Consider the following 57,671-nt stretch of genomic DNA (forward strand, 5'->3'; position numbering starts at 1 on the left):
CTCTCGAACAACAGTCGAAGAGCAGTCGAACAACACACAACTTGCCTTATACTGTCTTATACTATCTTTAATGATTTGAGGGATACGACGTGATGGATGCAAGGTTAAGAGCATGGAAAAAGAACGCCCTATCGAGGCACGCGGCAGAACGACGGTGAGAAGGAAGTGTTTTTGTCGGCCGTTGCCGGATGGGGCATCTATTCTTTCTGGAAGATGCATAAAAGGTCATGCCGACAAAGGCAGAGCGGGAGATATCACCATACCCTTAGTAGTAATTTTGGGTGTATTTTTTACACTAAGTCTTGTTCGGTATGAAAAAAAAACTGTACCTTTAGTGACATATTATACATAATAAGACAAAACATATGAGCCTAAAAGATTTTAAAGGTGTTTTGACAGGAGATCAAGTTCAAGAGCTTTTCGAGATTGCTAAAACACATAAATTCGCCCTACCTGCGGTCAATGTGATCGGAACGAATTCTATTAACGCGGTGCTGGAAACAGCGAAAGCTGTCAATTCGCCCGTTATCATTCAGTTGTCAAATGGTGGCGCACAGTTTTACGCAGGGAAAACGTTAAATAACGACGGATTAAAAGCCTGTATTTTGGGGGGCATTTCAGCCGCACAACATGTGCATTTGTTGGCTGAACACTATGGTGTGGCTGTCATTTTGCATACAGACCATGCTGCAAAAAAATTATTGCCTTGGATTGACGGGCTGTTGGATGCTGGGGAGAAATTCTTTGCACAGCACGGTAAACCTTTATTCTCTTCTCATATGTTGGATTTGTCGGAAGAGCCTATCGAAGAAAACATCGAGATATCAAAGAAATATTTACAACGCATGAAGCCGCTAGGAATGACGGTAGAGATCGAACTTGGTGTAACAGGAGGCGAAGAAGACGGTGTAGATAATTCCGATGTAGATAGTTCAAAATTATACACGCAACCGGAGGAAGTAGCATACGCATATGAAGAGCTTTCGAAGGTTTCCGATAAATTTACGGTAGCCGCGGCGTTTGGAAATGTACATGGGGTATATAAACCAGGGAATGTGAAGTTACAACCTGTTATTTTGCATAACTCACAAGAATATATCCGTGAGAAATTTGCATTGACCGCAGAAAAGCCAGTTAATTTCGTGTTTCATGGCGGATCAGGATCGACTCCGGAAGAGATTGCCGAGGCGATATCATACGGCGCGATCAAAATGAACATCGATACCGATATGCAATGGGCGTTCTGGGATGGAATACGTGCCTACGAGGCTAAAAATCATGATTACTTACAGGGACAGATCGGAAATCCGGAAGGGACAGATTCGCCTAATAAAAAATATTACGATCCGCGCGTGTGGTTGCGCAAAGGGGAAGAAGCCTTTGTAGAACGTTTGAAACAAGCGTTTAGCGAATTGAATGCGATCGATGTGAATAGTAAATTATAACGGGTCCTATCCACGACATAAAAAAACGGAACATGATTGTTCCGTTTTTTTTATGTCGTTTCTTTAACAAATATTGATGAAATTAAATTTGTTTATGTCCGTCTTTTTGCTACTTTTATAACAGAAGGCTATAGATGATGATGAAGGAAAGATTTTTAAATTTTTTGAAGTTTGAAAAACGTTATTCTCCCCATACGATCCACGCTTATGCGTTGGAAATCGATAATTTCCTGAGCTTCATCGAACTCGAAAATAGGACGTTTGAAGACGTGGATCACCGTTTCGTCCGGTATTATCTCGCGACTATGAAGGACAGCGGTAAACAAGCTTCCAGTATCAATCGATCTATATCTTCATTACGTTCTTTTTACAAATTTTTATGCAGGGAAGGTCTGTTGACTACAAGCCCTATGCTGCTTGTCCATGCGCTGAAAACACCTAAGAAACTGCCCGTTGTCGTTGAACAGGAGAAGATGGTCGCTTTATTGGATAAAGGTTGTTCCGATCCGAATAATTTTGAGGAGGTGCGCGATTTGATCATCTTGGAGCTATTGTTTGGAACGGGCATTCGTTTGGCTGAATTATTAGCTATTCAAGAGAAAGACATCGATATCTACAATAGAAAGATCCTGATCTTTGGTAAACGCGGGAAAGAACGATTTGTACCTATTCATCAAACATTGGTGGAAAACATGAAACGATATTTGCAATTAAAATATGCGAAGGAGTTACCAAACAAATCGAACCACTTAATCGTTACTAAAGAAGGAAAACGAGCCTATCCGAAATTGGTGTACGAAATTGTGCAGAATTATTTGGGACAAATCACATCCCAAAAGAAGCGTAGTCCGCATGTACTAAGGCACACCTTTGCGACTGCGCTGTTGAACAATGGAGCAGATCTGAATGCGATCAAGGAACTTCTTGGACACGCAGGCTTAGCGGCGACACAAGTCTACACACACAACTCTGTGGAGAGGTTGAAATCAATTTATAAACAAGCCCATCCAAAGGCTTAAAAAAAGGAGGAAAAATGAACATTACGGTGCAATCTATCAAGTTTGATGCAGATCAAAAATTGGTTGACTTTATCAAAAGAAAAACAGCAAAACTGGAACAATTCTTAGATAACATTATCGAAGGGGTATGTTATTTACGGTTAGAGAATGTAGACGATGAAGCCAATAAGATAGTGGAGCTCAAAATGAACATCCCGGGCAACCAGCTGTTTGCGAAGGCACAGGCGAAAAGTTTTGAAGAGGCGACGGACGTCGCAGTAGAATCAATTAGACGGCAGATCAATAAACATAAAACAAAAAACCGTGCCAACGGAAGCAACCATAAAGAATTGTTGAGCACGGAAGAAGAATTTTAAACGGTACTACATACGAAATAGAAAAGCTGATTGGAAAATCAGCTTTTTTATTTGGATTGAATCTGAATAACCTATATATTTGCTCCATAAAAATTGGTGAGCAACGATGATTTGTCCTTTAGCAAACGTAGAAGAAGTATATAAAGGCGCTAATGGCGCGGTATATCAATGTAGCCGTAAGAATTGTTATTGGTTGGAGTTTCAACAGACCACAACGTCTTTCAAAATATCGGACTTCTTTCAGTTTAAAAGACGAATTGATGCGATTGACATCGCTTCCATGTTGGATGATAGTTCTCGCTCAGCTGATTTTGAGATCGTTATGCCGTTCCGCACGGAGCGGTGCTTTCTTCTTTCTGTTCAGGACGTGCTCCAATTGCGTGATATATTAGCAGGAGCTAAGTTTATGATCGAGCTCAACAGTGAAATTAAAAAGATGCTGCGGAGAGATGCTGTATTGGCTTAATTCTTCCCTTTAATTGTTCTGATTCTAAACAAGTTAAGTCGATGATCCCGTAATTTAGACTTAATTTGTATTGTATTTTTTTTATTCATATCCGCCAATTCGGCCGTATCTTTGTATCAAACAATGTCGGGATTACATTGTTAATATAGTAGAAAATATAAATACGAGTGATATGAAAGATCTGTTGAAATTAAAATCTTCTTTATCAGAAGAAATCGAAAATATATTAAATGCACAAGTTAAAGTGGAGGCGCATTCTTCCGCTCTCTATCTCGCTATGTCATCTTGGTGTGACGATCAGGGGTTGGATAATTCCTCTAAATTTTTCGCTAAGCAAGCAGATGAAGAGCGGGAGCATATGTTGAAATTATTTAACTACATCAACAACCGGGGTGGTAGAGCAGTTTCTCCGGAAATTACCAATATTCCGGTTGATTTTGAATCATTTCGCGGCGTGTTCGAACAAACGCTAGAGCAAGAGATGTTCGTGACAGAGCAGTTTAACACGATTGCGGATAGATGTATGAAAGCCAAGGACTACGTAACGTTTAATTTTGTGCAATGGTTCTTGGAAGAGCAAGTGGAGGAAGAATATGTGGCACGGAGAATCCTGGAATTATTCGATGTGATCGGTGAAGAGGGGACTGGCCGTTGGGAAATTGACAAACATTTGGTGAAGGTGACGTTCGACGGTGAGTAATAATTTTTGAAACGTTTTCAAAAACGGGTTGTTTCTAAAGAAATAACCCGTTTTTGTTTATACAAAATATCACCTGTTTAACGTTCTTATATAAACTTTTATTGAAATTCAATTTTTTCGTATATTGATCACAAACGAGCGAAACATCAGTTTTTGTGAAGTATTTTAAGCACCTCATATATTTGGTCACGTTGGTCAGTTTTGTTGTCCTATGTCCGTTACGGACATATGCACAAACGCCGCAAACTGTAGTGAAACAAATACAGGGCTATGTTTTGGATACAGCAGATACGCGTCTGAGTGATGTAACAGTCCGCTTGACGAGTACCTTAGACACGCTAACCACAACCAGTTCTGGTGCTGGATTCTATACATTTAAAGGCGTGCGTGGATCGAATATCCGAATATCCTACAGTATGCTCGGTTTTCAGATCGTCAATAAGAGTATCCCATCCTATGAACGATCCTCTTTTGTGGTCATGCCAAATGTGACACTTACGCGGCAAGCTTCACTGATTGACGGTGTATATATTGTGAAGACTATCCCCGTTGTGTACGGAGAAGATACGATACAGTATAACATGGACGCATTTACCTTTCGGAAAAACTCCTTGCTGGAAGAAGCGCTGAAACAACTACCCGGTATACACGTATCTCGCGACGGTACCGTGTATGCACATGGCAAAGCGATATCGTCGGTACAGGTGGACGGTAAAAAATTCTTTGGCGGAGATGTGCTCACGGCCACGAGAAATTTACCGGCTGACTTTATCAACAAAATACAGATCATAAACTATTATGGCGACTATCCGACAGGCAAAGAATTGAGCACGGAAGAGCCTGAGAAGATTATCAATATCGTTTTGCGGGAGGATAGTAAACGGATCTCGTTTGGACAATTGACCGCGGGAGCCGGTACGAGAGAACGTTTTATCGGGAGTGTGGGCATAAACCGTTTCAATGATGGTCAGGAATTTTCCGTTGTAGGCTCCATCAACAATACAAATACGAGCTTGTTCTCTTTTGGATCACCAAGTGGTGTGGGCGAACGCGAAAAATCTTTGTTTGATGCAACAGACTTTGTAGACCCAACCGACGGAGAGAATACGATTAAATCGATCGGTTTTAATTTTTCGGACAACCTCGCGGAGAATACACAATTTAGCGCCAGTTATAGCTTCACGAGGAAGGATAATGTCACCTGGGGTAATTCCATTTTGCGCTCTACTTATGTGAAGGATCAAATATCCAATAGCGAAGAGTACCAGACGACAAACGACGATCATTTTCATCGGCTCACCGCTGAATTCAAGCATCAGTTTAAAAATAAGGATGTGTTGGAAGTGAAGCCGGTTTTTTCGTACGATCGGGTATATTTTGGCAATAATAAAATACGACAGATTAACAACAAACAGATCACGAATTTTGGAACTTACAAAGATACCTCCTATCAGCGCAATCCGAATTTGGACGTCAACATATTGTATTCGAAGGCCTTTCGAAAACCCGGAAGGAAGTTGTTGGCGACGGCTTCCCTAAATTTTAATGAACAACGAAAACTGGAAGATGTACTGGATAGCTATACATCCATTGATTCGGCCATGAGTACGCCAACGTTGACGAGGTTTGACCAACAATATTTTATTCAACAACGCAATGGGACGGACGGCGTGAAAGCAGCTGTATCGTTTGTCGAACCATTTTCCAATTATAGCTTGTTGGAGTTACGTTACGAGTATGAACTGACGGACATGACGGTTAAGCGTTTAGTCGAAGATAAATTGAAAAGCGCGGAATTTGATGGCTTCTATTATGTCGATTCATTAGGCGTAGACTACAATTATCGGTTTAACAGCAGCCGTGCAGGCTTGAATTATCAATATATTCCGAATAAGCAATTCCGCACCAATATTGGATTTGCTGTGCAACCCATAACGTTAACGGGCTATTTGCCCCGGGAAGATATGACTTACCGGTATGCAAACGTAAATCTCGTGCCTACAGCGGGATTCAAATGGCGCTTGAATGATGCACTAGATTGGAGTATTGACTATATCGGTAAGAATAACCAGCCCAACTTTTTACATATTATTCCTGTCCGCGATAACAGCAATTCACAAAATATCATCGTCGGAAATCCGGAACTCAAAGCAGAGTTTTCCAACCGTATCAATACGACCTTACGAAAGTTTATCACGTCGCGCAGTCAGTACTTTGAAACAAACTTTGCGTACAATTATGTTGCGAATAAAATCGTTTCCGATAAAAAAGCAATCGCGGGATCTACGATACAAGAGACCAGCTTCCGTAATGCAGAAGGGTATTATGACCTGAAATGGTATTATTTGTTTAATACACCTTTACTAAACGAGAGTTTGCAATTGGATTTTAGCGGAAATGCCGACTATTACAATAACCTGTCCTACATCAATGACCAACGAAACAAGACGAAGCAGTTTGTTTATGCGCAGTCTCTTCAATTGCGGTACACATGGAGTGATTATTTCGAATCCATGTTTAATGGTAGTTATATGCTAAACAACGCTAGTTATACGTGGCCATATCGCACGGAGATAACGGCGCACAGCTTGTTGTTAAGCGGCGCTACGAAAGGATATGTGAGTGATTACATCACATTGGGCGCAGAAATGTCGCAGCGTTTCAATTCAGGATATGAAAGCAGTTTCATGAACAGCAACCCCACCATTATTAATGCGTATTTAGAAGTGTCATTTTTGCCGAATAAGTTAGCATTGTTGCGCTTACAGGGATTCGATTTGTTGGATCAAAATAAGAATATGGGTACCTATAGTGAGTATATAGGTAATGATTTGTATGAGGCTAGAAATAACCGGCTTGGCCGCTACTTTATGGTCACGCTTAATATGCGATTGCAGAAATATCCAAAAAAGAAATAAGATGCAAGCAATAGTAATTACGCAACCGGGTAGTCCCGAAGTGCTGCAGCTCGAGGAGCGGCAGACACCTGTTCCGAAAGCAAAGGAGGTGCTGATTGACGTTCGGGCTGCGGGGGTGAACCGACCAGATATTTTCCAGCGCAAAGGTAATTATCCTGCACCGGACGGTATTGTGGCGGATATACCCGGCCTGGAGGTTGCCGGCATTGTTGTTTCAATTGGCGACCAGGTCCGACGTTGGAAAGTAGGGGATAAGGTGTGCTGTCTGGTCGCGGGGGGCGGTTATGCCACACGTGTCACTGCAGATGAAGATATGTGTCTATCCGTTCCCGCAGGTTTGTCATTTTCAGAAGCTGCCGCCTTACCCGAGACGGTATATACCGTTTGGGACAATGTGTTTCGCAGGGGTAAATTAAAAGGAGGAGAAGGGTTATTGGTGCATGGAGGGTCTGGAGGGATCGGAAGTACAGCCATTCAATTGGCCAAGGCTTTTGGTGCGGCTGTTTACACGACGGTGGGATCGGCAGAAAAAGCTGAGTTCTGTCGGCATCTGGGGGCCGATGTAGTCATTAACTATCGGACGAACGATTTCTACGAGGCTTTGAAAATGGAGAAAATTCACGTTGTGCTGGATAGTATCGGTGGCGATTATTTCGAACGGAATATCGAACTGTTGGCTCCCGATGGCCGTTTGGTCTATATCAATGCCATGAAAGGCCAACACGTGTCGCTTTCTATTGTCAAAATGATGCAGAAGCGGATTTCTATTACGGGCAGTACGTTACGTGCTCGGGATCTTGTGTTCAAGCAAGGGTTAACCAGCGATGTTCTGCGGCACGTGTGGCCGATCGTAGGTACGGCATTTCGGCCCCAGATATATAAAGAAATTCCGCTAGAGGAAGCAGCACAAGCGCATCACATGATGGAAAGTGGAGACGTTTTTGGTAAAATTGTGCTAGTTAACTGATGTGCTAAATACTTTTAGCTATCGTTTTATCATATCTTTTGTGTACTTTAGAAAAAATATATGATAAGCCTATACTGCATATGAATTTTAAATTTCTTACAACACTACTAATCAGCGGGAGCTTGGCGTTTGGGCATGCCCAAACGATCGATAAGGTCGAAAAACCGATTGATTTGGTAAGTACCCTCGTGGGAACTCAGTCTACCTATTTTCTGTCCACTGGTAATACCTATCCTGCTATTGCCATGCCTTGGGGTATGAATTTTTGGAGCCCGCAAACCGGAAAAATGGGGGACGGTTGGATGTATATGTACACTGCCGAAAAGTTGCGGGGTTTCAAGCAAACTCATCAGCCTTCGCCATGGATGAATGATTACGGACAGTTTTCTATCATGCCAATGGTAGGTATACGAACATTCGATCAAGATAAGCGCGCCAGTTATTTTTCGCATAAAGCAGAGATTGCCAAACCGCACTATTACAGTGTATACTTAGCGGACTACGATGTCAAAACGGAAATCACACCAACGGAGCGCGCGGCTTACTTTCGTTTCACCTTTCCTAAAACAAACGAGGCATACGTATTATTGGACGCATTCGATAAGGGATCGTATGTGGAAGTTCTCCCGAGAGAACAAAAGATTATCGGTTACTCGACCAAGAATAGTGGTGGTGTGCCCGAAAATTTTAAGAACTACTTCGTACTGGAATTCGATAGACCATTTGCCAATGTCTCTACCTTTGCGGATTCTGTCCTGACAGATGGCCGTTATATGGTGAAGGCGGAGCATGTGGGAGCGTTGGTTGGCTTCCAGATCGCTAATGCAGGGGATCAGGTATTGCTAAAAGTGGCTTCATCATTTATCTCGCCCGAACAGGCAGTGCTGAACTTGAAAGAATTAGATGGAACGGATTTCGACCAGCGTGTGGCAAAAGGCGAAGATGTTTGGAATACAGAGCTCAAGAAAATAGAAATAGAAGGTGGGTCGATCGACGATATGCGTACATTTTATTCCTGCTTATATCGCTCGTTATTATTCCCACGGATGTTTTACGAGATTGACGCAAATGGCCAAGTGGTTCACTATTCGCCCTATAATGGTCAGGTATTACCGGGTTATATGTTTACGGATACTGGATTTTGGGATACGTTCCGGAGTTTATTTCCGTTTCTGAACCTGATGTACCCAGAAATAAGTGAGCAAATGCAGGACGGATTAGCCAACGCTTATCGCGAGAGCGGATGGTTGCCTGAATGGGCTAGTCCCGGACTCCGAAACGTGATGGTTGGCAACAATTCGGCTTCCGTAGTAGCCGATGCGTGGATTAAGGGTATCCGGTCGAAGGATATCGAAACATTGTACGAAGCGGTTAAACATGGAGCAAATAATGCGGGGCCGTTAACAGCGGTTGGACGCGCGGGGGCTACTTATTACAACGAGCTCGGGTATGTCCCGTACGATGTGAAGATCAACGAAAATGCGGCCAGGACATTGGAATATGCCTACGATGATTTTTCCATTTATCAGTTGGCAAAATCGTTGGATAAGCCGCAAGAAGATTTGGCATTTTATAAAGAACGTTCGTTTAACTATAGAAACTTATTTGATCCGTCCACCGGCTTAATGCGTGGAAAAAATAAGAATGGACAGTTTCAATCGCCATTTAATCCATTTAAATGGGGTGATGCATTCACAGAAGGGAATAGCTGGCATTATACATGGTCGGTGTTTCAAGATATAGAAGGTTTGGCAAAATTGATGGGTGGCCATCAAGCGATGGAAATTAAGTTGGATTCGGTCTTTAATTTACCTCCGGTTTTTGATGACTCTTATTATGGTTTTCCAATTCACGAGATCCGCGAGATGCAGGTTGCCAATATGGGACAGTATGCCCATGGAAACCAACCCATACAACACATGATCTATTTATACAATCATGTGGGGGCTCCATGGAAAGCGCAGTATTGGGTACGGGAAACCATGAAGCGTATGTATTCCCCGCTTCCCGACGGATATTGCGGAGACGAAGATAATGGACAAACATCTGCGTGGTACGTGTTTTCCGCACTTGGCTTTTATCCGGTGACACCAGCGACCGACGAATATGTGCTGGGCACGCCATTGTTCAAGAAAGCTGTTTTACATTTATCTAACGGTAAACAGATCCGTATACAAGCGCCAGATAATTCTACAGAAAACCGGTTTATCCATGCCCTAAAGTGGAATGGCAAAACCTACCCGAAAAATTATATCAAACACAGCGAATTGGTGAAGGGAGCAACGTTATCCTTTGATATGCGGAGCGAGCCCAATAAGAGTCGAGGAACGAACAAAACAGACTTACCGTTTTCGTTGAGCAAAGACGATCAGTAACAAATAGGGAGCCAATGAGCTCCCTATTTTGTTCGGTAATCCGAAGGTTGTCTACAGATATGTTTGATTAAGTTTCAATGTGTCGATCAATGACCGACTGGGAACTGAGACTCCTGGCGGCGATTATCGGTGGCATCAATACCGACGCTGGGACAAAGAATACCGGCTCCGAATATAGATGTATTGTTCAATTGTTGAATCGTTGACGTTTTTTCTACCTGCTGGGATCAGGCGTCCAATCGGACGATTTCATGTACGTCTGTGGCCAATGAAGCCTGAATGCCTTTGAGCGTATACGGTCGGTCGGAGATAATTTCGATGATTCCGCGCGCTAAATTTGCGGTCTCTGGAAGATCAGTTGATTCGTTAAAGCTTTGTTGAACGGTCGGCTGACAGCTATCTTTTTTCCCAAACCATGGTGCTGAATTTTCGCTCAACCTGTTGTCCGGCTTTGCTACGTACCTGCTCCGCGGCATGCAGTGTCTGCATATGTCGAAGGTTCGTCGGATTTGTCAGATGGAGCAAATCTGCTTCTTCATACAATCGAAATCCGTAACCGGTGAATGGAAGTTGTTCCATAAATTGTTTCGTAGCAAAGGTGATGATCAATCGGCCTTTGGGAAGCAGCCTTGTGGCCAATTGGTTGATAAAGTCCGCCGGGTCTGGCCAGAAGTAGATGCAGTTGACCGTGACGATACGATCAACTTCTTTGAGGTCGTCGGGCAAGGTAATTCCATTGTATACGAAAAATTTAGCGCGACCATTAGATACAGCCTCCCGATTGCGATTAATTGCTTCAGTTTGCATCAGTACCGAGGTTTCCAATCCGGTATAACGGATCTCCGGATGACGTTGTAAAAGACCGGCTAGATGACTTGCGTTGCCATGGCCGATCTCTACGACGTGTTGACCAGCGGCCATATCTAATGCGTCTAGGGCTTGTGCGGTCATGTTGGCGTTAGTGGTTTCCATCATGCGGGCTATTTCTAAGCCTTTTGAGCCGGTAGGTAGCGCCAATTGTTGTGCTATTGTTTTTAATTCCTCTTCCGTTGCCATGGGTATATCTGTTGTTGGCTGTACGAATATCAACAAATGGTCACGGGCATTGTTATAAAATTTTGGCAAAGTTTTGCAAAATTTCCGGTATACCATACTGCCGATAATCGTAACAATCAGGTGATTCAGGAAAACATTGTTTCCATTGTTGGATGATTTATGTATATTGCTGTACACTAATCGACAAACCAGTATTTGATGATTTTATCTAATTTTTCGAAGGAGATCCGCGTCGGTGCTATTGGGATTAAGGGAATGGGGTGGAGCAATCTCCAAGCGATCTTAAAGGTTCCGGGTGTTCGATGTACGGCGATCTGTGATATTGATGACAGCGTGTTGGATCAACGTGCGGGGGAGTTGCGTGAACAAGGGTTTCGCCCCCGTTTGTACAAAAATTATAAAGAGCTGTTAGGAGATAAAGCGGTTGATGTAGTGATTATCGCAACGCCGGATCATTGGCACTGTCTGCAGGCTGTTGACGCGATGGAAGCTGGGAAAGATGTTTATGTGGAAAAACCATTGGCGAACTCCATGGTGGAGTGTGATGTGCTTGTGGCCGCTCAGCAAAAATATAGGCGTATAGTGCAGGTGGGTCAGTGGCAGCGCAGCCAGCGGCACTTCCAAGAGGCAACGGCATTTGTACAGAGTGGTAAGCTCGGCAAAATCAGGACAGTAAAGGCATGGGCATATCTAGGCTGGAAGAAACGGGTGCCTTCAAAGCCAAACGCTGAGGTTCCCCCTGGCGTAGATTATCTGTCTTGGCAAGGGCCGGCCGAACGTAAACCATTTAATCCGAACCGGTTTCATTATGATTTTCGCTGGTTTTGGGATTACGCAGGGGGCTTGATGACGGACTGGGGCGTACATCTTTTAGATTATGCTTTAATCGGTATGCAGGTATCTTCGCCAAAGTCTGTTATGGCTATGGGGGGAAAGTTTGCGTATCCCGACGACGCTGGCGACACGCCCGACACGTTGACAGCGGTTTACGAATTTGACGGTTTTAATATCATTTGGGAACACGCTACGAGTATCAGCAATGGCCCATATGGACGTGAGCACGGCATCGCTTTTATTGGAAATAATGGGACGTTGGTTTTAGACCGTGGTGGATGGGAAGTCTTTCCGGAGAAAGGCCGCATGGAGGCGGTTCCGCTGCAGAAAAAAGCAGATGTGGGATTAGACCTGCACATGGTGAATTTTGTGGATGCTGTCCAGAAGCAGGATCCTACGATATTACGGGCACCGGTCGACGCAGCAGCACATATCGCGAAGCTTTCGCATATGGCTAACATTGCTTATCGGACGGGTGAGCGCCTCACCTGGGATGAAGTACTCGGTCGTTTTTCGGAAAATCAGGCTAATACCTATCTCCCTGCATCTTACCACAATGGCTATATATTGCCAAAAATATAAATTGTAGTATCTCTGTTACTTATAATATACTATGAAAAGAAAAGATTTTATCCGTAGTGCCGCTGCGCTGGCTGCAACCGGTTTCTTGTTTCCGACAAAAGGTTTTTCAGCATGGGCTGGTCCCATTAAGGTCGGACTAATCGGGGTGAATGGAATGGGGTGGTCAAACCTGAACGCATTACTGAAAATACCCAATGTGGTATGTACTGCATTATGTGATGTAGACGAACGCATATTGGACAAACGTATCGCAGAATTAGGTGCAAAAAATATCCAGGTTAGACGCTTTGTCGATCATAAAGAACTGCTGGTAGGCGATACGGTGGACGCCGTTATCATTGCAACACCGGATCATTGGCATTGCTTGCAAATGACAGACGCTGTCAAGGCCGGTAAACATGTATATGTGGAAAAGCCTATCGGAAATTCTATTCGGGAGTGTGAGATCATGGTCGCAGCGGCAAAGAAATATAATCGGATTGTACAGGTTGGACAATGGCAGCGCAGTCAGCAGCATTTTCGGGATGCTATCGCATTCGTGCATTCCGGTAAACTTGGAAAAATCAGGCTTGTAAAGGCGTGGGCCTATCAAGGATGGATGAAGAGTATTCCCGTGAAAGTGGACGAGCCTGTACCCGTCGGTGTTCATTACGATCGATGGTTAGGCCCGGCGAAAAAGAGACCGTTCAATCCAAACCGCTTTCATTTCGAGTTTCGATGGTTTTGGGACTATGCAGGTGGATTGATGACGGATTGGGGGGTACATATGTTAGACTATGCGTTGCTCGGAATGCAGGTGTCTGATCCAAAATCCGTGATGGCCGCAGGAGGCAAATTTGCATATCCCGACGACGCGGCGGAGACACCAGATACCTTGACCACGGTATTTGAATTTGATGACTTTAATATTCAATGGGAACATGCAAACGGGATCGATATAGGGCCCTACAACCGCAATCATGGTGTTTCTTTTATCGGTAATAACGGAACGTTGGTATTGAATAGACAAGGATGGGAGGTGATCCCGGAAAAGGATCGTATGGAAGCCGTCCCGATGCAAAAATCGCAAGATAACGGCTTAGAAAAACATATGTTAAACTTTGTGGAAGCTATCCAACATCAGGATCAGGCACTTCTGCATGCACCGATAGAAGCGGGTGCGCACATTGCCATTTTTTCCCAAATGGGGAATGTAGCCTATCGTACGGGAAAGAAACTCTACTGGGACAAAACGAAACGGGAGTTTACCGATGGACAAGCCAATCGATTTTTAGCTGCCACTTACCATAATGGTTATCAGTTACCGGTTGTCTAGAAGCGGCAACTGTTTTGCGGTATTAATATTGTGTGGATTGCCTGAAGTACAAATTAAGCGAATAATACGCTACGCTTCGAACGCCCGGTTGCAGGTGTTGCAATAGTACCGATTTTCAAACACCATCGGAAGGGACATTGTGGACAACGAAAATAGGGAGAGGAGCAAAGCGCGTGTGCCTTTTTGCCGGCTACCTAGCCTGTCGATTTTCTCCGATCGACAATGCGGACATACGACGTCTTCGAAAGAGGCGTATGCGGGTATATGATGGTCTAATTCAAGCAGAACTTCCTGTGCTCGGGCCAAATCGTCGGCTCCGACGTCTAACCGATAACTATGTGGCGACAACGGAAGTAAAGGGTTCAACGCCTGACCCGGTTCGTGGAAAACACAACTCGATATGCCTTCGCATTCCAATCTCGTTTTGAGTAGATGCGCATCTACGGGATTATCGAAGGTTTTTAAGGTAATCATGTTCGTTTTCTGTTTTTCAATGCTTAAAGATAAATAGTTTTGTGCTACGGAACAATAGTCGTTGAACGCACTTTGCAGGCGATACTATTTGGATATGTAACAAGAAAGTCGTATATTTGGACATATACCTTAGGATACCGCCTTTTATCTTTTCTTTAAAAGATCTAAAATCCGTCTCTTAAAGACATATTTTACCTTTTTATTTTTAACTTTTAAAATCACTGAATGGGAAAAAGCCAGATTACATTTAACAAAAAAGAACGCGTAAAGAAGAAACAACTGAAAAAACAGCAGAAGCAAGAGAAAAGAGAGCTTCACAAAGTCGACAACAACAAAGGAAAAACATTGGAAGAAATGTTTGTTTACGTCGACGAATTTGGAAATTTATCCAACACCCCGCCGGAACGTAAGTATCAATTCAAGGAAGAAGACTTATTACCACCCTCAGCAGGAGAGGATGAATACGAATATGGTAAAGTTTCGTATTACAATACGGAGGGACACTATGGTTTTATTCGTAATAATATCACGAAGCAGACTGTGTATTTTAATGATAAACTTGCAGGAAAGACGCTACAGATCGATCAGCAAGTAAAATATAAATCCATTCGTACCAAACAGGGTGACCAAATCTCTGAGGTATTTATTAATGTGTAATTGTTTAATATTTCATAACAAAGGCGGACGCAATTTATTGGTCCGCTTTTTTGTTTGGGTGCGATTCATTGCGGGTGATGGTTCAGCTGGAATTTGCAAAGCCTGCCGAACTTCCCTATATTTAGCATCAAACGATAAAATCTACAACGGATGAAGCAAGTAAGATGGGGGATGATTGGCGTAGGCGACGTGACGGAGATGAAGAGCGGTCCGGCATTCTATAAAACGATGAATTCCAGTTTGTTGGCGGTTACGTCGAGAACATGGGAACGAGCCAAGGATTATGCGGAGCGGCACGGTGTACCTAGGGTTTATAAAACGGTCGATGAGCTATTGACAGACAAAGAGATCGATATTGTTTATGTGGCGACCCCACCAAGTACACATAGGTCCTATGCGATACGCGCTATGGAAGCCGGAAAGCACGTGTACGTTGAAAAGCCCATGGCTCTTACTGCTGCAGAAGCGGAAGAGATGAATCGTATCGCAACAGCATCGAATAGACGATTATATGTCGCTTTTTATCGACGGGCATTGCCATACTTTGTGCAGGTAAAGAAATTGTTGGATGAACAGGTGCTGGGAACCATCTTAACCGTGTCGGTACGATTGACGCGTCCACCATTGCCTTCAGATTTGGATCCGGCGCTCCACACATGGCGCATTGATAAACGTGTTGGCGGTGACGGATATTTTGTAGATATGGCGCCGCATACGTTGGACATATTGGATTACGTGTTGGGGCCGATTCAGGGCGCATGCGGGTTCTCGACAAACCGAGCGGGTCATTACGAAGTGGCGGATTGTGTTACTGCTTGCTGGCAACATACATCCGGCGTGCTCGGCAATGGGATGTGGTCCTTCTCCAACGGGGAACAACAAGCACACGATGCGGTCAGGATAATAGGAACCGCGGGAGAATTAATTTTTAGCACATTTGACTTTAGCCCTATCCGATTGATCACGAAAGAAAACACGGAGGAATATAAAATGAAGCGGCCAATGCACATACAGCAAGCACTCATTGAAACCATCGTAGACGAATTGACCGAAAAGGGCGTTTGCCCGTCAACTGGAGAAAGTGCTGCGCGGACAGCTATGGTATTGGATCGGATTCTTCAAAAAGGATGAAAAAGTGCTCCGCGTTTTCATCCATAGGCGAAAACGCAGCGCATTTCGGTTAGGGTAATCTATAGGCTTGTCTGGCCAATAGTTTCCAGGAACCGTGGGTTTTTACCCATGTCAAAGCGATGCCGAGCTTTATTTCGGAAGGGCCTTTGCCCGGATCATTGGTCTTTGCGAGTAACGTGTGCCGTACAATTGCGGTATGATCGACGACACTTATCGTTTCATCGACACGCTGTATGTTTTCAAATACCGATTTTCCGGTGACCAGCGTTTCTACAAATTCTTTTTTCGTTTCAATTTTTCCACTCGAATGCCCGTATGTTAAATTGTCGGTAACGAGCGCGTTCAAAACAGACTGTTCAGGTTTGAGCATGGCTTGAATGAGTTTGTCGGTTGCGCTTTTAACGGCGGCAGACTCTTTTTCTTGTGCGGATACGGTAGAGAGTGCGGTCGTGACGATTAATGTCATGATCATCATTGCTGTTTTTTTATAGGACATACGGTTTTATAATTTTTATATGTTTGGTGAATTTACCAACTATGGCGCACTCTTCCAAGTTATCTGACTATTTAATCAATTAGCCACGGAGGAATCAGTGTGTATGTGCATTCGTTTTTCATCAACATAATGACGCGTATAGGTTCCAGACGTGGCACGATCGCTTTCCTCGAAATGGAAATGTATATCGTATACATCTCGTGCTTCTGTCAACGTGTAGCACCCGCTAAGTATGTGTTAGCGGTGGCTGAGTCCATGTGTGGGACCAGATAGGCGTCGTCGTCTATTTTCACCTATATGGTATCTGTTGATGTCTTCAAAATCGAGGCGGATGCGATCATTTTCTGTGCGATCCAACAATTCACCAACGTGGGAGGACCCAAGTGCTGTCGACAGGTTTCTGTTGGATCAGACCGTTGCGCTCGTAATCAAAACGACATATGAATGAGCTATATCGACGGCATGGGGTGTCGAACCTGTATACCATGTCTTCCGGTCACTGTTTGAGGTACAGCTGTTCCAAATAAAAACCAGCGTCGTGAAGAAAACGAATAGCCTAATAGGCGTGCTATCTGCGATCGATCCTTATTTGTTGTCTCACATAAACGACGCGAGGCCTTACTTGTTCAATACAGGGGACGTTTAGCACATGCAAATAGCAAAGTGAAAATACGGTAATGGAGAGGGTAAATACCTGATTTATTCCGTCGCGCCGGCAGGGATTGTGGACGGCAAGACCTTCGATGGTTAGATATGGCGCGGTTTGGTGGTGTAGAAATAGGATGTATTGCGAGCGCACACGAGCCCTAAAGGTACTATATATGAATATTTTGATTGAATAGACCGTTGGCCTTTCTGTTTTTAGCGCGATTATTCGACAGTCGGACGAAAAAAGGTTCGTGTTTGGCTGTCGAGATATACCGCGCAGCGGTATGCGTAACGAACGGCAAATCGTTTTCATTTTTTTAGTACATTTGAACGGCTTTTAGCAATTCTGCGTTGCATTTGGTGATGCAGTCGCTGGAGCGTACACCTAAATAATCTTATCATAACACGAAAGCTAACGGAGCTGTCGCAGCGCGTTGGATCGTTGTTTTTATATAGGAACTGGACGATCGACTATGATTCTAATTGTAGATGACAAACCCGAGAATGTCTATTCGCTCAAAAAATTACTAGAGCGGAAGGATTTTTCTGTAGATACGGCCTTATCGGGCGAAGAAGCTTTAAAAAAAGTACTGCGCAAGGACTATGCGCTGATCATCTTGGATGTGCAGATGCCGGGGATTGACGGTTTTGAGGTGGCAGAGACACTCTCTGGTTTTAGCAAAACGCGGGATATTCCCGTCATCTTTTTATCTGCAGTTAATACCGATAAGAAGTTTATAGCCAAAGGATACGCCTCTGGGGGGATCGACTATGTAACCAAGCCCGTGGATCCAGATATATTATTGTTAAAAGTCAAAACGTTTTACCGGCTTTATGAGCAGACGTTGGCTTTGAATGAGATACAGCAGGCACTCCGTTCGGAGATTGAAGTTCGGAAAAATGCGCAGGCAGAACTAAAGGCTCGTGTGGATCAGTTGCATTTGATACTTGAATCGCTGCCGCAAATCGCGTTTACGGCCAATCAAGATGGACAAATTGATTTTGTGAATAATAAATGGTTTCGCTACAGTTATACAACAGATGCTTTTCCAGCAACACATGAAGATGATCCATCCATTTGGGAGGAGTGGTCTGAAGCGATGTTAACACATAGTCCGCTGGAAATGGAAGTGCGTCTCAAAGAGATTGATGTGGATGTTTTCCGTTTTTTTCTATTGCGTATTACGCCCATTATGGAGGGCGATTACGTGCATAAATGGGTGGGGACATTTACCGATATCGATGACAGAAAGCATGTGGAGAAGAAAAAAGACGAATTTTTGAGCATAGCCAGCCATGAATTGAAAACTCCACTGACCAGCATCAAAGCATACGCCCAGCTGCTGGATCGTGCAATCAAGATTGAGCCGCAGGACCCTGCTTTCACATATATCAGCCGGGTGCAGACACAGGTTGGAAAGCTAAATAGTTTGGTAACCGACTTGTTGGACATTTCGAAAATCGACAATGGCAAATTGAAAATGAACAAAAAACCGTTTCATTTTGAAACGTTGTTGACAAACGTTGTGGATACCATTTGTCATACGCATGAAGGTACACCTCTCCGGATCGAACGGACGGGAGATTGTATTGACCGTTGTATCGTAGGCGATGAAATACGTATAGAGCAAGTGTTAATCAACTATTTAACCAACGCGATCAAGTACGCACCGGATAGCGACCGCGTACTTATTAAAACCTCGTTGTACGACCGGTATGTACAGATAGAGGTGACGGATTTTGGAATAGGTATCCCAGAACATAAGCAAAAAGATATCTTTCACAAGTTTTACCGGGTGGAGGAATCGTCCCTCCGTTTTCAGGGATTGGGAATAGGGCTGTATATCTGTTCGGAAATTGTCCGACAACATGGAGGACAATATGGATTGCGCAGTCAACTGGGAGAGGGCTCCACTTTTTATTTCACCTTACCGCTAGATTAAAACAACCTATGCCGAGAAAATTTTTAAGAAACCTACAGATAGGCTTTGGTATTTCCTTAGTGATTTTATTGGCGAGTTCTACCGCTTCCTATGTGAGTATCAAGCAACAGATTAACAACCGGGAAAAAGTAGACCATACGCGACGCGCCATTGCTTCGGCCAACCGTGTCTTAATCGATCTCCAGAACGCCGAGACTGGTCAACGTGGATTTCATCTGACTGGTAGGGCTGACTTTTTGGAACCTTATGAAGAGAGTTTAGAATCTCTTCCAAAATCCCTGACGCAAGCTAGGGAGCTGACTGTCGATAATCCCGAGCAGACGGTAAGGATAGATAGCTTGGCTTCGTATGTCAAATCGCGTACGGATGTACTGGCGCGTTTGGTGGACGCAAAAAAGACGGGACGGCCCGTGTCTATAAATCAGCTCGAAGAAGGGAAACGGTATATGGATGCGTGCAGGAACGTGATTGCTCAATTTATTGACCGCGAGGAAGTGTTATTGCGCAATAGAACAGCGGAGTTGGATCGAGCATCGCGTTATACCTCGATTTTTATTGTCGGGGCCGCTATTGCATCGCTATTAATTACTTCTATTTTTTATGGCCGCATCCGGGGGGATTTTCAAGAGCGTGAACGGCTTCAGGAATCGTTGCGCAAGAAGGACGAAGAAATTTCGCGCCGTTTAAAAACTATTCAAAAGATAGCGGATCAGATCGCGCATGGAGATTATTCTATGCGGGTTAACGATGCAGAACAAGATGATTTGGGAAGTCTCGCAGGATCGCTCGACGCGATGACTGCCGCCCTACAGTCTTCTTTTGATGCATTAAACAGCAACGAATGGAGACAATCGGGCTTAGCTTCTCTAAACGAAACGCTGATGGGCAATAAAAGTGAGGATGTGTTAGCCGGCGACGCGCTAACGCTACTTATTGAATATACCGGTTGCGTCAATGGTGCTTTTTATTTGTTAGAAAGTGGTCTCCTTCAACTTCGTTACGCGTATGGGTTAGAGTCACATATGAAGAAAACCATAGGCATTGGTGAAGGAATGGTTGGGCAAGTCTTTGTCTCTGCGCAAATAAAGGTGATGGAGAATTTAAAGCCCGAGGATTATGTGTTGAGTTTTTCAAATGGACAAATTGGAGTTCGCTATGTAATACTGCTTCCCATCCTATTGGAAGGAAGCTGTATCGGTGTGATAGAGCTGGGGTCGAACAATCCTGCGGATGCTGCACGCTTCGATTTTTACAAAGAGGCGTCTCGAAATATTGCCTTGGCGATTTACTCGTCGCAGAATCGGAAGCATGTACAGACACTTTTGGAAGAGACGCAAGCTCAGGCGGAGGAATTGCAGACACAACATGCGGAACTGGAAAATTTAAATACTGAACTGGAAGCACAGACGCAGAAGCTACAGGCTTCTGAAGAAGAGCTTAAAGTGCAGCAAGAAGAGCTTTTGCAATCGAATCAAGAATTGGAGGAACGTTCGAAGCTATTGGAGGAAAAGAATCAACTGATTGCTGAACGGAACCTAGAAATACAGGAAAAAGCGGAGGAATTGGCACTCAGCACAAAATATAAGTCGGAGTTTTTAGCGAATATGTCGCACGAGCTGCGGACACCCCTTAATTCTATCTTGTTGCTTTCGCGCCTGATGGCGGAGAATACAGATGAAAATTTGAACGAAGAGCAGGTTGAATCAGCAAAAGTTATACAAAGTTCGGGAACGAGCTTGCTTAGCCTGATTGATGAGATTCTGGACTTATCGAAAATTGAGGCGGGAAAGATGGAATTGGATTACCAAGAGGTCTCCTTATCGGATGTAGTACGGGAGCTACAACATATGTTTGATCCACTTGTGAGGGAGAAAGAACTGACATTGGAGATGCAGATTCAACCTGAAGTTGGGGATGTTATGGAAATTGATCGGTTACGTCTAGAACAGGTGTTGCGCAACTTGTTGTCTAACGCGATCAAATTTACGGCTAGGGGCCATGTATCCCTGTCGATTGAAAAGGATCCCGAGCAGGAGGGATTTGTGGTCTTTGCGGTGAAAGATACTGGAATAGGTATCGCGACGGATAAGCAGCGTATTATTTTTGAAGCCTTTCAACAGGCAGACGGATCGACGCGCAGGAAATTTGGCGGCACGGGGCTAGGCTTATCGATCAGCCGTGAAATCGCCCGTTTGTTGGGGGGGGAGATCCGGTTGGAAAGCGAGGAAAACCAGGGAAGTACATTCCGTTTGGTCGTGCCTCAGAAGAAAGGCGCAGTAGTGGTAAAGCCGACGACAGAAGAACTCATGCAAATTATTGCTAACGATGTGGAAGAAATCAATACGATCGTGACTGAGGAACGAAATCCGTACACGGTGATCGATATTCCGGAAGACGTTGAGGACGATCGAGCGGATATACGGGATGGCGATAAGGTGATTCTGATTGTGGAGGACGATACAAACTTTGCGAAAGTATTGCTGAAGTACACGCGGCAGCAAGGTTATAAAGGAATCGTGATCGTTCGGGGAGACCTCGCAGGACCCGCAGCGCTAAAATATCAGCCGTTGGCGATTCTTTTGGACATACAGTTACCGGTGAAAGACGGCTGGCAAGTTATGGACGAAGTAAAAAGCAACCCCGGCACGCGACATATTCCGGTTCACATTATGTCGTCGTTGGAAGTGAAAAAAGAAAGTTTGCTGCGTGGAGCCATAGACTTTATAAATAAACCGGTAGCCTTGGAGCAGATCGGTAACATGTTTAAAAAGATTGAAGATGCTTTGAACCGTTATCCAAAGAAAGTTTTAATTATCGAAGAAAATCCGAAACATGCGAAAGCACTGTCTTATTTTCTAAGTAGTTTCGACATCACTTCAGAAATAAAAACCAGCATTGATGATAGTGTGAAAGCGCTGTCGTCTGATGATGTAAATTGCGTTATTCTAGACATGGGAGTTCCCGATCAGACGGGCTACGAAACACTGGAGACCATCAAAAAAAATGAAGGATTAGAAAATCTCCCGATTATTATTTTCACTGGAAAAAATCTATCAAAAGCGGAAGAACTGCGGATTAAACAATACGCGGATTCTATCGTGATCAAGACGGCTCACTCTTACCAGCGTATTTTGGACGAAGTTGGTCTTTTCCTACATCTCGTCGAAGAAAAGAAGAACGATGTGAAGGAGAAAAAGAACAAGCTAGGTTCCTTGAACGAAGTCTTACATGGTAAAACAGTGTTGATTGCCGACGACGACGTGCGGAATATCTTCTCGCTGACGAAAGCCCTGGAGAAATACCAGATGCGTGTCGTGTCGGCGATTGACGGGAAAGAGGCCTTGGAGCAACTGAAAAGCAATCCAGATGTTTCCATTGTCCTTATGGATATGATGATGCCAGAGATGGATGGTTATGAAACGATAAAAATGATTCGGGAGATTCCAACATATAGGAAACTACCCATTATGGCCGTGACCGCAAAAGCGATGACTGGCGACCGGGAGAAATGTATTCAGGCAGGAGCATCCGACTATATTTCGAAACCGGTAGACACCGATCAGCTGCTTTCGTTGCTGCGAGTTTGGTTGTATGAACATTAACCAACAGGGAAGAGTAGATAATACAATGGATAAGGGTAAACTGGTATTGATAGTTGACGACGATAGTCGTAATATTTTTGCACTACGTCTGGCATTAAAGTCGCGGGGATATCGCACATTATCGTGCCAGAGTGCTATAGAGGGAATCAAGATATTAGCCCAGGAGCCGGAAATCGGTGTCGTGCTGATGGATATGATGATGCCAGAGATGGATGGCTATGAAGCGATTCGGATCATCCGGGGACATACCGAATACGATCATATCCCGATTATTGCGGTTACGGCACAAGCTATGGCCGGCGATCGAGAAAAGTGTTTGGAGGCAGGCGCTTTTTCTTATATATCGAAACCGGTTGATATTGATAAATTAGTGGTTGCTTTAGAAAAAATAGCGTAAAGGATGCTTGAGCCTTCTATTATAAAAGATGATGAATTAGACCTACTGATGGCCGATGTTTCGGCATTGTACGGTTATGATTTTACGGAGTACAGCAAGGCATCGTTGAAGCGGCGTGTGAACCGAATATGTCTTTTGGATAAGTTCGCGAGCTTTGCAGAACTACGTTATAGATTGCGGAATAACCCGGGTTATTTGCAGCGGTTTATCGAGGAGATCACGGTGAATGTGACGGAGATGTTTAGGGATCCGACATTCTACAGAGCACTACGTGACAAGGTATTTCCGCAACTGGGAACCTACCCCTTTATACGGATTTGGCTGGCGGGCTGCTCTTCGGGAGAAGAAGCATATTCTATTGCTATTTTGCTGAAAGAAACGAACCTATATCATAAGTCCCTTATTTACGCGACTGACTTAAATCCCGGTGTATTAGAAACGGCCCGAAAAGGAATTTATCCGATGAGTCAAATGAAACAGTATTCGGAAAACTACATGCTATCTGGTGGCACGCTAGACTTTTCATCGTACTATACAGCGAATTACGATGTTGTTAAATTTCACACGGATCTTCAAGACAAAATGATATTTTCTACGCATAACCTGGTGTCGGACAGTTCATTTAATGCATTTCAGTTGATCGTTTGCAGAAATGTATTAATATACTTTGAAAAAGAACTTCAGAATAAGGTGTTTCGTCTTTTTGACGACAGTTTGGATACCTTAGGATTCTTGGCATTGGGAGCAAAGGAAACAATTCGCTTCTCGAACCTCGAAAAACATTTCAAACAGCTCGATTCGGATAAGATCTGGCGAAAAATGCAGTAACATGAGAACACGACGTTTGGACCGTTCATCCGTGGAAATTTTATTAATTGGAGGATCAGCAGGAAGCCTAAAGGTGCTGTTGCAAATTCTACCTCACCTGAACGATGGATTGGCGTTTCCGATCATTTTAATCTTGCATCGGAAAGCGGATGCTGAATCGGTGTTGGACGAGCTACTCGCGAACCACACAACGCTGAACGTTTTTGAAATTGAAGATAAGACAGTTTTAGAAACGGGGAATATTTATTTGGTACCGTCGGATTACCACGTGCTGTTTGAAAATAAACGAGTTGTATCGCTAGATTGTTCGGAAAAACTAAACTACTCGCGCCCATCGATTGATGTCGTTTTCCAGTCTGCGGCGCAGGTTTTTGAGGATGGTGCGGCGGCGTTGTTGCTTTCTGGTGCCAATGCGGATGGAGTGGAAGGACTGGTTTGCGTGCACGAACGTCAAGGTCTGGTTCTTGTTCAGGATCCATCGACGGCAGAAGTTGATTATATGCCGAGACAAGCATTGCAAAATGTTTGGGCCGATTATATTTTAAAACCAAAAGAGATGGCTATATTTATAAATCAGCTTGGTAAGGAAGCCCACGATAACTGAAGAGCGCTAAAAACGATTATTAATACGTATGAAAAACAAAACTATATTAATTTTTGACGACGATAGTAATATTTTGGAAGTCTGTTCTATCATTTTGACAGATGCCGGCTACGATGTAAAAATATCGGAAACCTCGCACGACATTATCGAGAAGGTAGACGACTTGCGTCCGGACGTGATTTTAATGGACAATTGGATTCCAGACATTGGGGGTATCGAGGCTACGAGACTCCTAAAAATACATCCCGATTTTGGTCATATCCCTGTCATCTACATTTCGGCAAATAACGATATCCATATGTTGGCCGAAAAGGCGGGAGCAGACGCTTACCTGGCCAAACCGTTTGATATCGTCGATCTTGAGCAGATTGTTGAGCGTATGATCGCGTCAGCCGCTGAAGGGCGACGTGACTAGATCGCACTGACGATGATCAACGGCGGAGGAACGAAGAACCGAGCTAAAAATAATCCAGTATCTTATGAATTCGAACAATACGATCCCAGACAAAACAGCAGGTTATATTCATACCGAAGAACAGTACGGTGCGCACAATTATCATCCACTTCCCGTGGTGCTGTCCAAAGGTCTCGGCCCTTTGGTTTGGGATGTGGAAGGAAAGCGTTATTATGATTTTCTTTCGGGATACTCTGCGGTCAACCAAGGACATTGCCATCCAAAAATTATTCGGGCATTAACTGAACAAGCGCAATTGCTTACGTTGACTTCTCGGGCATTCCATAGCGATAAGATGGCCGAGTATACAGCGTATGTTACTAAGTTTTTTGGTTATGAGAAAGTTTTGCCCATGAATACAGGTGTGGAGGCTGTCGAAACGGCAATTAAATTGGCCAGAAAGTGGGGGTACGAGAAAAAGGGAATCCCAGACGGGATGGCTACGATCATCACGGTTGAAGGCAATTTTCATGGGCGTACGGTCAATGTCATTTCCTTTAGCACCGACGACGGAGCCAAACAAGGTTTTGGTCCTTTCGTGGGCGGGTATGTGACCGTGCCTTATAACGATATAACGGCGCTTGAAAAGGCCTTGGAAAACAAACATGTAGCGGCGTTTCTGGTAGAGCCTATTCAGGGAGAAGCCGGAGTGTATGTTCCGGATGAAGGTTACTTGTCCCGAGCAGCGGAATTGTGCCGTACACATCGTGTATTATTTATGGCGGACGAAATTCAAACGGGCTTATGTCGTACGGGGAAATTGTTAGCTTGTGATCACGAAGGCGTTCGTCCTGATGTCTTGATTCTTGGTAAAGCATTAAGTGGCGGTACCTTGCCGATTTCGGCCGTATTGGCCGACGATGATGTGATGCTGTGCATTCGACCGGGAGAACACGGCTCCACGTATGGCGGTAATCCATTGGCTTGCGCGGTGGCTATTGCCTCGTTGGAAGTGCTTATAGCGGAAAATTTAGCGCAGCGGGCTGAAGAACTTGGGGCTTATTTCAGGACGTTGATTCAAGATATTGCTCATCCGGCGTTATTAACTATCCGGGGGAAAGGGTTATTGAATGCGATCGTCATCCGGCATAAAGATCCGAACGCAGCCACGTTGCTGTGTATGGAGCTTATGAAGCGTGGCTTACTCGCAAAACCCACACACGGCGATAAGATTAGGTTTGCGCCGCCACTGGTCATTTCTAAAGAACAGCTTGTCGAGGCCGCTGAAATTATCCGCGCGTCGTTCGCGGTTCTAGATTAGCCGGTTCGAATATGGATGTTTTAACATTTACCGAATAGTAATTTCTATGTCTTTTTATGCGTTAAATTCAATTTTATGTTGTAGGAATCAATCAAGATAGATATTTTTAGCTTTGTTTTAGACAAAAACATATAATTTATGAAAAAAATCGGTTTATCATTGGTGGCTGCAGCAGCCATCTTATTTGCGTCTTGTGGCGGCAATTCTTCGAAAACAGCTGTTTCTGAAGAACAGCAAGTGGCAGAAAAGCAGGGCGATGCGTACACAGTTGATCTTGCATCATCTAAAGTGGATTGGAAAGCGTTTCATAAAGGGGGGTTTGCTCCTCGTTGGGGTACGTTATCGTTACAATCCGGTGAGCTTTCCGTGGCTGATGGCAATGTGACAGCAGGTGACTTTGTGATTGACATGAAATCATTAAAGGTGGATTCAGCGTCGGTGACCGAAGCTGACAAGAAAGCATCTGATTTGGAAAATCACTTGAAAAATCCTGATTTTTTCGACGTGGAGAAATTTGCGCAAGCTAACTTTAAGATTACCAGTGTTTCGGACTTAGACGCAACAGCAGCGAAAGATGCCATCGAAGGAGCGAATAAAACGGTCAGCGGAAATCTGACATTGCGCGACAGCACGTTGAATATTTCGTTTCCAGCGAAGGTAACAGTTACTGACCAACAGGTTTCAGTAGCGGCTAAGTTTACAGTAAATCGGGCGGACTGGGGCATTAAATTCGGTACTTCGGAAGCGGATCCTGCGGAATGGATGATCAGCAAAGATATCGAAATTGGAATCCAAGTGGAAGCGAAGAAATAGTGTTCTAAATTGAAGAAAGTAGCGCACCTACGACGTATGTTGTAGGTGTTTTTTTTTGCTAAAGAGTACTGCATCGCTCGTATCCGCCGGTTTTTTGGACGATGCGATTTTGATCCGTTTTTTTATTTGAAAAGTAATATCTTTAGACGGATCTTGTTGCAAGAAAACGGGATCGTGCGCAAATTATAAACCGTATTGCACATACATAATGATGATAAAAAGACTGTCGAGAAGCTTATACATACAGGTGGTTGCTGGTATTTTGGTGGGAATCGCGCTGGGTGTCTTTTACCCCGATTTTGCGATGAAAATGAAACCTCTCGGCGATGGTTTTATTAAGTTGATCAAAATGGTTATTGCGCCCTTGATTTTTAGTTCGATCGTACTTGGCATAGCGGGTATGCAAGACGTAAAAAAGGTAGGTAAAGTTGGGCTGTCGGCGTTGGTTTATTTTGAGATTATGACAACGATCGCGCTTGTTGTAGGTCTCGTCTTCGTCAATTGGATCGGTCCTGGGAACCACATGAACGCAGATCCCGAAACGCTTGATCCGACTCTGGTCGCCGAATATGTAAAGGAAGCTGCTGAACATAAGGATATCATGAGCTGGATAATCAGTATTATCCCCGACAACGTAATCGGTGCGGTGGCTTCTGATAACCTATTACAGGTTTTAGTCTTCGCTGTATTATTTGGTATCGGTCTTTCAAAAATCGGTGTGGAACAGGCAAAGCCTGTTATTAACGTATTGCAATCGTTCTTGAAAGGGCTTTTTGCTATCATTAAAATAATTATGTATCTAGCTCCTATAGGCGCAATGGGCGCAATGGGCTTTACCATTGGCCGGTACGGCGTAGAAGCCTTATCATCGTTAGGGTTGCTTATGGTTAGTTTTTACCTCACTTGCCTCTTCTTTATTATTATTGTCATAGGCGCTGTATTACGGTTTTATGCTAAAGTAAATGTGCTGCACCTTATACGGTATATTAAAGAGGAACTATGGATCGTCTTAGGTACGTCTTCTTCTGAGTCTGCACTTCCGAATGTTATGCAGAAATTGGAAAGAGCTGGATGTTCTAAATCCGTAGTAGGTTTAGTCATTCCAACAGGTTATTCATTTAATTTGGATGGAACTTGTATTTATCTCACCATGGCGGCGGTGTTTATAGCACAGGCGTTAAACATGGATCTTAGCCTGCAACAGGAGATTTCACTCTTGTTGATTTTACTTTTAACATCTAAAGGTGCCGCCGGAGTAACTGGAAGTGGTTTTGTGACGCTTGCTGCTACGCTTCCGGTGTTCGGACATGTTCCAGTAGAAGCGGTTGGCCTTATTTTGGGTATTGATCGGTTTATGAGTGAAGCCCGCGCCATTACAAATATTATCGGAAATACTGCCGCGACAATCGTTATCGCCAAGTATGAAAAAGAGCTGGACGAGGCGACGCTGCACGAACAACTGCAGTCCGTTTTGCCAAATAAATGATTGGCAAGTGCTTTTCTTGTGCACATGTGTGCCTCCAAACATGATGAGAGCAAGCTATTGTTCAGGTTGTGCACAAAAATAGACCATACGCAGTTGGTCTATTTTATATATAGTTGTTTAGTTAATAGACTGAAAAAAAAGACTTCCAAACGGGGAGAATGGAAGCCTTTCGCTAACCAATTATAAACCTATGTTCTTTTATGATATGTCAAATATCGGAAAGACTTTTTACTAATGCAAGTTAAATCTATAGAATTAGTAGATTTTATTTTGAATCATGTGTGCCGGTGAAGTAAAGGTATAAAAATCAATGGGTTGGTTTTAAAACGTTTGATTGTCTGCCGTTGGTCCGTAGCTACTTGGTAACGGGATATCATTTAGTCGATTAGTATACTCCTAATTGCGCCCGATGGTGCGATATTTGGGATAGCGCATGGCGTATCGCCCCATATTTCGACCATTGAGCTAGCACGTGTTCCCCATGTTTCAAGGCCCAATTCTGGGACAGTTCTGCTTCTTCGGCATCGTGGAGCGCACTTTCGCTCGCCTCGTAATTCTCAACCAAACGCTTAAGCAATTGGTCGCGTGTTGTCAATAAATTTCCATCTCCCGCGGTGGACAGATCCAAAAAGCTGGTTTTCAACATAACATTTGCCCACGAAAAGATTTCGACGATATGGGTCGCGAGATGATCCATTTTCATACTTTTAGGATGGGGCATGTATGCATGCCCTTCATTTGGAAATAATTCAATAAACTTCTTTGTTGTTTCAAACTCTTGGCGTAGTTCGTCTTGTAACAGTGTTAAAATATGCATGTTATGTAGGATTATGTTTTTTATTAAGGTAGCGTGTCGATTTCGTTCTACTTCTTCAACGATAAAATTGGAAAAATGTTTTTTTACTACCTGATTGTTTGTAAATTTCGACGCCCAATAGGGAGGTAATTCGCCCAATGGTATTTTAATTAGTGATTATGAGTAGATTTTTGTCCTTGCCGTTTTACATAAAACTAACATGTACGTTGATCAGTATCATCGCCTTGGGGTACATTGCACATATTGGGCAGACCATTATCGTCCCCTTTATTTTAGGTAGTTTATTTGCACTTTTACTGGTGCCAATCTGTAACTGGCTGGAACGAAAGTTGAGACTGCATCGTACACTGGCGGCCATCCTTGCTCTTCTCTTTTTTTTCGGCTTGATCGGAGGAATATTGACCATGTTAGGTTCTCAGTTGTCTATGCTGAAGGACGATTGGCCTAGTTTCGAGAAACAGATTATCGATGGGTTCCATATACTGCAAACTTGGGTACATCAGACATTCGGAGTTGCTCAAAATGAACAGATAGCGTATTTAACAAATACCGTGTCGAAGTCGATCAGTCAAGGGACGGCCATTGTGGGCGTTGCGTTGATTTCCTTATCCTCGTTGTTGATCTTATTTGTATTTACGTTTCTGTATGCATTCTTTATGCTGATTTATAGGGGACATGTCGTTCGTTTTTTGTTATTGCTAAATCGAACGGAACACCACGAAATCGTATTGGATATTGTGCAACAAATTCAGTATGTCGTAAAGAAATATTTGATAGGTCTAATCGTACAAATGATGATCGTGGCTGGATTGACCTTTATTGTATTATCGATAATTGGTGTGAAATATAGTTTAATGCTCTCGTTAATCACGGGTGTATTTAACGGACTGCCCTATGTTGGGATTTTTATTTCCATAGTTATCATTGCACTGATTACTTTTGCGACATCGTCAATAACGCACGTCTTATTTGTCGTTTTGGGATTAGTTATTGTACATGTCATAGACAGTAATTTTGTTGTTCCAAAAATTGTAGGTTCCAAAGTAAAGGTCAATTCCTTGTTTGCTATGGTGGCAATCATTGCTGGTGAGATGCTTTGGGGAATATCGGGAATGTTTTTGGCTATTCCCATTCTAGCGATCTGTAAAATTTTATTTGATCGAGTACGCGACTTAAAAGCGTGGGGATTTCTATTGGGAGAAGAAGAAAAAACGAATGACCATTTTAAAGCGTTGCTGAATGAGCTCAACGTATTTAAACGTATGGAACGAACGGAGCGGTAAACCATATAGATAAGAAACCCGCGAGATGTGAAGAGGAGAGTCGTTCAAAAAAAGCGTTCCATCAGTGGAACGCTTTTATATCGTTAAATACCTAATATTCTTTTATTTAATTCCGTGTCAGCACCGGCACTCGCAAAGTCGTCGAACGTCTTGCTGGTTACTTCAATGATGTGTTTACGCACGAAATCCGCGCCTTCGGTGGCACCTTGCACTGGATCTTTTATACAGCATTCCCATTCGATAACGGCCCATCCGTCAAATCCGTATCGAGACAATTGTGTAAAGATCCCCCCGAAATCAACCTGGCCGTCGCCGAGAGATCTAAATCGTCCAGGACGATCGATCCAGTCCTGATAGCCACCGTAGATGCCAGACTTGCCGTTTTTCAGAAACTCAGCATCCTTCACATGAAATGCTTTTATACGGTCGTGGTAAAAGTCGATAAAAGCGAGGTAATCCAATTGTTGCAGGACGAAGTGACTAGGGTCATACAGGATGTTAGCTCGGGAGTGGTTATTCACGGCTTGCAAAAAACGTTCGAACGTCACGCCGTCATGTAGATCTTCTCCGGGATGTAACTCATAAGCCACGTTGATACCCAGTCTATCATACTCATCCAATATCGGCATCCATCTATTGGCTAACTCCGCAAAACCCGCTTCCACGAGACCCGCGGGACGCTGCGGCCAAGGATAAACCGTATGCCAAAGCAGGGCACCCGAAAAAGCGGCAACGGTTTCTAGCCCTAAATTGGCCGAAGCCTGAGCGGCCAACTTCACTTGTTGAACAGCCCAAGCGGTACGGGCTTTTGGATCGTTGTGTACGGAAGTAGGTGCAAAACCGTCAAACATAATATCATATGCGGGATGAGAAGCGACTAGTTGGCTCTGCAGGTGAACAGATAACTCGGATATCTCCAATCCGATCTCTTGCAACGTACCTTTTATCTCATCTGCATAGGTCTTGCTTTCGGCTGCCTTTTTTAAGTCAATACAACGATTGTCCCATGTTGGGATCTGTACCGCTTTGTATCCAAGCCCTGCCAACCAGGTTCCAATGTTTTTTAGATTATTGAAGGGTTCCTTGTCGTCCATAAATTGCGCCAAAAAGATGGCAGGACCTTTAATCGTTTTCATTTCCATATTGTATAATCATCATTTAATCTTGTGACGCTGATCGTTAAGCGTGTATGCGTTTAGGTGTGATCAATGTCTCCTAAAAATACAATTTACATCGTAGACCTACAAATATATTGATCATTCGGATTATTGGGGCTGTTATGCAACAGAGGTATTCGAAAAAAGGGTTTCCAAACGGGGAGAATGGAAACCCTTAACTAACCAATTATAAACCTAAATTATGAAAGTACAAATATAGTGTTATTCATACACTAAGTCAAGCGTTTTTCCAAAAAAAAAATTAGAGAGTGATTTAAAATTTTGCACAAAGTTCTATGAAACAGAATGATATATGGCTATTGTTCGGCAGGAGCGTGGGATTAGAAGAATACAACTAAATAAATATGCACTCACATGCATGATTTAGCGGCAAGAGCAAAAACGATAAGCCAGACAATTCCTTTCAGTAGAAAAAACATAAACGCGCCGATGCCAGCGCGTTTAAGCCATAATTTTGTATTTTTCCGTTGACTTTCTTTCATTGCAATGAGATTATCTTTCTGCCGGCACAGCTGTAAAGACGTTACCAAAGTTAGCGAATGTTTCATTCGCTATTGCAATAGCCTTTTGATGGGTCTCAGGGTCCTGCCCGAATTGGTTCAGTACCGAAGTGAATGCACTCCACATTCTGCCGGTGTCTTCTGCATAGCCCGAGAAAAATGAAGTGCCTTCCGTCACACCATATTTGTGAAGCATTTGGACGATATAAGGTCCGCCCATGATCGATCCTTCCAGCACATATAATGCTGCTAAAGCTTCCAAGGTATTCGTGACTTCAGGCGCACAAGCTTGAGGTAAATTGTCGAGATTTCCACCAAGCGCCTCAATGTCTTGTCTGATATGGCTGGAATTACGTCTGTCCGCATAGTCTGGTAGTACCTGCGGCGTAATAAACGGAGCTATCGTTTTTTCGACTGTTGAAAAATAGGCATAGAAATTTCTGAGGACGTCTGCATAATCGGCATTGGAACGTACCGCTTTCAGTTGATGGACAACGATTTTTTCGAGTTGTTGATGTGATGCGGTAGTCTTTTCTTTGATATTCTGATGTAACATCATGATTCGTTATTTAAAATGATTCTATACAAAGATTCTGATTTCTTGTATCGTTTGTATGCTGATTTTTGCTTATTCATCTATGAAAATCGCTATTTAAAATGAAACTTAGCGTCTCGTTCATTGTATTTAACATTTTTTAATGTGTCCCTATCACGTCTTTAGGGTGTTCAGCATCGCGATTTGGCCGGCTAGACGCAACTGGGGTTTGAGGCGTACGATTTATTTGTTTGTCAATCAATAGCGAGGTGATATCGCGTCTGCGTGGGATGCTTTCCGCATTTTTTTAGCCAATTTTCTTTCACCGCTAACCGAATGAAACTATAAAAAGTAGCCCAGGAAATTTTGTGCTGTTGGCGTAGTGTGAGCCAGAAGTTTTCCATATCAGCAATTTCTCGTTGCTGCGACAGTGCGCGCATGATCCATACCCGTTGTTTGCTAGCAGAATGACCGCGCGCTTGCAGTTGTTCTATCCATTTCGTTAGGATATCGTTTTCTCCTGTTCTCATCTTTGTATGCATTTATAGGTTAGCATGTTGTTTGCGTCGGATGGTTAGCGTAATGAAAATTTAGTTTTTACTGTGACGTTTGCTTGAAGGGTGCACACGGTGAGGGTGTCTGCTTTTGGTAGGAAGACAGCAGTCTTCAGGAGTTTCGGATCGATGGCCTTTAATGCCGCTGAAAGCAATGGTTCTTGCACGGAGCCAATGGGAATGCCTGATTCATCTTCTTCTGTTGGAATGTCTACAGTCAGGCCCTGGAAATAGTCAGACCACCCGTCGGCATTGCGCAATAGAAAGCTGCTCAGGTAAATGCAATATTGATCGATATAGATCGGAAAAAATCCAATTGGCTTTCCGTAGGTCTGCTGCCCAATTAACGTCGTCGGTAGATAAGGTTTCAGGCAACTAATCAGCAACTCGCTGGCCGATGCTGTTCGGGCCGAAACGAGAAAGGATACATGTTTTATGCTGTTTAAGGTGCCTTTCTTCGAGAAGTAATGTGTATTAGCGTCTTCACGATAATCGACATCGGCCATAGTCGCCAAGCGTCCATTAAATAAAACGGGGTTGCCCTGTGCATCTCTATAAAGCTGCTTAGTTAAAAGGCTTGCTTTTCCCGCTCGCACCACTTCGTTGAACTGCTCGGAAAACATTTTTTTTCCGGTTAGGTTAGCCGGAGCGATCAGATCTGCCAGGTAAGCGGCGGATTCTACAAATCCGCCAGCATTGTGGCGTAAGTCGATAATGAGGTGGGTAATGCCTCGAACGGTAAAATCGGCAAAAACACGATCGAGCTCATGCTGTACGTCGACAAGAGTAGGAAACGACGAGAGGTAAAGGTAGGCGACGGTGCCCTGAGGCAATGGCCAGTATTGTCGGTGTGTGATGTAGGTGTCCGTTGTGGCCGAAGTGGCAGAATACGAAGAATTATATGATGTCGCGTCCTCTAGATACGAATATTTGGCATGACCTTCATACGGTGTCCATTCGTAAGGCGCTCCAGCGATATTTCGACCATATTGGGTTAAATCGTAGAGTGCACGCTGGTAGGCTGTTCGTTCTGGCGATATGTTTTTGTACTTGCCTCGTGGATTAAATACCTCATACGACGGAAGATTTGAGCGCCAAAGATAGATTTGATTGGCGTATAGGAATATAGAATCTAGTGTCAATTCTTTTCGTGAGCCTGTCTGTGGTGTTGTGATCGCATATGGATTAGGCTCAATGCTGGGTGTGGTGCAGGCATATGCACAAAATGTTATGGCGAATACGAATAGGGGCATCCGGACGGACAACAGGGATTTTAGGGAGTAGATGGTTTTCACGAATGCAGCGTATTTGTTGGAAACAATTCTTAATAACAAATTTAACTGATCGTACTAAGAATGACTCTATGAAAAATGCTGATTCGCCTATGAAGAATGGCTTTTCTTAAGAAGGTGGCCGATCTGGTCAATCGGCTGATTGAGCTCCTCATTGGCCCGCCTCTCGTTACTTGCTACGGAAAATAAATCCGGTTGACGTGATTCTCGATAAGCTGCTGCAAATTCTTTGCGTACATACAAATTTTGTCGTCCTGATTTTTGTTGCAGTTTTTCAACCAAACTATTTCGGGGTTTCTTATTGAGAAGGTTGGTGATTTCCGTTGAACTTCTGTCTTTAAGCCGAATATCCATGTGGGCATGCAAATCGTTCGCCGTAACGGGCTTGTCTAAATACCCCTCTTGTATCAATCGATCCAATTCGTTGGCCAACAAATTGCTGTTGTCGCGAACGGTTATGCCAATAACTTTCCTTTTCTCAATTTTTTTCTTCGTCGTCCGTGATAAATGCCGTTCCTCTGGAAGGGGGTAATTCGGATCTGCAAAATTATAATAATGAACGGAGAACACGTTGGCAATTTTTATCATCTTACCTAGACTGAGACCTACCGCGCCTTGAATAATATCACGTATGTTGTCGGAACTGGAATTGATCAGTTTTCCTAAATCCTCTTCCGTCAAACCAAATGCCGTTAGGTATTTGGCCACTTGTTTTCCATATTCTTTTCTATACGTTTCTTCTCCAGTCATACATTTCATGCAAGCTTGCAGCCAACAGCATACGCTAAAGCGTGTTGGGTGGAGCGATTAGCATTCTTTTCTCACAAAGATAAAAGAGTCCACTTAAATACCTGTAGGTTTTGTCAATTTTCGAACGAATATGTGAGTAAGTTGTTTGTAGATAAGGTGTTAAAGATATGGTCATGAAAAACTGTAAAACTCGTTTGCTTTAGGATTCATTTGGTTAATTTCACGCAGAAGTTCCTTTTTTGAATTTGGCTCATGTGAGGCCGACGCAACAAAAAAAGGCACCGTGGCGCTGGGCTCTCCGGTTGAAAAGCTCCCTCCGAATACCAGCTATGCACCCGCTTTGGCGGACCAAGAAAGCGCATAGTGGGAAGGGTATCGACGATCGTAAATCGATCAAAGACAATGCGTACACCATTGGAGCGGCCGTGGGGCGCGGTCTTTTTTGGCGGACGGGCGGCTGCTGGTCAGGCAAAAAAGGGGGACATCGTGTATCGCCCCGGTTTCCGGCGAACGTAGCGGGCTGACTCGAGGCATACCTGCTGTTGATTCGAATGGTCAGGGCGACTTGTTTGGTTTGAATTTGAATCCGAATTTTGACAAATAGGCTGTTGTACTGGATGTTTTTTGAGCAATGATCTATTAAAAGATTGACTGCATATGATTGATGTAAACTGTTTGATAATGTGTACTATATATAGTTTAAGTTATTGATTAGCGCATGGCGTGGAAAATATTGTGTAGGGCTTATCGCCGTGTCGATCAGGCAGGATAATGTAACTCTTGTTAGAAATTTAGTCATATATGATAAAATGCTTAAAACGTCCGGCAAGTAAGAAAAACGACAAATAGGTTTACTAGTTGGTAGTCAGATTTTTACTACCATCCTGTTGAACAAAATAGCGAAACGTGAAATAGGGAGCAGGCCATTTCAAATTCGTAACGGTCTCTGGATTGCCTTTGTAAGCGTTAATCAGTTGCAATTTAGCGTGTCGACCGTCTGGCAAGCGAATGATATATGTACGGTTTGGGATGGCTTGCATAATATGCGTGTTTAAACTATACCGAAACCAGCCGGGTGACGACTCTGAGGAGGCCCACCCAATCTTGGTAACCTCGCTTTGATCAAACTGCTCATCGGACGGAGCCTCGGTAACGAGATCATAGGGTTGGTTTATGTGGACAACGGCTGTTCTGGTCGCCTCTCCTTCAAACCCCGGATTGTAGGCATAATTTGCATTGTTTACGTAGATTTCAGAATTATAAGGACCCGTAAAAGCTAAGTCCCACTCGTCCGTTTTCAGCCATTCTGTCGAATCAGTTTTTGTTTTTATCCAGATCTGCCGCTGATCGCGGAAGCGAAACAAAAACATGTAAAAATCACGTTTTTCTTTTCCGTTAACTCCTGTGGCCATAGAAGCATCTGTGTCGCCAGGTAAATCATAAATTACCGTGCTTTTTCCGTCTTCGTATATCGGCCTTGCGTCTTCATCTTTACCACAGGATGTAGCTATCAGCAATATGATGCAAAGCGCGAAATAGTGTTTTCTAAAAACAGAGATCGGCCGACATACTTGGAGAACTATTTTAATTGTTTTCATAAACTATGATTCGTGTCTACTATGAATAAGTATTGTTGCATTATAGATAATTATGGTTTGACCCATCGATAACTGATCCCTCCCAATATTACTCTTCCCGGTTGCCCCAACATATTGCGGTTTGTAAAGTTCAGGAGATTGTCTGCTACCACTCGTAAAGTAAGTTTATTTTTCATCAGCGTCTTTTCCAACGTGAGATTTAGCAATGTATGTGCGGGGACAAATTTGTCGTTATCGTCTATAAACTGGTTCATGTTGGTTTCTTGAACGGGATATTTTCCGCGAATATTTGCGCGTAAATTAACATTCATTTGCCATGGACGATAAGTATACAGTGCTTTTACGTTCAACATATGTTTAGAACGGTCCTGAATGCCCCAATAGTCCGATGGTTTACTTTTGCGGTATTGCCCCGTTGTCGGGTTTACATAATAATCGTAGGGCGGGCGTCCGGAGCGTATACTATCCAGAACGCTCAGATCTTTTACTATTAAATATTGATAACCGATAGATAACTCCACGTTGGTCTGTACGTGATAATCGGCGGAGATTTCAAAGCCCTTATTAACTACTTTTGGCGAATTTCGATAGGTGTAGATTTGTGAAATAGATGTTCCGCTTCCGATACTTTCCGTATTAATTTGATTGTGTATCCGGTGATAAAAGAATGACAGTTGTGTTTGCCATTTTTTTTCAGGATTCCAAGTGATACCTAGGTTGTTCGACCAACTTTTTTCTGCCTGAAGGTTGTTTGCGAGCCGATCGACCATGTAGCTGTTCTTATAGCTAAGTTCTCCTTGCGAATCCAATGTTTCTAGCACCTCTTGCAGGCGGTCGTTTCCAACGACAAGGTAATTCGCTGCAGGGTTAAAAAAGATTTGATATCTCATTTTGTAATCGGGGGCTTTGAATCCAGCGCCGGCCCCCGCCTTTAGAAGGAGGTTAGATCCAAGTTGATAAGTCAGGCCCACGCTAGGGCTTAGCCGTCCATTATACGTGTTGGTATGGTCATAACGTACGCCCAACATGGTCAGAATGCGATCGGTAGTCTTCCATTCGGTCTGCGCGTAAACGAATGCGGTATTTAACGAGTGTGTGTTTCCTAGATCCCGGTTGTCCATTATTTCCATGCTACCGCCTAGCCCAGCCGTTAATTTTAAAGAGGGGAGTGGTGTATATAACAATTGTTGTTCCAACCGATGGATATGTTGCCCAAATTCTTCTGATCCAGCTAAAGCAGCTTGTTGTAGCCATTGGGCTTGCAATGTTGTCTGGAATCGTGTGTAGTAATATCGGCTCATGGTCCGCAGGCCAGGGCGAAGCTGATGGTCGTAGCTCGCGCCGAGGTTGAAATCGTTATCGCGTTGCCCGTCTTCTAATGTCAAATCGTTGGACCAAGCGTTGATCATAGTAGAGTTTCGACCTCCGTATCGAGCCGTAAGACCAAGGGTTCCGTTCTTGCTGGTTTTGTAGCGCAAGCGCCCTTGTAAACTGATATTCTCATAGGGAGCAAGGGTCGTGCTGCCGGAGGTTAAGTATTGCTTATCCGTATTGAATCCATCCGTTTGGTAATAGTTTCCTGAAAGCACGACTGAACCACGTTGATTAGCCAAAGGTGTTTCACCTTCTATCGTCGCATCGACCACATGGAGCGAGCCATATAGTAGAGATGCCTGAACCTGGGGAGTAATAACTCCTTGCCGTGTAATGATATTGATGGCACCACCTAATGCGTCGCTTCCATATAAACACGAACTCGCGCCTTTGATGATCTCAATTCGCTCGATATTCGTTACGGATATGCGCGATAGGTCAAAATTTCCGTTATTACGACCGAGCATGGGCTGGCCGTCAATCAACACCATAACGTAATTGCTGCTAAACCCTTGAATCTGTACACCGACCGCCCGTGATCCTCCACTAATATCGTTGACGATGGCTACTCCGGTCTGTTCTTTCATCACTTCGTCCAGACGCCTACTGCCCATCAATTCAATTTCGCGCCTCGTTATTACGTGAACAGGCATGGCTGCATTTTCCGCTTGGATGAGATTGTCAACTTCCGTAACTTTTCTATTTACATTTACCTGCTCAATTGTTTTATTCTCTTTTGTTAGCACAACACATAATGTGGAATCATATCGTTCCAACGGAATACTCAAGTTTTTTGATCCAAAGCCAACATGCTGTACCGTGATCTGATAAGTGCCCTCATAGAGACTTTTAAATTCGAAATATCCGTCTTTATCGGTGCGGTACCATTTATTATCGGGCAATAGCTGGACAGATACGTCTGCTAAGGGTTGCTGCATGGAATCCCATACGTTTCCTTTTATCATTAAGCGCGTTTGACTTATTGAAAATGGCGGCAGAACAAATAACAGCATATTAACTATAATAATCTTCTTATATAAGGCAAGTATAGTCACTTTATTTTTATTCAATCTAAATAACAGTACAAAAGAAGGGATTCAGTTCGAATTTTTCTCTATGAAAACTGTCAAATCTTCTATTTAATTCGATTTGTAAACGATTGTTCAAGGTTTGTTTTTTACTTTAAATATCTGAAAAAAAGGTTTTTGTGAGTTAACTCCCATCAAGTAGGCATATTATTCCCTAGGTAAACTATTTGTATTTAGACTGATTATTGATTTGTTTTGTAAATGAAGAAGCGGATGATGCATAATGTGGTGTTTGATCCAGCTATTTATCATCCGGGTAAAAGCACACAAAATGAAGAAATTATATATAAGCTGGTTACTGTTTATGATTCTGTGTAACCAAACTGTATGTGCACGCATTCAACGTATCGTTACGTTAAATAGCGCCATTACGGAGACCGTTTTTGGTTTAGGAATGGGCCGGGCAGTCGTGGCTACGGATGTGACCAGCATAGCGCCAAAGGCTGCTGCCGATCTACCTAAAGTGAGTCGGAACCGGGCCTTGTCGGCAGAGGGGATCCTGGCTTTTCGACCGACGCTTGTTATCGCGCCGATTGGTGATGTGCCAAATGCGGTCGTACAACAATTGAAAGCTTCGGGGATAAAGTTTATCGCTATTCATCAGGAGTTTTCTGAAAACGGCGCTTACCGATTTATTCAACAAATTGCTAATGTTCTGGAAGCCGAAGATGAAGGAAAGCGTGTGGTGAATCGCACACGAGTAACGATGCATAAGGTTAAGGAGCTGGTACGCACAAAGATGACAAATAGGCCGAAGCCCAAGATCTTATTTATTTACGCACGAGGGGCTGGAACCATGAGCGTATCCGGGAAAGGAAGTAGTATCGATGCGTTGATGGATTTGGCCGGAAATGAAAATGCGGTAAAGGAATTCAATGATTTTAAGCCCTATACGACCGAGGCACTGGTTCATGCTAATCCTGATGTCATATTAATGTTTGATTTTGGCGTGAGTAGTTTAGGCGGAAAAGATGCTATTTTGCGGTTGCCGGGAATGCGGCTGACAACTGCCGGGAGACACGGTCGTATTCTGAGTATGAATCCTTCTTTGCTCGTTAACTTTAGTACACGGTTGCCGGAAGCTGTCTTGGCTTTGCATCAAGGGGTTGTAAACATTATGGATCAATAGATTGTACGTAACGTGTTAGCAAAGCAACGTATTATCATTGCTATTTTAGGTGTCACACTGGCTGTTGTGGCCATTCTTTCACTGGGACTGGGAGCCTTTCATGTGCCAGTTGTCGATGTTGTTCAACTGTTACTTCATAAAATAGGCATTAAAACCCGTGCGTTAGATGATGGCATGCAACACGATGTGTTGTTCGTTGTTCGTTTTCCACGCGTGTTGTTAGGTATTTTCGTTGGCGCTGCATTGGGTACTTCAGGCGCCGCTATACAAGGGATCTTCCGAAATCCGTTGGCAGAGCCAGGGTTGATTGGTATCTCAGCAGGCGCATCGCTGTTCGCGGTATTAGTAATTGCATTTGAGCATGTTTTGTTTGTTGGCCTGTCCCAAATTTTAGGATATTATATACTGATTTTTGGCGCTTTTATCGGTGCGGCTCTCACAGCATTTGTCGTTTATCAACTTTCGTTGAAAGCGGGGAGACCCCAGGTGACAACGATGCTGCTTGCAGGGATTGCCATCAATGGTTTTGCAGGCGCGTTGACGGGTTTGATGACATATATGGCTACGGAGCAACAACTTAGAACAATTACCTTCTGGATGTTGGGTAGCCTGGGCGGCGCCACTTGGGAAAATCTTATTGCTGTGGCACCAATGATTTTGTTAGCCGTTTTTGCTCTTCTTTTTTTCGGAAAACCACTCAATGCTTTTGCGTTAGGTGAAATGCAGGCCGATTTGTTGGGTATGCGAACCGACCGAGTTAAACTTGGTGTGGTTGCATTGGCGACTTTAGCTGTGGGCGCATCCGTTGCTGTTTCGGGCATAATCGGTTTTGTCGGTCTACTTGTACCGCATACCGTGCGTATGTTGGGTGGCGCTGATAATCGATATGTGCTTTTAGCATCCATGTTGCTGGGCGCGTTGACATTGACATCAGCAGACGTCTTGTCTCGCACCCTGATCGCACCGATAGAACTACCTATAGGAGTAATTACGGCTTTGCTGGGGACGCCCGTATTTTTGTATATTTTAATTAAAGAGAAATAGGATACGATTGTTTGCTGGTCTAATAGATGAAAAAGCATGTTACGGGTTGAAAAACTACATTTTGAAGTGAAAGGGCGAAAGCTTCTAAAAGATATCTCTCTGCAGGTAAGAAGAGGTGAAGTGTTAGCGCTGTTAGGATCGAACGGTGCAGGGAAGTCGACACTGATGAAATTGCTTTGCGGAGAGTATAAACCGAGTGCGGGTCTCGTGAGTTTACATGGACGTCTACTAGCTGAATATACTGCAAACGAACTGGCAACGAAACGGGCTATGCTGAGCCAACAACAGCAAATATCAGTGTCCTTCACTGTTGCAGAAATTGTGATAATGGGACGGTATCCACATTTTAAATCTTTGCCGAGAAAAGTGGACTTAGAAATTGTCGCAGAAGTAATGGAACTGTGTGGCGTAAAGGATTTGGCGGATCGCATATTCATGAGCTTGTCCGGAGGTGAACAACAACGTGTTCAGTTAGCGAGGGTATTGGCTCAGGTATGGGATAGTACAGATGGATTGTTATTGTTGGATGAACCCATATCTGCATTGGATATGCATTATCAACAGAAGGTGTTAGCCATTGCCAAAGCGTTGTCGAGAAAGGGATTTATGGTCGTTATTGTTGTTCATGAAGTCAACTTTGCAGCGACCTATGCGGACCGCATTGTTATGTTGAAAAATGGGCGGAAGCTTTTTGACGGCACTCCTGTAGAAGTATTAAATACGACAGACATCTATACCATCTTCTCGGTTAAGGCGGGGGTGGTGCTAAATCCTAGGAATCTTAGACCATATATTCAACTAGAAGAGATGAAGTTGGATTCGTGTGTTTTCCATTCTAGCTTGTCTTCCATGACGCAACAGACATCCATGATACAGGAAAGACGAGGCATTTTGCTAGCGTCGAATCCCTACCTAGACCGAGCGGAGCAGGCAGCACTGCTACAGGTCTCGGAGGTCGAAATTTATACACTCGAAAAGGGTAGGGCTACGCATTATACTGCGGATGACATGTCTGGTTTGTTGGCAGAATTCGAGACGCTGGGTGAGGTACAATATTATACGAAGAATGATTTTTGCACGCATAAACGCTATGCCAAATACACCTATCAATTGGTGGAAGATACAGGGATGTGTTCCACAACTTCCTATCCGAAAGTTCGAGTAAAACCCGAAATTTGGCAAGGAAGTGTGTTATTTAACGATGAAGTAGAAAGGAGCATACATTTCTTTGATCGTTATGGAAGACTATTGCATGGCGTCTATTTAACCGACCGAAGCAATAAAGCAGCATTCGATCGGATCCAAGCTTATTTTTTGAAACATTCGACAGGCCGGCCTGTGTTTGAACAAGGCGATGGCATCCGTGATTTTCACCTGGCCGCCGTTGCGAACAGGGCTGAATTGCAGGAAACATCTATCGATGTATTGAAACGTATTTTTGCTTCGTACGCTAACAAACAACAAACGATTGGTATTCGAGTTACAAGTCAGGGAACTGAGCAGGGGTATATAGGAGCGATAGCGCATTTAGTGGATCAGGGGAGTCGCTATTTTGTTAAAGACGAAACCTTTGAACTACAGATTAATTGTCGGAAATTAAACGAGATTGCCCGTCGGATGTATGTTCATCAGCTCGATCGCGAGCAAGGAGTTTTGGACGTGGTAGATAGTCACGGAAGGGCTATTTTGCAGATTACGGGGTCGATGGAAACGTTGAAACGGTATTGTAATGAAAATCTGATGGATAATAATATTATTTAGAATAAATATAAATAGTATACAAAAAATAGGTATCTTTAAAAAAAGCATTTTCGCGCATGCTATGGTGATCAAAAGTAAGATAGTGGAATTGGATGAATGGCTCTTCATAGAGGAAATACCGGATCGGTATGTTCCGGAAAAGCCTTTGATGGAAAACAGGCTGGTCATCGAGACGCCCCCCGTGCGCATGACACATTTCCAACTGTCCACGAGTGGCCTCTTTTTATTGCACACGCAGATGGCGTTTGATCAACCTGTCCATATTCACACAGAGATAGAAGGAGAAGCAATCACCAGTCAATTTATTTTTGTAAAGTCATCGAACACTAAGCTTCCATTCGGTGTCAGTCGGCACAACATCCGATATATACCTTCGGTGAAAACTGTTCATGAGGTGAAGGAAGGTGTGGAATACAGTTACTTTATTGCTGTGCTATCGAAAGAGTACTACTTAAATTTGATCAAACGCGACTCCCTGCTTCATCGACATTTCATTAACGATATTGAAAAAGGTGAATACGTTTCTTTTTCAGAAGAGGATTTAATGGCAACGTATGAAATGCAGCATACAATTTCTGAATTAACTGAATCCAAAAAGACGGGAGAAATACGTCGATTACATACCGAGTCTCGTATTGTAGAGCTCTTGATGTATCAGTTTGAACAATACAATGAAAAGTCGGATAGTATACAGTCTCTTTTCAATAGTGTAGATATCGAGCGGTTGGAATTGGCTCGTCAAATACTTGAGCAGCGATTAGCCAACCCCCCGACTCAAAAGGAGTTGGCGACGGAAGTGTTGATGAGTGAAAGTAAATTGCGAAAAGATTTTAAAGAGTATTTTTCAGTTACTATTCATGATTATCTCACCAGAGTCCGCATGGAGAAAGCGAGGACGTATTTGGTAGAGGAGAAGATGTCGGTATATGAAGTTGCGTTGTTGACCGGGTTTGGACACCAAAATAACTTTAGCAGTGCATTTAAAAAGTATTATGGTATTTCTCCCGGCGAACTAAAGTTCTAGGAAGATTCTTCGCGATTTTTTTGTATCCATGGGAAAAAAAGGTATTAACCTAAAATATTATTGGTAAAGCGCATTTTGATCCCCACTTGAAAATTATTGATTGTTTTGAAAATTTCCTTCAATGTAACCTTTTCGATCTTTGTTAGTTTATTGAACGGGATATAGTTGTTTGGATCAGACTTTTCGACCAGAATTTGATTGGCTTGGTTCTCGAGCCGGAGTGCCATAAGGTAATAATACGATTGGTACAGTTCGTGATATTGTTGTGGCGTAAATACACCCATCTCCATCAGTTTTTTCAATCGCTCTCCTGTATTCTCTTGATAAATACGTTTCTTAAGCGCATATACGCGCACGAGATCCACAATTGGCGTCATGGCATTTTTTATATTAAATACTTCTGATTTTCCAATGGTTTCTGTCTTGATATTATTGAAAAAAGTTAGGGGAGGTTCGTATTGAAGGGCATTTTTCGCGATAAAGGCGAAAAAACGGTCATTCGGTTTTTGGAGTTCTTCTTCGAGAAACTCTTTGAGTTGTTCAATAATCGCTCGATCGCCATATAAGAAACGACAGTCAAAAAACGTAGAAAACTTAATCGCATTTTCAGGAATGGTCTCTTCAATCCATTTTTTATAGTTTCTTTTCCAATGCGATAATGAATGCGTCCAGTCTGGGTTACTGGCCATATAGCCTCCTTTACAATATACAAATCCAATGTCGTTTAGATAGTCGGACACCTTTGTGGCAAAATCCAAGAAATACGCTCGTACCATCTCCCGATGTTCATTGGCTTTATCTTCATAAATAATGGCATTATCTTGGTCTGTCTTCAATGTTTGTTCTTTGCGGCCTTCACTGCCGGTAATCATAAAAACAAATTTAGCGGGAGGTTCTCCTATTTCGCGGATGACGCGTTCAATAACCTTGATGGCGATGGTATCGGCTATCGTTGTAATGACCTGATTGGTAATTTCTGCATTGATACCCCGCCCCAAAAGCTGTTGGATAATTTCTGGTACGTAGTTCCATTTTTGTCGAAGCTCCTCCGTTGTCTCCGCGAGTTTTACCGATTGAATAAATACCAATGGTGATTGCCCCTGCTCGCTCAAGATTCTATTTCTACTCAAAAATCCGACATATTTGCCCTCTTTTTCTACCAATAAATAACGTGTTTTGGTACTGAACATCATGAGGACGGCCTCGTATAGATAGGCTTGGTTAGAGATGGAGATGATTGGGTTGTCCATGACACTTGCTATGGGTTTGTCAGGATCTACTCGTTGTGCGATAACATTGTCACGTAGTGTGATGTCTGTTGCGTAGCCAATAATTTGATCTTCAGCATCTTTTATAAAAAGACAGCTCACTTTGTTGTTCGCCATATGTTGGGCGGCCTCATAGATTGGAGTTTCAGCGTAACAAGACACGATATCCTTATAAATGATGCCGTCAATTTTTCTCGAATACAATTGTTCAGCAGCAATATAACTTTCTTCGAATGAGGCAGGCGTTTTTACGAAGTGTGAAAACTCTTCGTCAAGCATACGTTTGCCAAAGTCTGTGGTGTAATATTGAAAGAATTCCTCATACGCATCACAGAGACCAAGAAATTCTTTTCTAGGCAAGCTGTACACGACAGTATCCTTTTTTGCCATCACGGATTTTAACGCTCTTGTTCGGTTTAAAAGAACAGATATTCCACCGAAGCAATATGGTGAATGATGTATTTCAATGGAGCGTTTATTCTCCGAAGAATCAAAGAAAAAAGTCTCATATTCTCCTTCGAAGAGAATGTCCACGCCCTTCATTTCGGTAATCTCTTGTCGATAGGCCAAGGTATCTTTGTTGTATGCTGTTCGCACTAAAGACTCTGCAATACTGGCTAATACACTGTCCGGTAATAGATGAAAAGGTTCGGTTTTCTTTAATAGTTCGAGTAATTGTGGCATAGCAATAGCATTAACGACCAAAGTTATGAATTTTGTTTATCCTCAATATTAAGCTTCGATGAAAGCAATGTCTGTTGTTTCAGAATATCCGACGTTGAAATGGATCGACGTCTCCACAATGTTAGGAAACATTGAGCAGTTAGGTGCGCATCGTGTTCCGCTTCGTGCATCTCCGATGGGGTAATCTGAAAGACATATTCGTACAATTGTATAAGTCTTAGGTAATCCACCGTGGGATTCAAAGCATATTTTTTGCTGTCTAACATGGTGCAGAAAAACGCCTGATGCACGAATGGATTCTTCAGTTGGGCGCGGTAGTAATCAGCACTTAACACGTGCACGTCAAGCTCGATAAAGTGACCAATGATCAATGGTTTATATTTTTTGATGTCATGTGCCAATTTGCGAAGAACTTCTTTTCTGCGAAAACCATTTTCTTTCAGAAAATCGATGTCAATACCGTGTATCCTTTGTGATTCTTTTTTTATAACGATGTCGCTTTCGTAGATATACATACTGTTGCGTTTGATTTCTACGCCGGTATTGTCATACACAATCCAGGCAACCTGAATTACCGAAGGCCAATTTTGCTGGTCCATATAGGGTCGGTTCCAACGATTCGGGATCCCGGACGTTTCGGTATCGATAAAAAGAAGATAGCTGTTTAAATAATCCATGCGCACGTGTCTAAATATAGAAATAAATAATAATACCGTATGCGCATTTTTACAGAATTAGTTTTGTTTATTGTTTATCAATTATATCTATTTACAATCCTTTTTTTAATAGACTACCTTTATATATTGAGAACAAACATCTCGGAGATTGAATTGTTATTTTAATATCACACATAAAACTAATCGAAAAAATGGAAAAAGAATCAAATGACATCAGTAAGTGCCCATTTCACAATGGGAGTTTGAAAAACAATGTTGCGGGAGGCGGAACTAGGAATACAGATTGGTGGCCGAAGCACCTCAAGGTAAATATACTCCGCGGTAATGCCCCTTCGTCCAATCCATTTGGCGACACGTTTAATTATGCAGAAGCGTTTAATAGTTTAGATTTGGACGCGGTTAAGGCTGATCTACATGCGCTGATGACAGACTCTCAGGATTGGTGGCCGGCAGATTTCGGACATTATGGTCCATTATTCATTCGTATGGCATGGCACAGTGCGGGAACCTATCGCGTTGGTGACGGTCGTGGCGGCGCGGGATCAGGGCAACAGCGTTTTGCTCCTTTGAACAGTTGGCCCGATAATGTAAGCCTTGACAAGGCTCGGCGGCTTCTTTGGCCGATCAAACAAAAATATGGGCGGAATATCTCTTGGGCAGATTTACTGATCTTAACGGGTAATGTAGCGTTAGAATCGATGGGATTTAAAACGTTTGGATTTGCGGGAGGCCGAGAGGACGCTTGGGAACCGGATGAATCGGTGTATTGGGGAGAGGAAAGGACGTGGCTTGGAGGCGATTTGCGCTATGCACACGGCTCGGAAGGTGTGGCGAAGGAACATGGTGTCGTTTCTTCGGATGACGATGCCGACGGGCAAATTCATTCGCGAGATTTAGAGAAGCCACTAGCAGCTGTCCAAATGGGTTTGATTTACGTTAATCCGGAAGGTCCGGATGGAAATCCCGACCCTCTTGCCGCGGCAAAGGATATCCGAGACACATTTGGTCGTATGGCCATGGACGACGAAGAAACCGTGGCGTTAATTGCTGGGGGGCACAGTTTTGGTAAAACGCATGGTGCTGCACCTGCAGACCATGTTGGAAAAGAACCTGAGGCGGCGCCAATAGAAATGCAGGGACTTGGGTGGAACAATAGTTATGGTAGCGGTAAAGGTGCAGATACTATAACAAGCGGGCTGGAAGTGATATGGACAACCACTCCAACACAGTGGAGCAACAACTTTTTTGAAAATCTTTTTGCCTTCGAATGGGAGTTAACAAAAAGTCCGGCGGGAGCGCACCAATGGGTCGCGAAGCATGCCGACACCATCATCCCTGATGCTTATGACACCACTAAAAAACACCGTCCGACCATGTTGACTACTGATCTCGCTTTACGTTTTGATCCTGTGTACGAGAAGATATCAAGGAGATTTTTAGAAAGACCGGATGAATTTGCTGATGCATTTGCCCGGGCATGGTTTAAACTTACGCATCGCGACATGGGGCCACGTTCGCGTTACCTTGGATCAGACGTTCCTCAGGAGATTCTAATATGGCAAGACCCGATTCCAACGCTGGATCACCCTTTAGTGGATGCACAAGATGTGGCTCGTCTAAAAGAAAAGATATTGAACTCAGGCTTGACCATTGCGGAACTGGTCTCCACAGCTTGGGCTTCTGCTTCAACGTTTCGAGGATCTGACAAACGTGGCGGAGCGAATGGTGCCCGAATAAGACTGAGCCCACAAAAAGATTGGGCAGTGAACAATCCTCCACAGCTTCGCAAGGTATTGGCTATTTTGGAAAGGATACAGCAGGAGTTCAACGCGGAACATTCACAGGGAGGAAAGCGGATTTCTTTGGCTGATTTAATTGTTTTGGCGGGTAGTGCCGGTATCGTAGAAGCTGCGAAGAAAGCCGGCCATACGATAACGGTTCCGTTTTCGCCCGGGCGGATGGATGCGGCCCAGGAAGAGACGGATGTCGAATCGTTCAGCTATCTAGAACCAGTTGCGGATGGATTTCGAAATTATCGGCGCCAGGGTGTCCCGGTGTCTACGGAAGAACTGTTAATCGATAAGGCACACTTGTTAACGCTAACGGTTCCCGAACTGACTGTCCTTGTTGGCGGCATGCGCGTGTTGGATACCAATTTCGATGGTTCTCGACATGGCGTGCTTACAGATGCACCTGGACAGTTATCGAACGCTTTCTTTATTAATTTATTAGATATGGGAATTCGTTGGAAGGCTGTGTCGGATGACAGGGAGTTGTTCGAAGGTCGTAGCAGACATTCCGGAGATGTTAGATGGACGGCGACTCGGGCAGATTTAGTATTTGGATCGAACGCTGAACTACGAGCTGTAGCCGAGACCTATGCAAGTAGTGATGCGCAAGGCAAATTCGTTCAGGATTTTGTAGCTGCCTGGGTAAAGGTGATGAATCTTGATCGGTTCGATTTGAAATAACGTTGATTTATTATTACAAAAGAAGGTAGCTAAGTTGGCTACCTTCTTTTTGTGAAGAGCGCTATCTAATTTTTGCCTTATCATCATGGATTAAGAAATAGCCTTTGCTCATAGAGATAAAAAGTAATTATCATGTGAAAAATACAGCAATAAATGTCGTCTATTGTTAATTTAAATTGAAAAATTGTATTTTTACATGTTCTTTTAGTTCGTTTTTGATTTTTATATTTCTATATAATTAAAATAATTCATTCATAAATATAATAAATATGCGGTATGATCACGGTTCAGGTTTAAGTGTTGGCGACACCAAGAAAGGGCATATGTTTGTACGTCGTTTGGAGAACAACGTCTTTTACAGCTTCCTACAATCGTCGGTTAAGGTGGAGCGTCCGCAACAGGCGACATATTTTAATGTCGTTTTATTCGAAAAGGGCGAAGGAGTTGTTGAAATCGATGGACGGTCTCATACTATTGGAAAAGGAAAAGTCCTGGTGGTTTTTCCAGGGCAGTGGGGAGCATGTGATCTCCAGTCCGGTACGCTAGCACATCATCTGATGGCGAAAACAGAAATCTATGAGTCTATTAGTGCGATATCTAATCTTTCAGTTAGTAAATCAAGCCCGATCTCGGTATTTGATTTGAATGAGACTGTCTTTGCTACCTTGCTCTATGAACTACTACAGATCAAGGAAATACTGGAAACCAAAATAGTAGGTAGTGACGAGCTTGTAATTAGCCGGTTGAAAACCATTTATTTGTTACTCAAAACCGAATGTATGCAAGTGCGGGACGCAAACCTGCAAGATTTTAAGCATCCCACGTTGGAGAAGTTTGTCCGGTTGGTCGATGTGCATTGTAAAACAGATAGAAGCGTGGCATTCTATGCCGATCACCTACATCTTCAACCGAACTATTTGAATATCCTATGCAAAAGAATGTTAAAGATATCAGCCAAGCAGGTGATAAAGAACCGATTAATAATTGAGGCTAAAAATATGTTGTTTGCTTCTCATAAATCCGTCAAACAGATTGCTTACGAGCTAGGCATAAAGAGTACTTCTCAATTTACGACCTTTTTTAAGCGGGAGACGGGATTTTTGCCGACCGATTTTGTGAAGCTAAGAATACGAGGGGTCAACGATTGTTAGCGAAAGCAGTTCCCAAGTTAGGAATACATCACGTGAATTATTTTTTTATTCCTTTGTAATATTAAGTACATGTACCAATTGGCTATTGATCGGCTGACGGCGTATCCATTCTGAAGCATGTTCCGTGCAGGCGATTAACTATACATCCGTCTCCGGTTGTTATCTAACGTAAGCGCCCTCACCATGTTCTATTACAAATCATTTATCGCTCATTTTCAGTATTCAATGTGCGTGTTACAAACTAGTGCAAATTTATTGTGCTACTTGTAAATACGACGGCCGAAGTAAGAACAGTATTTTATCCGTTAGAGCACTTCGTCAATGACACCACATTCTTTGCGAGACAGTAGGATCCGAAGACGAGCAGGATCATCTATATTACCTTATGCTTTTTACCCCAGTTTTCCAGCTCAGTAATAATAGGTTTCAATTCAAGGCCGATGGGTGTAAGCTCATAATCGACACGGGGAGGGACTTCCGCATACACTGTACGTTTTACGATCTTATTCTCTTCTAATTTCCGCAACTGCAAGGTGAGCATGCGCTCGGTAATATTGGGCAACGATTTTTTGAGCTCTCCAAATCGTTGCTTTCCGTTTATCAGATAGCAGCAGATTGCCAATGCCCATTGGCCGCCGATGATATTGGCTGCATAGACCTCTAGGCATTCATTTTCTAGTGCTTGCTTATTGGCGTAATTTGTGGATGTTTCTTTTATTCTAGACATTACTTACATTTTTTATAGTTCCATACAATGGGTTGGCAACGCATAAAATTACGGCTTTGCGCGTTACTTTTGCTTTCGAAATTAGTTGATGCATACAAAAAAATATGAAAACATTAGTAATCGTTGTCCATCCGCAGCTGGAAAAATCAGCATTTAATAAAAGATGGGTAGAAGAGTTAAGCAAATACCCTGAAAGATACGACATCCACCTGTTGCATGAAGCGTATCCTGACGGAAAGCTTGACGTGGCCGCTGAGCAGAAGCGGATTGAATGCTACGAAAAAATTGTATTCCAGTTTCCCTATTACTGGTTCAACTGTCCACCGTTTTTCAAACAATGGCTGGATGAGGTACTTACTTACGGATGGGCATACGGCCGCGCCAGCGGGTACAAAATTTCTGGCAAGAAAGTGGCTCTAGCGTTGTCTATTGGGATTGACGAGAATCAATATTGTGCCGATGGTGCCTATAAATACACCATCGAAGAGTTAACACGACCTTTTGAATTGACCTTTGCATACGTACGAGCAGATTATCGACCATTTTTTGCGCACTACGGTATTGAGTTGAATAGTACGGAAGACGCCATCGAGGAGAGTGTAGCCCCTTATATGGAATTCTTGGATAAGCTGTGACTATGCATTATGTTTTGTTTATGGAAATAGCACTACTAGGCTGCGATTGCCAACGCATGACTAACGGTTGAGGTTTTTGTTATCCGAACATTGCAGGTATCCATTAAACAATAAAAAGTCCCCAAAATTCCATTTTCGCCTCTGTATAAAATAGTTGTCTATTAGACGTTATTTTCGCTATATGGTAGAGGTCAAAAGTCTTTTGAATTTTGGAACATGAATAATGTACATAAAAAAGAGTAGACTTTGCATGAATTCTGATTGTACATCAAAATATCCAAGTGCCAAGGTACCGCAAGCGATTTAATTTTTTATATATTTAATCCCGTGTATTATAACCCTGTGTTTACTGACTAAAGTAATTAATTACAAATCAAATTGTATGAGCATGGCAACGTTGTTATTGATCGTTACAGTCGTACTTACGGCTCTTATTGGCGGACTTTTTTATGCGTACTCCTGTTCGGTAGTCCTTGGATTGGGAAAGCTGTCAGACACGGAGTATCTAAAGGCCATGCAGCATATTAATAGGGAAATTCTGAACCCCTTATTTTTTTTGAGTTTTATGGGAACTGCAATCTTTCTTCCGGTATCCACACTTGTATTTAGGGGACAGCAGCCGGTATTTATCTTTCTATTACTGGCAACACTTGTTTATTTGATTGGTGTTTTCGGGGTTACTGCGGCCGGAAATGTACCGTTGAATGACCAACTTGACAAGTTCGATATTTATCATTCGACAAATGACGCCATTCAACAAATGCGGGCAAATTTTGAAAGCAGATGGAACACCCTTAATCATGTACGAACGGTTTGTTGCGTGATTAGTATATTGCTGGCTGTTTGTGCCTGCGTTTGGCATAAAGAGGGGTGAGCTAGTGCTGGAAGTCGAGGCCGGTAAAGGATATGCCGCTCTAAAAGATACAGGTGGAACGGTACCTCTAAAAACGTTAAAGGCTACTTTAGTAGGTGACAAATTAATAGCTCTAGCCGCTACAGCAAAATGACGATATTGAAATAGAAGTGATAAGAGGGGCAGTTACATTTAATCATAAAATTAATAGCGTAGCGAAAAGGGGAATAGACTGAAGAAAGGGAGTTTGGAAATCAATTTTTAGACGTTTTGCCCCTAACAAGCCTTAATAAAGTTCAACTATAAGAAATCTTATGTCCAGGTTATCTGTATTTATCATTATCGCACTGTTTTCGTGCAAAGACCCGACGCATAAAACATCGCGCCCTGTAACAGATACGGCGAGTATTGTTTTGACCCAGGAAAGCAAAACAATACCTTGCGAAGAATTGTTGCAGAAATTAGTAAAATCAAGCAATACCGCTGCCCTTAAAATTTTTGGCGATACTGCGGTGCAGGTTCGACTCAGCAACACGTTACCAGAAAAAATAACCATAGAACTGTACGTAGTTGATGTATCGGATCGTTCGTCTATAGAGCGTCGGGTTGAAAATACCATTGGCTGGCTTGAATTTCATAAGAAAGACAACCGTCTTTTGGACATCACCGATGACCCCGAAAATCCGTTGACGTTGACGTATGATACAACACTTGTTCGACAGTACGATCTTTTCAGCTTGTGCAGGACCAATGTCACAACTGCTGGACGCAGCGCAGGATATGAGGAAGCTGACTTCATGTTGGCAGACGCCATTCGATTTAACGGTAAGCTGAAAAGATTTTTTACATTGGAGGAATTTAAGCAAGTTTTTGGCAATCCGGACAGTGTGAAACTTTTGAAAGATGAAGCTCCCTGTGTCACCGTCTTTGATACCGAATCTCCAGACGATAAATATCTGTTCAAGAACGGTTCACGCTTTGAAACGAGTGGAGACAGCGTGGCCGTAGATGAATTCTGGTTTTTGAACGGAAACTATATCCACTACAAAGGCACCAGAATAGATGCCGAAACGAAGATGACAAAAATAAAAGACCTGTTTCCCGGAGCTGAAATTGGAAAGCTGAATGTATTCCAAGAAGGAGTGCTGTGGGTAATGGAATTGAAAGAAAACCCAGACCATAATTCTGAAGGGCATATAAAACTATTTTTTAAAAACGGAAAAGTGTATTTTATACACTGGTGGCTCCCTTGCTAAATTGTTATGAAATACGTTATCCATGTTCTGATGGTGGCCCTTGACATCGAATGGTTTGAGGTTCTTTACACCCACATAGGAGAGTACGGTATAGCAGCTGAACAGAAAAAGTTCCTAACCTCAAAGCGCTTTAAAGTTCCGTTTGCATATTCCTGACTCGCGATCGCTTCTATTCTATGGTTATGCTCCCTGATTGCCTGCAGCACAGCATGTTGAGGGATAATCTTCTCTTTACCAAGAAAACTGGTCTTATCCGAATGGACTTTATTTCTTTACCATTTGAACGAACTTAGTATAAACAAGTGAAACATCAGTTTTGAATACGTTTAAACAGGCATTGAGCGTTTTGGTTTCTCTTTTGTTCCAAGGGGCTTTCCGGCCGTTGCGTTCCATTGGTCGGACTCTATGTCCTTTCGCGAAAATAGTTCGACGCGATGGCCGTCGACGGTAATCCTTAAATAGACAAAGCACGGACATCATTAACGTAATTTTTAGTTTTTTTTCAGGAAATAGACAGATAGTTGTTATCCCCTATATTCTCAGAAAACCAACCCGTATAGTATAAAGGATCCATCCTATCCAATTGGAATTTTAAGGAAAAACCTTACTGTTCATTTTGTGATTAAACCTTTTTAGATGATAAAACGGGGATAATGTCGTTATGAAAATTAATCTTAGAAACCAAAACATTATTGAGTACTTTTTCCCCGGGACCTTACCGCTTTATTATTTCCCGGTTTTATTGCTGATCTCCCTGCTGGGCTGTCTGTTGGGTACCTTTTCTTCGCCGGCGACCGACGAGAAGGTGCTGGTGGATTTTTATATCCGGGTAAGACCCTGGGGATACTGGAAGCCTATTGCGGATAAGGCCATGGCCATGTACCCCGACCTGAAACGCAACACCCATTTCAGGCGCGATATGTTCAATGTCGGGATCGGTATCGTGTGGCAGTGTGCGCTTACGCTCATCCCGATGTATATCGTGGTTAAGGAGGGGGTGTCGTTGCTGACGAGTATCCTGATCCTGGCGATAACCACGCTTATCCTGAAAAAGAACTGGTACGATAAGATGTGCCGGGACGAAAAGGAATACGAGGCATTCCTGCAAAAGCATAACCTTTGAACAATGTCCTTGCTAAAATATTATTAACGAAATGAAAAAGATAAAATGAACTTCATTGATAAAAGAGGTTTCGGTTAAAAAATCCAATTGCGATATTAGCAAAAAATGGTATCCAGGTTGACGACGAAGAGGTAGTTGTCATACTGAACTTCCTGTCTCTTATGACAAAAAATTACAATAGCTCTATTGAAGACCAAAGCCTTAAGGGAAATCGAACTATGAAAAACACCATAAAGATACCCTGAAGCAGGTTTTCGTAGAGTTTTAAATGCTGAAAAGATATGATTTAAACTAAAAGAGCGTGCCTTAGCACGCTCTTTGTGATCCCGCTGGGATTCGAACCCAGGACCCATACATTAAAAGTGTATTGCTCTACCAGCTGAGCTACGGAATCATTTTAAACTGTTTAAACCATTACTGGTTCGTTGTTTAAAGTGATGCAAAGGTAGGATTTTGATCTGAAATTCCAAACTGTCACACATTTTTTTTTAATAGAATCTATGAACATGCTCTAAATGAGAATTTTATTTTTTGAATGTGTTGGCAGATTATTTTTTATCGTAAATAAGAAGAACTTGACGAAGTTGAGTTGATAGTTGAAAATTATTTGATATATTAGTAATATCAAATTGATATCACATCAAACTAACTATTATGGAAAAGATTGTTAAACCCACCTCTGGCTATGTTGCGTTAGGATTAGCGCTAATGGCTTTTATGGCGGCATTGTATGCATTTTATCTCGCTGTCAATGAAGAAAATGCGCTTTATGGCTTGTTAATTGTAGTGTTAATGGTCGTTGTTATTATTATTTTAAAGGGGATTTTGATCGTTCACCCCAACCATTCGCGGGTATTGAATTTCTTTGGAAAATATGTAGGAACGATCAAGGCCAACGGGCTATTTTTCGTTAACCCATTATTTAGCGCGGCGAAGATGTCTTTACGATCAGAGAATCTACAGGGACAGACCTTGAAAGTAAACGATAAATTGGGGAACCCGATCGAGATTGCTGCCGTTATAGTTTGGAAAGTAGGGGATACGTATAAAGCTGCTTATGATGTTGAGCGAATTTTCGACTATGTACGTGCACAAAGCGAGGCTGCTGTGAGACATCTCGCGGTCAGCTTTGCGTATGATGACCTAGAAGATAATTCTTCGGAAATTACGCTGCGAAATGGCGGAGAGGAGGTCAATCATATTTTAGAAAAAGAATTAACCGCTCGTTTAGAGAAAGCCGGGGTCGTGGTGGAAGAAGCACGTATTAGTCATTTAGCATACGCGGCTGAGATAGCAGGTGCTATGCTGCAAAGACAACAAGCTGCGGCTATTGTCGCCGCGCGTGCAAGAATTGTAGATGGTGCTGTGGGGATGGTGGATATGGCTTTGAAAAAACTGTCTGCTGAGAATATTGTTGAATTGGACGATGAGCGGAAAGCAGCTATGGTAAGTAATCTTATGGTCGTTCTTTGCGGAGAAAAGGCGGCACAACCCATCGTTAATACAGGAACATTATATAATTAACGCGTCTCAATATTCACTTGACGCCAGAGAATATAGTATATGAAAAAAAGTTTTGTGATTCGGATAGATGAGGACATGTATAAACTTTTAGAGAAATGGGCACACGATGAATTTAGAAGCGTGAACGGACAGATGGAATATATCATTAGTCAGAGCTTAATTCAAGCAGGACGTAAAGGTAAGAAGCAAAAATTTCCTAAGCCGCCCGACGATTTAGACAGTTGAACGTGGGGCTTGGCATCACTCTTCTTTTAATCTTTCCCTAAAAAACGACGATCTTCATCCGATAAGTGATCATAAGGGGAAGGCCGTTGTAATTGTTCTTCGGTGGACATGTCGACGGTGGAGTTGTTTACACTATATTCTTTCGGATGGTTACGTTTCCGTCGAAAGACAAGCCCTCCTGTTATCACGCCCAGTAAGAAAAAAATGCCTAAAATCAGCAATTTAGAGGTTCGTATTTCGCCAAAAAGCCAAAAGCCGGCTTCTTCCTTGTTGTTAAACAAAACCACAGCCACGAGGGCGGTAATGATACCGAATAGGATTGT

52 protein-coding genes and 1 tRNA gene (1 of these 53 cut by a window edge) are annotated in these 57,671 nt (G+C 43.1%); 36 read left to right on the forward strand and 17 right to left on the reverse strand.

Annotated elements, in window-relative coordinates; translation table 11 throughout:
- Positions 1–365 precede the first annotated feature (365 nt).
- The 8 genes from fbaA (at position 366) to ACFSR5_RS03860 (ending at position 10,246) form a co-directional block, all read left to right on the forward strand.
- Positions 366–1,445 (forward strand): class II fructose-bisphosphate aldolase, encoded by a 1,080-nt coding sequence (gene fbaA / locus ACFSR5_RS03825; RefSeq protein ID WP_380900890.1) that lies wholly within the window; start codon positions 366–368, stop codon positions 1,443–1,445.
- 134 nt (positions 1,446–1,579) lie between these two features.
- Complete coding sequence (locus tag ACFSR5_RS03830; RefSeq protein ID WP_380900892.1) at positions 1,580–2,464, forward strand: tyrosine-type recombinase/integrase; 885 nt, start codon at positions 1,580–1,582, stop codon at positions 2,462–2,464.
- 14 nt (positions 2,465–2,478) lie between these two features.
- Positions 2,479–2,820, forward strand: a complete 342-nt coding sequence (hpf, locus tag ACFSR5_RS03835) for a ribosome hibernation-promoting factor, HPF/YfiA family (RefSeq protein ID WP_380900894.1) — start codon at positions 2,479–2,481, stop codon at positions 2,818–2,820.
- 106 nt (positions 2,821–2,926) lie between these two features.
- A complete protein-coding gene (locus ACFSR5_RS03840; protein ID WP_380900896.1) occupies positions 2,927–3,286 on the forward strand; it encodes a DUF6686 family protein in 360 nt (119 codons plus the stop codon).
- A gap of 172 nt (positions 3,287–3,458) precedes the next feature.
- The gene (locus tag ACFSR5_RS03845) at positions 3,459–3,986 is read left to right on the forward strand and encodes a ferritin (protein WP_380900898.1); all 528 of its coding nucleotides are present in this window, start codon (positions 3,459–3,461) and stop codon (positions 3,984–3,986) included.
- 155 nt (positions 3,987–4,141) lie between these two features.
- Complete coding sequence (locus tag ACFSR5_RS03850) at positions 4,142–6,904, forward strand: outer membrane beta-barrel protein (protein WP_380900900.1); 2,763 nt, start codon at positions 4,142–4,144, stop codon at positions 6,902–6,904.
- A 1-nt stretch (position 6,905) separates the two neighbouring features.
- Positions 6,906–7,871: an NAD(P)H-quinone oxidoreductase gene (locus ACFSR5_RS03855; protein WP_380900902.1), complete on the forward strand. Its 966-nt coding sequence runs from the start codon at positions 6,906–6,908 to the stop codon at positions 7,869–7,871.
- Positions 7,872–7,951: 80 nt separating this feature from the next.
- The gene (locus ACFSR5_RS03860; RefSeq protein WP_380900904.1) at positions 7,952–10,246 is read left to right on the forward strand and encodes a GH92 family glycosyl hydrolase; all 2,295 of its coding nucleotides are present in this window, start codon (positions 7,952–7,954) and stop codon (positions 10,244–10,246) included.
- A 396-nt stretch (positions 10,247–10,642) separates the two neighbouring features.
- On the opposite strand, the gene ACFSR5_RS03865 is transcribed toward ACFSR5_RS03860, so the two are convergent.
- The gene (locus tag ACFSR5_RS03865; RefSeq protein ID WP_380900906.1) at positions 10,643–11,371 is read right to left on the reverse strand and encodes a class I SAM-dependent methyltransferase; all 729 of its coding nucleotides are present in this window, start codon (positions 11,369–11,371) and stop codon (positions 10,643–10,645) included.
- A gap of 129 nt (positions 11,372–11,500) precedes the next feature.
- Here ACFSR5_RS03865 and ACFSR5_RS03870 point away from each other — a divergent pair, with 129 nt between their 5' ends.
- Together ACFSR5_RS03870 and ACFSR5_RS03875 are read left to right on the forward strand one after the other, a co-directional pair.
- Positions 11,501–12,718, forward strand: a complete 1,218-nt coding sequence (locus ACFSR5_RS03870; protein WP_380900908.1) for a Gfo/Idh/MocA family protein — start codon at positions 11,501–11,503, stop codon at positions 12,716–12,718.
- Between the two features lie 31 nt (positions 12,719–12,749).
- Positions 12,750–14,033 (forward strand): Gfo/Idh/MocA family protein, encoded by a 1,284-nt coding sequence (locus tag ACFSR5_RS03875; RefSeq protein ID WP_380900910.1) that lies wholly within the window; start codon positions 12,750–12,752, stop codon positions 14,031–14,033.
- Positions 14,034–14,102: 69 nt separating this feature from the next.
- Here ACFSR5_RS03875 and ACFSR5_RS03880 read toward each other — a convergent pair whose 3' ends face one another.
- A complete protein-coding gene (locus tag ACFSR5_RS03880; protein WP_380900912.1) occupies positions 14,103–14,507 on the reverse strand; it encodes a putative signal transducing protein in 405 nt (134 codons plus the stop codon).
- A gap of 225 nt (positions 14,508–14,732) precedes the next feature.
- Between ACFSR5_RS03880 and ACFSR5_RS03885 the strand changes: the two genes are divergently transcribed.
- Positions 14,733–15,164, forward strand: coding sequence for a cold-shock protein (locus tag ACFSR5_RS03885; RefSeq protein ID WP_380900914.1), 432 nt, complete (start codon positions 14,733–14,735; stop codon positions 15,162–15,164).
- Between the two features lie 150 nt (positions 15,165–15,314).
- Positions 15,315–16,295, forward strand: a complete 981-nt coding sequence (locus tag ACFSR5_RS03890) for a Gfo/Idh/MocA family protein (protein ID WP_380900916.1) — start codon at positions 15,315–15,317, stop codon at positions 16,293–16,295.
- 49 nt (positions 16,296–16,344) lie between these two features.
- Here the strand turns inward: ACFSR5_RS03890 and ACFSR5_RS03895 are convergent, their stop codons facing one another.
- Positions 16,345–16,791, reverse strand: a complete 447-nt coding sequence (locus ACFSR5_RS03895) for a nuclear transport factor 2 family protein (protein ID WP_380900918.1) — start codon at positions 16,789–16,791, stop codon at positions 16,345–16,347.
- 1,121 nt (positions 16,792–17,912) lie between these two features.
- Between ACFSR5_RS03895 and ACFSR5_RS03900 the strand changes: the two genes are divergently transcribed.
- From ACFSR5_RS03900 to dctA, 9 genes are all read left to right on the forward strand, one after another.
- Positions 17,913–19,382 carry an ATP-binding response regulator gene (locus ACFSR5_RS03900; RefSeq protein WP_380900920.1) on the forward strand — a complete coding sequence of 490 codons (1,470 nt, stop codon included), beginning with the start codon at positions 17,913–17,915 and terminating at the stop codon, positions 19,380–19,382.
- Between the two features lie 8 nt (positions 19,383–19,390).
- Complete coding sequence (locus ACFSR5_RS03905) at positions 19,391–22,984, forward strand: response regulator (protein ID WP_380900922.1); 3,594 nt, start codon at positions 19,391–19,393, stop codon at positions 22,982–22,984.
- On the forward strand, positions 22,974–23,381 hold the full coding sequence (locus tag ACFSR5_RS03910; protein ID WP_380900924.1) for a response regulator: 408 nt from the start codon (positions 22,974–22,976) through the stop codon (positions 23,379–23,381). Before ACFSR5_RS03905 ends, ACFSR5_RS03910 begins: the two co-directional genes overlap by 11 nt.
- 3 nt (positions 23,382–23,384) lie before the next feature.
- Complete coding sequence (locus ACFSR5_RS03915; protein WP_380900926.1) at positions 23,385–24,209, forward strand: CheR family methyltransferase; 825 nt, start codon at positions 23,385–23,387, stop codon at positions 24,207–24,209.
- Between the two features lies 1 nt (position 24,210).
- Positions 24,211–24,813: a chemotaxis protein CheB gene (locus ACFSR5_RS03920; RefSeq protein WP_380900928.1), complete on the forward strand. Its 603-nt coding sequence runs from the start codon at positions 24,211–24,213 to the stop codon at positions 24,811–24,813.
- A gap of 28 nt (positions 24,814–24,841) precedes the next feature.
- A complete protein-coding gene (locus ACFSR5_RS03925) occupies positions 24,842–25,228 on the forward strand; it encodes a response regulator (protein ID WP_380900930.1) in 387 nt (128 codons plus the stop codon).
- 64 nt (positions 25,229–25,292) lie between these two features.
- Positions 25,293–26,528 carry an ornithine--oxo-acid transaminase gene (gene rocD / locus ACFSR5_RS03930; protein ID WP_380900932.1) on the forward strand — a complete coding sequence of 412 codons (1,236 nt, stop codon included), beginning with the start codon at positions 25,293–25,295 and terminating at the stop codon, positions 26,526–26,528.
- 138 nt (positions 26,529–26,666) lie between these two features.
- Positions 26,667–27,341: a YceI family protein gene (locus ACFSR5_RS03935; protein WP_380900934.1), complete on the forward strand. Its 675-nt coding sequence runs from the start codon at positions 26,667–26,669 to the stop codon at positions 27,339–27,341.
- Between the two features lie 208 nt (positions 27,342–27,549).
- Positions 27,550–28,827, forward strand: a complete 1,278-nt coding sequence (gene dctA, locus ACFSR5_RS03940) for a C4-dicarboxylate transporter DctA (protein ID WP_380900936.1) — start codon at positions 27,550–27,552, stop codon at positions 28,825–28,827.
- Positions 28,828–29,212: 385 nt separating this feature from the next.
- Here the strand turns inward: dctA and ACFSR5_RS03945 are convergent, their stop codons facing one another.
- Positions 29,213–29,644: a DinB family protein gene (locus ACFSR5_RS03945; protein ID WP_380900938.1), complete on the reverse strand. Its 432-nt coding sequence runs from the start codon at positions 29,642–29,644 to the stop codon at positions 29,213–29,215.
- A 158-nt stretch (positions 29,645–29,802) separates the two neighbouring features.
- Here ACFSR5_RS03945 and ACFSR5_RS03950 point away from each other — a divergent pair, with 158 nt between their 5' ends.
- A complete protein-coding gene (locus ACFSR5_RS03950; RefSeq protein ID WP_380900940.1) occupies positions 29,803–30,927 on the forward strand; it encodes an AI-2E family transporter in 1,125 nt (374 codons plus the stop codon).
- 83 nt (positions 30,928–31,010) lie between these two features.
- Here ACFSR5_RS03950 and ACFSR5_RS03955 read toward each other — a convergent pair whose 3' ends face one another.
- The 5 genes from ACFSR5_RS03955 to ACFSR5_RS03975 form a co-directional block, all read right to left on the reverse strand.
- Positions 31,011–32,063, reverse strand: a complete 1,053-nt coding sequence (locus ACFSR5_RS03955) for a sugar phosphate isomerase/epimerase family protein (RefSeq protein WP_380900942.1) — start codon at positions 32,061–32,063, stop codon at positions 31,011–31,013.
- 534 nt (positions 32,064–32,597) lie between these two features.
- Complete coding sequence (locus ACFSR5_RS03960) at positions 32,598–33,164, reverse strand: biliverdin-producing heme oxygenase (RefSeq protein WP_380900944.1); 567 nt, start codon at positions 33,162–33,164, stop codon at positions 32,598–32,600.
- A gap of 230 nt (positions 33,165–33,394) precedes the next feature.
- Positions 33,395–33,670 carry a hypothetical protein gene (locus ACFSR5_RS03965; RefSeq protein WP_380900946.1) on the reverse strand — a complete coding sequence of 92 codons (276 nt, stop codon included), beginning with the start codon at positions 33,668–33,670 and terminating at the stop codon, positions 33,395–33,397.
- Positions 33,671–33,714: 44 nt separating this feature from the next.
- A complete protein-coding gene (locus ACFSR5_RS03970; protein WP_380900948.1) occupies positions 33,715–34,989 on the reverse strand; it encodes a S41 family peptidase in 1,275 nt (424 codons plus the stop codon).
- Positions 34,990–35,076: 87 nt separating this feature from the next.
- The gene (locus tag ACFSR5_RS03975) at positions 35,077–35,736 is read right to left on the reverse strand and encodes a hypothetical protein (RefSeq protein WP_380900950.1); all 660 of its coding nucleotides are present in this window, start codon (positions 35,734–35,736) and stop codon (positions 35,077–35,079) included.
- 329 nt (positions 35,737–36,065) lie between these two features.
- Here ACFSR5_RS03975 and ACFSR5_RS03980 point away from each other — a divergent pair, with 329 nt between their 5' ends.
- Together ACFSR5_RS03980 and ACFSR5_RS03985 are read left to right on the forward strand one after the other, a co-directional pair.
- A complete protein-coding gene (locus ACFSR5_RS03980; protein WP_380903193.1) occupies positions 36,066–36,260 on the forward strand; it encodes a hypothetical protein in 195 nt (64 codons plus the stop codon).
- Positions 36,227–36,340 carry a hypothetical protein gene (locus ACFSR5_RS03985; RefSeq protein ID WP_380903169.1) on the forward strand — a complete coding sequence of 38 codons (114 nt, stop codon included), beginning with the start codon at positions 36,227–36,229 and terminating at the stop codon, positions 36,338–36,340. The genes ACFSR5_RS03980 and ACFSR5_RS03985 overlap by 34 nt, the downstream gene beginning before the upstream one ends.
- Before the next feature lie 250 nt (positions 36,341–36,590).
- Here ACFSR5_RS03985 and ACFSR5_RS03990 read toward each other — a convergent pair whose 3' ends face one another.
- Together ACFSR5_RS03990 and ACFSR5_RS03995 are read right to left on the reverse strand one after the other, a co-directional pair.
- Complete coding sequence (locus tag ACFSR5_RS03990; RefSeq protein WP_380900952.1) at positions 36,591–37,334, reverse strand: HmuY family protein; 744 nt, start codon at positions 37,332–37,334, stop codon at positions 36,591–36,593.
- A 50-nt stretch (positions 37,335–37,384) separates the two neighbouring features.
- Positions 37,385–39,673, reverse strand: a complete 2,289-nt coding sequence (locus tag ACFSR5_RS03995; RefSeq protein WP_380900954.1) for a TonB-dependent receptor — start codon at positions 39,671–39,673, stop codon at positions 37,385–37,387.
- 394 nt (positions 39,674–40,067) lie between these two features.
- Between ACFSR5_RS03995 and ACFSR5_RS04000 the strand changes: the two genes are divergently transcribed.
- The 4 genes from ACFSR5_RS04000 (at position 40,068) to ACFSR5_RS04015 (ending at position 44,754) form a co-directional block, all read left to right on the forward strand.
- Entirely contained in the window at positions 40,068–40,925 is an 858-nt protein-coding gene (locus tag ACFSR5_RS04000) for a heme/hemin ABC transporter substrate-binding protein (RefSeq protein WP_380900956.1), read from the forward strand.
- A gap of 12 nt (positions 40,926–40,937) precedes the next feature.
- Positions 40,938–41,969 (forward strand): FecCD family ABC transporter permease, encoded by a 1,032-nt coding sequence (locus ACFSR5_RS04005; RefSeq protein ID WP_380900958.1) that lies wholly within the window; start codon positions 40,938–40,940, stop codon positions 41,967–41,969.
- 36 nt (positions 41,970–42,005) lie between these two features.
- Entirely contained in the window at positions 42,006–43,730 is a 1,725-nt protein-coding gene (locus tag ACFSR5_RS04010) for a heme ABC transporter ATP-binding protein (protein ID WP_380900960.1), read from the forward strand.
- A 61-nt stretch (positions 43,731–43,791) separates the two neighbouring features.
- Positions 43,792–44,754 carry a helix-turn-helix transcriptional regulator gene (locus tag ACFSR5_RS04015; protein ID WP_380900962.1) on the forward strand — a complete coding sequence of 321 codons (963 nt, stop codon included), beginning with the start codon at positions 43,792–43,794 and terminating at the stop codon, positions 44,752–44,754.
- Positions 44,755–44,798: 44 nt separating this feature from the next.
- Here the strand turns inward: ACFSR5_RS04015 and ACFSR5_RS04020 are convergent, their stop codons facing one another.
- Positions 44,799–46,706 (reverse strand): DUF294 nucleotidyltransferase-like domain-containing protein, encoded by a 1,908-nt coding sequence (locus tag ACFSR5_RS04020; RefSeq protein ID WP_380900964.1) that lies wholly within the window; start codon positions 46,704–46,706, stop codon positions 44,799–44,801.
- 23 nt (positions 46,707–46,729) lie between these two features.
- Entirely contained in the window at positions 46,730–47,383 is a 654-nt protein-coding gene (locus tag ACFSR5_RS04025) for a 3'-5' exonuclease (protein WP_380900966.1), read from the reverse strand.
- 191 nt (positions 47,384–47,574) lie between these two features.
- Here ACFSR5_RS04025 and katG point away from each other — a divergent pair, with 191 nt between their 5' ends.
- Both katG and ACFSR5_RS04035 read left to right on the forward strand, forming a co-directional pair.
- A complete protein-coding gene (gene katG, locus ACFSR5_RS04030) occupies positions 47,575–49,854 on the forward strand; it encodes a catalase/peroxidase HPI (RefSeq protein WP_380900968.1) in 2,280 nt (759 codons plus the stop codon).
- Positions 49,855–50,123: 269 nt separating this feature from the next.
- Complete coding sequence (locus tag ACFSR5_RS04035) at positions 50,124–51,005, forward strand: helix-turn-helix domain-containing protein (RefSeq protein ID WP_380900970.1); 882 nt, start codon at positions 50,124–50,126, stop codon at positions 51,003–51,005.
- A gap of 373 nt (positions 51,006–51,378) precedes the next feature.
- Here the strand turns inward: ACFSR5_RS04035 and ACFSR5_RS04040 are convergent, their stop codons facing one another.
- Positions 51,379–51,732 carry a winged helix-turn-helix transcriptional regulator gene (locus tag ACFSR5_RS04040; protein ID WP_380900972.1) on the reverse strand — a complete coding sequence of 118 codons (354 nt, stop codon included), beginning with the start codon at positions 51,730–51,732 and terminating at the stop codon, positions 51,379–51,381.
- Positions 51,733–51,836: 104 nt separating this feature from the next.
- Between ACFSR5_RS04040 and ACFSR5_RS04045 the strand changes: the two genes are divergently transcribed.
- The 3 genes from ACFSR5_RS04045 (at position 51,837) to ACFSR5_RS04055 (ending at position 54,476) form a co-directional block, all read left to right on the forward strand.
- Positions 51,837–52,367 carry an NAD(P)H-dependent oxidoreductase gene (locus tag ACFSR5_RS04045; protein WP_380900974.1) on the forward strand — a complete coding sequence of 177 codons (531 nt, stop codon included), beginning with the start codon at positions 51,837–51,839 and terminating at the stop codon, positions 52,365–52,367.
- A 382-nt stretch (positions 52,368–52,749) separates the two neighbouring features.
- Entirely contained in the window at positions 52,750–53,241 is a 492-nt protein-coding gene (chrI, locus tag ACFSR5_RS04050; RefSeq protein ID WP_380900976.1) for a chryseobasin maturation helper ChrI, read from the forward strand.
- Between the two features lie 293 nt (positions 53,242–53,534).
- Entirely contained in the window at positions 53,535–54,476 is a 942-nt protein-coding gene (locus tag ACFSR5_RS04055; RefSeq protein WP_380900978.1) for a hypothetical protein, read from the forward strand.
- 326 nt (positions 54,477–54,802) lie between these two features.
- On the opposite strand, the gene ACFSR5_RS04060 is transcribed toward ACFSR5_RS04055, so the two are convergent.
- Positions 54,803–54,928, reverse strand: coding sequence for a hypothetical protein (locus tag ACFSR5_RS04060; RefSeq protein WP_380903171.1), 126 nt, complete (start codon positions 54,926–54,928; stop codon positions 54,803–54,805).
- Positions 54,929–55,137: 209 nt separating this feature from the next.
- Here ACFSR5_RS04060 and ACFSR5_RS04065 point away from each other — a divergent pair, with 209 nt between their 5' ends.
- Positions 55,138–55,599, forward strand: coding sequence for a hypothetical protein (locus tag ACFSR5_RS04065; protein ID WP_380900980.1), 462 nt, complete (start codon positions 55,138–55,140; stop codon positions 55,597–55,599).
- A gap of 321 nt (positions 55,600–55,920) precedes the next feature.
- On the opposite strand, the gene ACFSR5_RS04070 is transcribed toward ACFSR5_RS04065, so the two are convergent.
- Positions 55,921–55,993, reverse strand: a tRNA-Lys gene (locus ACFSR5_RS04070).
- Between the two features lie 260 nt (positions 55,994–56,253).
- Here ACFSR5_RS04070 and ACFSR5_RS04075 point away from each other — a divergent pair.
- Both ACFSR5_RS04075 and ACFSR5_RS04080 read left to right on the forward strand, forming a co-directional pair.
- A complete protein-coding gene (locus ACFSR5_RS04075) occupies positions 56,254–57,123 on the forward strand; it encodes an SPFH domain-containing protein (protein WP_380900982.1) in 870 nt (289 codons plus the stop codon).
- Positions 57,124–57,162: 39 nt separating this feature from the next.
- Positions 57,163–57,348: an Arc family DNA-binding protein gene (locus ACFSR5_RS04080; RefSeq protein WP_380900984.1), complete on the forward strand. Its 186-nt coding sequence runs from the start codon at positions 57,163–57,165 to the stop codon at positions 57,346–57,348.
- Between the two features lie 26 nt (positions 57,349–57,374).
- Here ACFSR5_RS04080 and ACFSR5_RS04085 read toward each other — a convergent pair whose 3' ends face one another.
- Positions 57,375–57,671 carry the 3' portion of an LPXTG cell wall anchor domain-containing protein gene (locus ACFSR5_RS04085; protein ID WP_380900986.1) on the reverse strand. 12 nt of this gene lie beyond the right edge of the window, so 297 of the gene's 309 nt are visible here — the last part of the coding sequence; the start codon falls outside the window, past its right edge; it ends in the stop codon at positions 57,375–57,377.

It is taken from the genome of Sphingobacterium suaedae, from assembly GCF_042684625.1.
Classification (GTDB): domain Bacteria; phylum Bacteroidota; class Bacteroidia; order Sphingobacteriales; family Sphingobacteriaceae; genus Sphingobacterium; species Sphingobacterium suaedae.

Bases quoted from the DNA above. Each gene is read 5' to 3' on its own strand.
- fbaA (WP_380900890.1), top strand. From the start codon at position 366: ATGAGCCTAAAAGATTTTAAAGGTGTTTTGACAGGAGATCAAGTTCAA.
- ACFSR5_RS03830 (WP_380900892.1), top strand. From the start codon at position 1,580: ATGATGATGAAGGAAAGATTTTTAAATTTTTTGAAGTTTGAAAAACGT.
- hpf (WP_380900894.1), top strand. From the start codon at position 2,479: ATGAACATTACGGTGCAATCTATCAAGTTTGATGCAGATCAAAAATTG.
- ACFSR5_RS03840 (WP_380900896.1), top strand. From the start codon at position 2,927: ATGATTTGTCCTTTAGCAAACGTAGAAGAAGTATATAAAGGCGCTAAT.
- ACFSR5_RS03845 (WP_380900898.1), top strand. From the start codon at position 3,459: ATGAAAGATCTGTTGAAATTAAAATCTTCTTTATCAGAAGAAATCGAA.
- ACFSR5_RS03855 (WP_380900902.1), top strand. From the start codon at position 6,906: ATGCAAGCAATAGTAATTACGCAACCGGGTAGTCCCGAAGTGCTGCAG.
- ACFSR5_RS03860 (WP_380900904.1), top strand. From the start codon at position 7,952: ATGAATTTTAAATTTCTTACAACACTACTAATCAGCGGGAGCTTGGCG.
- ACFSR5_RS03870 (WP_380900908.1), top strand. From the start codon at position 11,501: ATGATTTTATCTAATTTTTCGAAGGAGATCCGCGTCGGTGCTATTGGG.
- ACFSR5_RS03875 (WP_380900910.1), top strand. From the start codon at position 12,750: ATGAAAAGAAAAGATTTTATCCGTAGTGCCGCTGCGCTGGCTGCAACC.
- ACFSR5_RS03880 (WP_380900912.1), bottom strand. From the start codon at position 14,507: ATGATTACCTTAAAAACCTTCGATAATCCCGTAGATGCGCATCTACTC.
- ACFSR5_RS03885 (WP_380900914.1), top strand. From the start codon at position 14,733: ATGGGAAAAAGCCAGATTACATTTAACAAAAAAGAACGCGTAAAGAAG.
- ACFSR5_RS03890 (WP_380900916.1), top strand. From the start codon at position 15,315: ATGAAGCAAGTAAGATGGGGGATGATTGGCGTAGGCGACGTGACGGAG.
- ACFSR5_RS03895 (WP_380900918.1), bottom strand. From the start codon at position 16,791: ATGTCCTATAAAAAAACAGCAATGATGATCATGACATTAATCGTCACG.
- ACFSR5_RS03900 (WP_380900920.1), top strand. From the start codon at position 17,913: ATGATTCTAATTGTAGATGACAAACCCGAGAATGTCTATTCGCTCAAA.
- ACFSR5_RS03905 (WP_380900922.1), top strand. From the start codon at position 19,391: ATGCCGAGAAAATTTTTAAGAAACCTACAGATAGGCTTTGGTATTTCC.
- ACFSR5_RS03910 (WP_380900924.1), top strand. From the start codon at position 22,974: ATGAACATTAACCAACAGGGAAGAGTAGATAATACAATGGATAAGGGT.
- ACFSR5_RS03915 (WP_380900926.1), top strand. From the start codon at position 23,385: ATGCTTGAGCCTTCTATTATAAAAGATGATGAATTAGACCTACTGATG.
- ACFSR5_RS03920 (WP_380900928.1), top strand. From the start codon at position 24,211: ATGAGAACACGACGTTTGGACCGTTCATCCGTGGAAATTTTATTAATT.
- ACFSR5_RS03925 (WP_380900930.1), top strand. From the start codon at position 24,842: ATGAAAAACAAAACTATATTAATTTTTGACGACGATAGTAATATTTTG.
- rocD (WP_380900932.1), top strand. From the start codon at position 25,293: ATGAATTCGAACAATACGATCCCAGACAAAACAGCAGGTTATATTCAT.
- ACFSR5_RS03935 (WP_380900934.1), top strand. From the start codon at position 26,667: ATGAAAAAAATCGGTTTATCATTGGTGGCTGCAGCAGCCATCTTATTT.
- dctA (WP_380900936.1), top strand. From the start codon at position 27,550: ATGATGATAAAAAGACTGTCGAGAAGCTTATACATACAGGTGGTTGCT.
- ACFSR5_RS03945 (WP_380900938.1), bottom strand. From the start codon at position 29,644: ATGCATATTTTAACACTGTTACAAGACGAACTACGCCAAGAGTTTGAA.
- ACFSR5_RS03950 (WP_380900940.1), top strand. From the start codon at position 29,803: ATGAGTAGATTTTTGTCCTTGCCGTTTTACATAAAACTAACATGTACG.
- ACFSR5_RS03955 (WP_380900942.1), bottom strand. From the start codon at position 32,063: ATGAAAACGATTAAAGGTCCTGCCATCTTTTTGGCGCAATTTATGGAC.
- ACFSR5_RS03960 (WP_380900944.1), bottom strand. From the start codon at position 33,164: ATGATGTTACATCAGAATATCAAAGAAAAGACTACCGCATCACATCAA.
- ACFSR5_RS03965 (WP_380900946.1), bottom strand. From the start codon at position 33,670: ATGAGAACAGGAGAAAACGATATCCTAACGAAATGGATAGAACAACTG.
- ACFSR5_RS03975 (WP_380900950.1), bottom strand. From the start codon at position 35,736: ATGACTGGAGAAGAAACGTATAGAAAAGAATATGGAAAACAAGTGGCC.
- ACFSR5_RS03980 (WP_380903193.1), top strand. From the start codon at position 36,066: ATGCACCCGCTTTGGCGGACCAAGAAAGCGCATAGTGGGAAGGGTATC.
- ACFSR5_RS03990 (WP_380900952.1), bottom strand. From the start codon at position 37,334: ATGAAAACAATTAAAATAGTTCTCCAAGTATGTCGGCCGATCTCTGTT.
- ACFSR5_RS03995 (WP_380900954.1), bottom strand. From the start codon at position 39,673: ATGATAAAAGGAAACGTATGGGATTCCATGCAGCAACCCTTAGCAGAC.
- ACFSR5_RS04000 (WP_380900956.1), top strand. From the start codon at position 40,068: ATGAAGAAATTATATATAAGCTGGTTACTGTTTATGATTCTGTGTAAC.
- ACFSR5_RS04010 (WP_380900960.1), top strand. From the start codon at position 42,006: ATGTTACGGGTTGAAAAACTACATTTTGAAGTGAAAGGGCGAAAGCTT.
- ACFSR5_RS04015 (WP_380900962.1), top strand. From the start codon at position 43,792: ATGGTGATCAAAAGTAAGATAGTGGAATTGGATGAATGGCTCTTCATA.
- ACFSR5_RS04020 (WP_380900964.1), bottom strand. From the start codon at position 46,706: ATGCCACAATTACTCGAACTATTAAAGAAAACCGAACCTTTTCATCTA.
- ACFSR5_RS04025 (WP_380900966.1), bottom strand. From the start codon at position 47,383: ATGGATTATTTAAACAGCTATCTTCTTTTTATCGATACCGAAACGTCC.
- katG (WP_380900968.1), top strand. From the start codon at position 47,575: ATGGAAAAAGAATCAAATGACATCAGTAAGTGCCCATTTCACAATGGG.
- ACFSR5_RS04035 (WP_380900970.1), top strand. From the start codon at position 50,124: ATGCGGTATGATCACGGTTCAGGTTTAAGTGTTGGCGACACCAAGAAA.
- ACFSR5_RS04040 (WP_380900972.1), bottom strand. From the start codon at position 51,732: ATGTCTAGAATAAAAGAAACATCCACAAATTACGCCAATAAGCAAGCA.
- ACFSR5_RS04045 (WP_380900974.1), top strand. From the start codon at position 51,837: ATGAAAACATTAGTAATCGTTGTCCATCCGCAGCTGGAAAAATCAGCA.
- chrI (WP_380900976.1), top strand. From the start codon at position 52,750: ATGAGCATGGCAACGTTGTTATTGATCGTTACAGTCGTACTTACGGCT.
- ACFSR5_RS04055 (WP_380900978.1), top strand. From the start codon at position 53,535: ATGTCCAGGTTATCTGTATTTATCATTATCGCACTGTTTTCGTGCAAA.
- ACFSR5_RS04065 (WP_380900980.1), top strand. From the start codon at position 55,138: ATGAAAATTAATCTTAGAAACCAAAACATTATTGAGTACTTTTTCCCC.
- ACFSR5_RS04075 (WP_380900982.1), top strand. From the start codon at position 56,254: ATGGAAAAGATTGTTAAACCCACCTCTGGCTATGTTGCGTTAGGATTA.
- ACFSR5_RS04080 (WP_380900984.1), top strand. From the start codon at position 57,163: ATGAAAAAAAGTTTTGTGATTCGGATAGATGAGGACATGTATAAACTT.